General features: G+C 62.7%; 28 protein-coding genes and 1 pseudogene (1 of these 29 only partly in view). 17 read left to right on the top strand and 12 right to left on the bottom strand.

The features are described 5' to 3' along the window. Nucleotides 1-984 (bottom strand): polyprenyl synthetase family protein (locus tag N5J73_RS06355; protein WP_279940740.1); only part of this gene is annotated, 984 nt, incomplete at its 3' end. Between the two features lie 214 nt (nt 985-1,198). On the opposite strand from N5J73_RS06355, the gene N5J73_RS06350 reads away from it, so the two are divergent. Further along, nucleotides 1,199-2,812, top strand: a complete 1,614-nt coding sequence (locus tag N5J73_RS06350) for an alpha-glucosidase (RefSeq protein ID WP_049446063.1) — start codon at nt 1,199-1,201, stop codon at nt 2,810-2,812. Nucleotides 2,813-2,995: 183 nt separating this feature from the next. Here the strand turns inward: N5J73_RS06350 and N5J73_RS06345 are convergent, their stop codons facing one another. Together N5J73_RS06345 and N5J73_RS06340 are read right to left on the bottom strand one after the other, a co-directional pair. Further along, nucleotides 2,996-5,764 (bottom strand): TonB-dependent receptor, encoded by a 2,769-nt coding sequence (locus N5J73_RS06345; RefSeq protein WP_049446076.1) that lies wholly within the window; start codon nt 5,762-5,764, stop codon nt 2,996-2,998. Between the two features lie 277 nt (nt 5,765-6,041). Then, a pseudogene (locus tag N5J73_RS06340) lies at nt 6,042-8,096 on the bottom strand (glycoside hydrolase family 97 protein). Nucleotides 8,097-8,333: 237 nt separating this feature from the next. On the opposite strand from N5J73_RS06340, the gene N5J73_RS06335 reads away from it, so the two are divergent. The 6 genes from N5J73_RS06335 to N5J73_RS06310 all read left to right on the top strand — a co-directional run bounded on the left by N5J73_RS06335 (nt 8,334) and on the right by N5J73_RS06310 (nt 15,117). Then, the gene (locus tag N5J73_RS06335; protein ID WP_049446062.1) at nt 8,334-10,526 is read left to right on the top strand and encodes a Six-hairpin glycosidase-like protein; all 2,193 of its coding nucleotides are present in this window, start codon (nt 8,334-8,336) and stop codon (nt 10,524-10,526) included. Beyond that, on the top strand, nt 10,523-12,010 hold the full coding sequence (locus N5J73_RS06330) for an MFS transporter (protein ID WP_049446061.1): 1,488 nt from the start codon (nt 10,523-10,525) through the stop codon (nt 12,008-12,010). Before N5J73_RS06335 ends, N5J73_RS06330 begins: the two co-directional genes overlap by 4 nt. Beyond that, entirely contained in the window at nt 12,010-13,725 is a 1,716-nt protein-coding gene (locus tag N5J73_RS06325) for an alpha-amylase family glycosyl hydrolase (RefSeq protein ID WP_049446060.1), read from the top strand. Before N5J73_RS06330 ends, N5J73_RS06325 begins: the two co-directional genes overlap by 1 nt. A 141-nt stretch (nt 13,726-13,866) precedes the next feature. Continuing rightward, nucleotides 13,867-14,253: an SseB family protein gene (locus N5J73_RS06320; protein ID WP_046985696.1), complete on the top strand. Its 387-nt coding sequence runs from the start codon at nt 13,867-13,869 to the stop codon at nt 14,251-14,253. A 109-nt stretch (nt 14,254-14,362) separates the two neighbouring features. Continuing rightward, the gene (locus N5J73_RS06315) at nt 14,363-14,827 is read left to right on the top strand and encodes a GNAT family N-acetyltransferase (protein WP_046985697.1); all 465 of its coding nucleotides are present in this window, start codon (nt 14,363-14,365) and stop codon (nt 14,825-14,827) included. Continuing rightward, nucleotides 14,824-15,117 carry a hypothetical protein gene (locus N5J73_RS06310; RefSeq protein ID WP_049446059.1) on the top strand — a complete coding sequence of 98 codons (294 nt, stop codon included), beginning with the start codon at nt 14,824-14,826 and terminating at the stop codon, nt 15,115-15,117. Before N5J73_RS06315 ends, N5J73_RS06310 begins: the two co-directional genes overlap by 4 nt. 76 nt (nt 15,118-15,193) lie before the next feature. Here the strand turns inward: N5J73_RS06310 and N5J73_RS06305 are convergent, their stop codons facing one another. Beyond that, nucleotides 15,194-18,778 carry a M1 family aminopeptidase gene (locus tag N5J73_RS06305; RefSeq protein ID WP_049446058.1) on the bottom strand — a complete coding sequence of 1,195 codons (3,585 nt, stop codon included), beginning with the start codon at nt 18,776-18,778 and terminating at the stop codon, nt 15,194-15,196. Nucleotides 18,779-18,790: 12 nt separating this feature from the next. Further along, complete coding sequence (locus N5J73_RS06300) at nt 18,791-19,693, bottom strand: ABC transporter ATP-binding protein (RefSeq protein WP_049446057.1); 903 nt, start codon at nt 19,691-19,693, stop codon at nt 18,791-18,793. A gap of 274 nt (nt 19,694-19,967) precedes the next feature. Between N5J73_RS06300 and N5J73_RS06295 the strand changes: the two genes are divergently transcribed. Together N5J73_RS06295 and N5J73_RS06290 are read left to right on the top strand one after the other, a co-directional pair. Beyond that, complete coding sequence (locus N5J73_RS06295; RefSeq protein ID WP_049446056.1) at nt 19,968-21,464, top strand: ATPase domain-containing protein; 1,497 nt, start codon at nt 19,968-19,970, stop codon at nt 21,462-21,464. Continuing rightward, complete coding sequence (locus N5J73_RS06290; RefSeq protein WP_049446074.1) at nt 21,454-23,523, top strand: PAS domain-containing sensor histidine kinase; 2,070 nt, start codon at nt 21,454-21,456, stop codon at nt 23,521-23,523. The genes N5J73_RS06295 and N5J73_RS06290 overlap by 11 nt, the downstream gene beginning before the upstream one ends. A gap of 96 nt (nt 23,524-23,619) precedes the next feature. On the opposite strand, the gene N5J73_RS06285 is transcribed toward N5J73_RS06290, so the two are convergent. Further along, nucleotides 23,620-24,651 carry a LacI family DNA-binding transcriptional regulator gene (locus tag N5J73_RS06285; protein ID WP_049446055.1) on the bottom strand — a complete coding sequence of 344 codons (1,032 nt, stop codon included), beginning with the start codon at nt 24,649-24,651 and terminating at the stop codon, nt 23,620-23,622. Nucleotides 24,652-24,943: 292 nt separating this feature from the next. Between N5J73_RS06285 and N5J73_RS06280 the strand changes: the two genes are divergently transcribed. The 4 genes from N5J73_RS06280 (at nt 24,944) to N5J73_RS06265 (ending at nt 30,594) form a co-directional block, all read left to right on the top strand. Continuing rightward, complete coding sequence (locus N5J73_RS06280; protein WP_006423759.1) at nt 24,944-25,519, top strand: single-stranded DNA-binding protein; 576 nt, start codon at nt 24,944-24,946, stop codon at nt 25,517-25,519. A gap of 140 nt (nt 25,520-25,659) precedes the next feature. Further along, a complete protein-coding gene (locus N5J73_RS06275) occupies nt 25,660-26,988 on the top strand; it encodes a site-specific integrase (RefSeq protein WP_080354831.1) in 1,329 nt (442 codons plus the stop codon). Next, nucleotides 26,975-28,519, top strand: coding sequence for a site-specific integrase (locus tag N5J73_RS06270; protein WP_049446072.1), 1,545 nt, complete (start codon nt 26,975-26,977; stop codon nt 28,517-28,519). Before N5J73_RS06275 ends, N5J73_RS06270 begins: the two co-directional genes overlap by 14 nt. Before the next feature lie 20 nt (nt 28,520-28,539). Then, nucleotides 28,540-30,594: a hypothetical protein gene (locus tag N5J73_RS06265; protein WP_049446052.1), complete on the top strand. Its 2,055-nt coding sequence runs from the start codon at nt 28,540-28,542 to the stop codon at nt 30,592-30,594. Between the two features lie 1,046 nt (nt 30,595-31,640). On the opposite strand, the gene N5J73_RS06260 is transcribed toward N5J73_RS06265, so the two are convergent. The 5 genes from N5J73_RS06260 to N5J73_RS06240 are packed head-to-tail and all read right to left on the bottom strand — an operon-like array spanning nt 31,641 to nt 35,680. Further along, on the bottom strand, nt 31,641-32,186 hold the full coding sequence (locus tag N5J73_RS06260; RefSeq protein WP_049446050.1) for a 3'-5' exonuclease: 546 nt from the start codon (nt 32,184-32,186) through the stop codon (nt 31,641-31,643). Beyond that, a complete protein-coding gene (locus tag N5J73_RS06255) occupies nt 32,183-33,346 on the bottom strand; it encodes a hypothetical protein (RefSeq protein WP_049446049.1) in 1,164 nt (387 codons plus the stop codon). The genes N5J73_RS06260 and N5J73_RS06255 overlap by 4 nt, the downstream gene beginning before the upstream one ends. Then, complete coding sequence (locus N5J73_RS06250; protein WP_049446048.1) at nt 33,346-34,242, bottom strand: ATP-binding protein; 897 nt, start codon at nt 34,240-34,242, stop codon at nt 33,346-33,348. The genes N5J73_RS06255 and N5J73_RS06250 overlap by 1 nt, the downstream gene beginning before the upstream one ends. Next, a complete protein-coding gene (locus N5J73_RS06245) occupies nt 34,242-34,733 on the bottom strand; it encodes a hypothetical protein (RefSeq protein ID WP_049446047.1) in 492 nt (163 codons plus the stop codon). The genes N5J73_RS06250 and N5J73_RS06245 overlap by 1 nt, the downstream gene beginning before the upstream one ends. After that, nucleotides 34,730-35,680, bottom strand: coding sequence for a CBASS oligonucleotide cyclase (locus N5J73_RS06240; protein ID WP_049446046.1), 951 nt, complete (start codon nt 35,678-35,680; stop codon nt 34,730-34,732). The genes N5J73_RS06245 and N5J73_RS06240 overlap by 4 nt, the downstream gene beginning before the upstream one ends. 205 nt (nt 35,681-35,885) lie before the next feature. Between N5J73_RS06240 and N5J73_RS06235 the strand changes: the two genes are divergently transcribed. Together N5J73_RS06235 and N5J73_RS06230 are read left to right on the top strand one after the other, a co-directional pair. Continuing rightward, nucleotides 35,886-36,785 (top strand): WYL domain-containing protein, encoded by a 900-nt coding sequence (locus N5J73_RS06235; RefSeq protein ID WP_049446045.1) that lies wholly within the window; start codon nt 35,886-35,888, stop codon nt 36,783-36,785. Nucleotides 36,786-36,877: 92 nt separating this feature from the next. After that, nucleotides 36,878-38,593 (top strand): P-loop NTPase fold protein, encoded by a 1,716-nt coding sequence (locus N5J73_RS06230; RefSeq protein ID WP_049446043.1) that lies wholly within the window; start codon nt 36,878-36,880, stop codon nt 38,591-38,593. Between the two features lie 365 nt (nt 38,594-38,958). Here N5J73_RS06230 and N5J73_RS06225 read toward each other — a convergent pair whose 3' ends face one another. Next, the gene (locus N5J73_RS06225) at nt 38,959-39,912 is read right to left on the bottom strand and encodes a LysR family transcriptional regulator (protein WP_229302270.1); all 954 of its coding nucleotides are present in this window, start codon (nt 39,910-39,912) and stop codon (nt 38,959-38,961) included. Between the two features lie 57 nt (nt 39,913-39,969). Here N5J73_RS06225 and N5J73_RS06220 point away from each other — a divergent pair, with 57 nt between their 5' ends. Together N5J73_RS06220 and N5J73_RS06215 are read left to right on the top strand one after the other, a co-directional pair. Then, entirely contained in the window at nt 39,970-40,296 is a 327-nt protein-coding gene (locus N5J73_RS06220) for a nuclear transport factor 2 family protein (RefSeq protein WP_019337070.1), read from the top strand. Then, nucleotides 40,293-40,632: the 5' portion of an SDR family oxidoreductase gene (locus tag N5J73_RS06215; RefSeq protein WP_049446041.1), read on the top strand. 443 nt of this gene lie beyond the right edge of the window; 340 of the gene's 783 nt are visible here — the first part of the coding sequence; its start codon is at nt 40,293-40,295; its stop codon lies off the right edge, out of view. Before N5J73_RS06220 ends, N5J73_RS06215 begins: the two co-directional genes overlap by 4 nt.

The following is a 40,632-nucleotide window of genomic DNA, read 5'->3' as shown; positions in this document are numbered from 1 at the left end:
CACCGCGTAGCGGGCCAGGCCGCGCAGGGCCGCCACGGCATCATTGTCGCCCAGGCCATCGAGCGCACGCTCGGCGGCTTCGGCATATTCCTCGGCACGCGCGCGGCTGTACTCCAGGCCGCCGGTGGCGCGGATCGCGGCCAGCACTTCCGGCATCGCCGAGGCGTCGCCGTCCTGCACGATGGTGCGCAGGCGCTCGCGGGTGGCGTCGTCGGAGTGGGCCATCGCGTGGATCAGCGGCAGCGTGGCCTTGCCCTCGGCGAGGTCGTCGCCCAGGTTCTTGCCGAGTTCCTCGGCATTGGCCGAGTAGTCCAGCACGTCATCGGCGATCTGGAACGCGTAGCCCAGGTGCATGCCGTAGTCGAACAGGGCCTGCTGGGTGGCTTCGTCCACGCCGCTGGCCAGCGCGCCCAGGCGGGTACCGGCGGCGAACAGCACCGCGGTCTTGCGCTCGATCACGCGCAGGTAGGCGGCTTCGTCGGTGTCCGGGTTGTGCACGTGCAGCAGCTGCAGCACTTCACCCTCGGCGATGCGGTTGGTGGCATCGGCCAGGATCTGCATCACCGACATGCGCTCCAGCTCGACCATCAGCTGGAAGCTGCGCGAGTACAGGAAGTCGCCGACTAGCACGCTGGGCGCGTTGCCCCACAGTGCGTTGGCGGTGCTGCGGCCACGGCGCAGGCTGGATTCGTCCACCACGTCGTCGTGCAGCAGGGTGGAGGTGTGGATGAACTCGATGATCGCCGCCAGCTGGTGGTGATCCGGGCCGGCCTGGCCGACCGCATGGCCGGCCAGCATCACCAGCATCGGGCGCAGGCGCTTGCCGCCGGCGGAAATGATGTGATCGGCGATCTGGTTGATCAGCACGACGTCCGAGGACAGGCGGCGCCGGATCAGGGCGTCGACGGCGGCCATGTCGGCCGCGGCAAGCGACTGGATCTGGGGCAGGCCCAGGGCGGGACGGGTGTCTTCGGTGATGGTCATGCGATCAGGCTTTCAGGCTCATCGCTGATTATAGGCGCTGCCTGTGAATTCGGGCGCAAACCGGGTGGGCCGACGTCCGCGGCCCGGCCACGGCTGCCGCCTGCGTGAATACGTATGCAGGTTGCGCCATGCCCGCGAGGCCGCCGCTAAGCTTGCCGGAACAGGATTTCGGCCCGCTTCCGGCGGGTCCCGCATGCCCGGAGGGGGGCTGTCGATGTCGCACTATCCATGGTGGCGCGGAGCCGTCATCTACCAGATCTACCCGCGCAGCTACCTCGATGCCAACGGCGATGGCGTGGGCGACCTGCCGGGCATCATCCAGCGCCTGGACCACATCGCCGCGCTGGGCGTCGACGCGATCTGGATCTCGCCATTCTTCAAGTCGCCGATGGCCGACTTCGGCTATGACATTGCCGACTACCGCGATGTCGACCCGCTGTTTGGCAACCTGGATGACTTCGACCGCCTGCTGGCCAAGGCGCACGACCTGGGCCTGAAGGTGATGATCGACCAAGTGTTGAGCCATACCTCGATCGAGCACGCCTGGTTCCGCGAGAGCCGCCAGGACCGCAGCAATCCGAAGGCCGGCTGGTACGTCTGGGCCGACCCGCGCGAGGACGGCACCCCGCCCAACAACTGGCTGTCGCTGTTCGGCGGCGGCGCGTGGCAGTGGGAACCGCGCCGTGAGCAGTACTACCTGCACAACTTCCTGGTCGACCAGCCGGACCTGAACTTCCACAACCCGGACGTGCAGCGGGCCACCCTGGACAATGTGCGGTTCTGGCTGGACCGCGGCGTGGACGGCTTCCGCCTGGATGCGATCAACTTCTGCTTCCACGACGCGCAGCTGCGCGATAACCCGCCCAAGCCGGCGGACAAGCGGGTGGGCCGCGGCTTCAGTCCGGACAACCCGTACGCCTACCAGTACCACTTCTACAACAACACCCAACCGGAGAACCTGCCATTCCTGGAGCAGCTGCGCGCGCTGCTGGACGAGTACCCGGGCGCGGTGAGCCTGGGCGAGATCTCGTCGGAAGACTCGCTGGCCACCACCGCCGAGTACACCCAGGACGGCCGCCTGCACATGGGCTACAGCTTCGAGCTGCTGGTGGACGACTACAGCGCGGTCTACATCCGCGACACGGTCTCCCGGCTGGAAGCGGCGATGGCCGAAGGCTGGCCGTGCTGGGCGGTTTCGAATCACGATGTGGAACGCGCGGTCAGCCGCTGGGGCGGCTATCCGGCCGATCCGCGTCTGGCGCGGATGCTGGTGGCGCTGCTGTGCTCGCTGCGCGGCTCGGTGTGCCTGTATCAGGGCGAGGAGCTGGGCCTGGCCGAGGCCGAGGTGCCGTTCGAGGCGCTGCAGGACCCGTACGGCATCACCTTCTGGCCGAATTTCAAGGGCCGCGACGGTTGCCGCACCCCGCTGCCGTGGACCGACGCTCCGCTGGCTGGTTTTACCTCAGGCACGCCCTGGCTGCCGATCCCGGCCGAGCACCGGGCGGCGGCGGTGGCCGTGCAGGAGCGCGACCCGCACTCGGTCCTGGCGGCGTTCCGCGCCTTCCTGGCCTGGCGGCGTAGCCAGCCTGCGCTCCTGCATGGCAGCATCCGGTTCATCGAAAGCGCCGAGCCAGTGCTGCTGTTCGAGCGTATGCTTGCAGATGAAACCCTCCTGCTGGCCTTCAACCTGTCGGCCGAAGCGGTGAGCCATCCGCTGCCGCCGGGCAACTGGCAGCAGGTGGCGGTGCCGGGCCCGGATGCGGGCACGGTGCAGGGCAATGAACTCCAGCTGCCGCCGCGCGCGGTGTATTGCGCCCGACGCAGCTGACCGTTTTCTCCGGTGGCGGTACTTGCGGGGACGGGGCCGAAGCGCCCCGTCCCTTTTTTGTGGGTGGGCCTGGCCGACCATCGGCCGGCATCCGCGCAAAAGAAAACCCGCTGCCTGCGCAGCGGGTTCCCGGTCCTGCTCCCTTTGGGTTGCCGGCCAGCGGCCGGCACTACGCGGCTGTGGTCAGAACTTGTAGTTCACGCCCAGCATGTAGGTGCGGCCCCACTCGATGTACTCCAGCGGGCGGTCCTTGCTGCCGGCGTAGGTGCGGTACGGCTCGTTGGTCAGGTTGCTGCCCTGCAGCAGCAGGGTCAGGCCGCGCAGGGCGCTGCTGTCGCTGAAGGTGTAGCTGAGCTGCGCATCGGTCACGTTCTCGCCCACCACGTAACGCAGTGTGCGGTTGCCGTTGAAGTTGCCGATCTCACCGATGAAGTCCGAGCGGCGACGCTGGCTCACGCGTGCTTCAAAGCCGCTGCGCTCGTAATAGGCCGTGAAGTTGTACACGCGCTTGGACAGGCCCGGCAGGCTGATCGGGTCACTGCCCACGCTGGAGGCGCTCTCCGGATCCAGGATGGTGATGTCGCTCTTGTTGAAGGTCGCGCTGGCCTGCACGCCGAAGCCGCGCAGGCTGTCGGTCAGCATCTCCAGCGGGAACGACCCGGTCAGCTCCAGCCCCTTCAACGTGCCGCCCTTGCCGTTCTGCGGCGTGGAGAAGGTGCCAGTGGTCAGCACCGGCGCGGTCATGCCCGGCGGCGGCACGTAGTTGCCCAGCAGGCCGCTGAAGTCGTAGTTGTCCACCGACTGCGTGTAGACGTAGCTCTTCAGGTCCTTGTAGAAGATGGCCGCAGCGACGTAGGCCTTCTCGCCGAAGTACTTCTCATAGGACAGGTCCAGCGCGGTTGCGCGCCACGGATCCAGCAGCGGATTGCCGCCGCTGCCACCGGGGCGGCCGTTGTTGGTATCCACACCGAATTCCAGGCCGGCACGCATCTGGTCCACGCGCGGGCGCGCGACCTGCTTGGCGGCAGCGAAGCGCAGCGTCTGCTGGTGCGGGAACATGAACACCAGGTTCAAGCTCGGCAGCCAATCCTTGTAGGTCTTGCCGGCAGAGAAGGGCTGGATGTTGCTGCCAGCCGGCTGCGAGCTGTCCCAGTAGCGTGAATCCGAGCTCTGGTCGGTGTGCTGCATCTGCACGCCGATGTTGCCGCGCACGCCGACCACGCCGATGTCGGTGTTGATGTTCAGGCGTGCCCACGCGGTGGTGATCTTCTCCTCGACCGTCCACGACTTGGGAATCAGATAGTCCAGGTTGTCGACCGGGTTGAAGGTCATGTAGCGACCCACGGCTGCCGGCACGTTCCACGAGGGGATGTAGCCGACGCCGGCGAAACCGAGGTTGACCGGGCGGTACTGCAGGTCCGGGGCAATGGTGGATTCGCCCTGAGCACCGAGCAGGATGTTGCCTTCGGCCTGGGCCTTCTGCTTGCGACGGTCGGCATAGTTCACGCCCACGTCCACATCCGAGAACCAGCTGGACATCGCCTCGGGAACCGGCAGCGTCGCCGCCAGCTTGGCGCCCTTCAAGCGGTCTTCGACCTCCGGCACCTTGCCGTAGCCGGAACCATAGATCGTGTTGGTCAGGAACAGGCTGTCCGGATTGGAGTAGTCACGCCCCGGCGTGATCTGCGAGAAGCTGTTGTTGTTCACCACCAGGCCGATCGTGTCGAACTGCGGGCGCGGCACCAGCTGCAGGTTGTTTTCCAGGTTGATCTCACGGCGGGTCGCCTTGGAGTAGTTCAGGTCGGCGACGAGCTTCACGCCACCGACGTTGAACTCGTTGTTCCAGCCGAACGCATCGATCTTGTCCTTGCGCTTGTTGTACATGCCGCGCACCAGCGGGTACGCATTGCTGATCGTGCCACCGGTGAAGCTGCCATCGGCATTGCGGCCGACATTGCTGAACACCGGCAGGATCGCGTTGGGGTTATTGCCGTCTTCGCCGTTGCCGCTGAGGCTCAGCTCGAACTGGTTGGCGGTGTCGATCTGCTCGGCTTCGGTATGGAACGCATCGAAGGTGCTGGTCCAGCTGTTGCTGGGGCGGAACTGGATCGTCGCCATCACGCCGTCGCGCTTGTTGTTGCCGGTACGGCGCAGCGCCTTGATGCCATCGGTGAAGTAGGTGCCTGGCGCGATTCCGCGACGCTCGCCCTTGTCGGTGTGCTCGGTGGTCCACGGCTCGTACAGGCCGACCTGGTTCTCCTGGATCGGCATGTCGCTGTGCGCGTAACCGATGGCGATGCCCAGGGTGTTGTCGAAGAACTGGTCGATGTAGCTGGCGCTGAAGCGGTTGCCGTACGGATCGACATTGGCGGCGCGGCCCAGCGAACTCTTCTGGTAGCGGCCGCTGACCGCGATCACGCGCTCGCCGAAGCTGAGCGGGCGTGCGGTCTGCATATCAATGGTGCCCGACAGGCCCTGGCCGACCAGCGCCGCGTCCGGGGTCTTGTAGACGGTCACGCCGTTGACCAGCTCGGACGGGTACTGGTCGAACTCGACGCCGCGGTTGTCGCCGGTGCTGACCACTTCACGACCATTGAGCAGGGTGGTGGCGAAGTCCGGCGACAGGCCGCGCACGCTGATCACCTGCGCACGGCCCGCCACGCGCTGCGCGGCCAGGCCGGGCAGGCGCGAGATCGATTCGGCGATGCTGACGTCGGGCAGCTTGCCGATGTCTTCGGCGGAAATCGCCTCGACCACCGAAGTGGCGTCCTGCTTGACCGCGATCGCGCTCTCGATGCCGCGGCGGATGCCGGTAACCTGCACCGTATCCAGGTTGGTGGCGGCGGTGGCGGCCGGCGTGGTGGTGCTCTGCGTGGACTGTGCCGACGCCAGCGTCGGCGCCAGCACAACGGCCAGCGCGAGACTCAGCGCACTGCGCTTGTGGTTCAACATTTTCCCCTCCCAGGCAATGTTGCAGATCGATTTGTGAGCGTTCCGGCGGTGCCGTGAACGTGCGACGCGGTGGCCGCTGTCGTCGCCGCTATGGTAGGCAGCGCGTTCTTCGCGGGAATCACCCTGCATACGTATTCAATGCCGTTTGCAAGGGTGTAATCGCTTTCAGGTGCATCGTTCTGTAGAGCCGAGCCCATGCTCGGCTGCGTTCCGGTGCTGCGCACCGCCGCCCGAGCGTGGTCTCGGGCGCTACAGCGGCGCGCAGGCAGGAAGACGTTCAACGGATAGGCGTGAAGCGAATGGCCTGCCCGCCACCCGGCGCAAGCACCAGCGTCAGTGCGTCGGCGCTGGTCACCTCGCGGGTCTCGCGTGCGAACGCGAACGGGTTGCTGCGGAAATCGGCGCCTTCACCATCGCGGTAGATCTCGGCGCGATAGCGCACGCCCGGCTCCAGGAAGCCCAGCGACACCGGCAGCACGCGGCCGTGCTCATCGGTGATGCTGCCGAGGAACCAGTCGCGGCTGTTGCGGTCGCGGCGCACGATCGTCACGTAGTCGCCCACTTCGCCATCGAGCACGCGGCTCTGTTCCCAGTCCACCGCCACGTCCTCGATGAAGCGGAATGCCTCGCGGTGCTGCAGGTAGTGCTCGGGCAGGTCGGCGGCCATCTGGATCGGGCTGTACAGCACCAGGTACAGCGCCAGCTGGCGGGCCAGCGTGCTGGGGATGGCCTGGCCGTGGCGGCCCTTCAGGCTGAGGACGCCGGGGGTGTAATCCATCGGCCCGGCCAGCATCCGGGTGAACACCAGGTTGACCTCGTGCTCCGGCGGATTCGGCGGCTGGCCCCAGGCGTTGTATTCCATGCCACGCGCCCCCTCGCGCGAGATCCAGTTGGGGTAGGTACGGCGCAGGCCGGTGTCCTTGATCGGCTCATGCGGGTTCACCGACAGATGCCGGCGCGCGGCCTCCTGCACCACCTTCAGGTGGTGGCGGGCCATGAACTGCCCGTCGTGCCACTCGCGCCAGAGCGGGCCGCCGGCCGGATCACGCCGGTCGACCTGGCCATCGTCGCAGACGTAACCGGTCTTGAACTGGTCCACGCCCAGCCGTGCGTACAGGTCCAGCGCAGCGCCCAGCTGATCCTCGTAGTGTTCGATGGCGCAGCCGGTTTCGTGGTGACCGATCAGGTGCACACCTTTCTTCAGGCCATACGCTGAAAGCGCTTCGATATCGAAATCAGGCGTGGCACGGGTGAAATCGAAGTCGTAGCCGTTGCCCACCCACATGCCGTCCCACCCCGGATTCCAGCCTTCCACCAGCACGCCACGGAAGCCATGCGCCGCGGCGAAGTCGATCACCTTCTTCGTTTTGGCGGTGGTGGCCGCATGCTTCGGCCCGGTCGCCCAGCTTTCGTTGTCCAGGTGCATCGACCACCACACGCCCAGGTACTTGGCCGGCTTCACCCAGCTCACATCGCCCAGCGCATTGGGTTCGTTGAGGTTGAGGATCAGGTCCGATTCGACCAGGCCACCGGCACGGTCGGCGATCTGCAGCGTGCGCCACGGCGTGGCGAAGGGCAGGGTGCGGCGCACCTTCCAGCCTTCGGCCGAGGGTGACAGCTGTGCGCGCAGGCGTTGTCCTTCTGTGCGCCGCAGCCACATGCCGGCGTAGTCCACCAGTGCGGCCTCGTGGATCGCCACGTGCAGGCCATCGCGGCTGCGCAGGGTCATCGGCGTATGCACCAGCGGCACCTCGCGCAGTGGCGTGCGCTGGTACAGGTATTCGTAGTGGATCGGTTCGCCGGCGGGAATCCACCAGGCGGTGGAATCCTGCGCGATGGCGAACTCGGTCAGTTCGTTATCGATGATGGCTTCGCGCAGGTTCGGCTGCTCGGGGAACACATAGCGGAAGCCAACGCCATCGTCGTAGACGCGGAACACCACATCCAGCCGGCGCTTGCTGCCGGTGGTCTCGGCCAGCTGCATGGTCAGCTAGTTGAAGTGGTTGCGGGTGAGCCGGCGCTCGCCCCACGGCTGCTCCCAACTGTCGTCGACGCTGCGCCGCTGCTGGCCAAGCAGGGCGAAATCGCGGTCCAGGCGGCCATCGCGCAGGGCGAAGCCGAGCTTCGAATCCTCCACCACGGGCTCGCCGAAACGCTCGACGCGGTAGCGGGCGGTGCCGCCGTCAAGCACGAGGCTGACCTTGAGCACCTTGCCCGGTGATTCGACGCTGGCGACCTGTGGCGCGGCCTGTGCCAGCGTGGCCCAGGCCAGCAGGGCCAGGCCGAGCAGGTGCGCGATTACCGCGCGTACAGCAGTGGGTGACATCGGCAGTTCCCCTCCCAAGGCGCCGTTGGCAGACCCGGACCATAAGCCAGCGCAGCCGGCGCGCTACCGCGCAGCGCCATGAATACGTATGCAGATGGACGCAGCCGACAGCCCCGCGTCTACCATGGGGCCAAGGCACCTTGAGGGAGGGGCCGCGCCCGTCCACCGGCAATGGTGGTGCGGACCTACAACGCGTGCAGAGAGGGAGGGAGGCCGACGGGCGCAAGCCGGTCCGCCGCTTCGATGCTGAAGATCATTTGCCTGACCGCTGCCCTGGGGGCAGCGCTGGGATCGACCGCGCAGGCGGCCGACCTGCAATTCGACGGCCGCCATGCGCGTGCCGAAGCCGCTGCCAAGGGCAGCTTCGTGCTGCATGCGCCGAAAGGTGAGGTGCATATCGCGCCCATGCCGATGCGCAGCCAGAGCGGCAGCGTGATGTTCGATGCGTTGTTCGCGCTGGCCCAGCAGGAGATGAACCAGGACCGCGTGGACGCGATCCGCGATCCGTCGTTTGACGAAGGCCGGCCGGTGCCGTGCGAATGCTTCCAGACCGGCGCGCGCTGGCCCTACGTGTGGACCCGCGATGTCAGCTTCGCCGCCGATCTGGCGCTGGCGCGGCTGGACCCGCAACGCACGCGGCAGTCGCTGCAGTTCAAGCTGTCGGCGGCGCGCGACGGGCACACGCCCGGCTTGTTCGTGGCGCAGGACACCGGTTCCGGTGGCAGCTGGCCAATCAGCAGCGACCGCGTGGTGTGGTTCCTGGCGGCGCGTCACCTGCTGGAGGATCGCGCGTTTTCCGATCAGGTCTGGCGGGCACTGCAGGGCACGCTGGCGCAGGATCGCGCGATGGTCTTCGATGAGCAGATGGGCCTCTATCGCGGCGAGACCTCGTTCCTGGACTGGCGCGAGCAGACCTATCCGGACTGGACCCGTGAGGACGTGCGCTTCATCGGCGATTCCTACGCACTATCCACCAACGTGCTGCACTATCAGGCACTGCGCCTGGCCGAACGCCTGGCAGGCCAGCGCGGCGATGCCCGCGTGGCCGACTACAAGGCATGGGCCGATGCGTTGGCACGGCAGATCGACGCGCGCTTCTGGCGCGAGGACATCGGTCAGTACATGAGCTACATCGGCGAAGCGGCGCACCCGGTGCCGTATGCCAAGGTCGATCTGCTCGGCCTGTCGCTGGGCATCCTGGCCGAGGTGCTGCCCCCGGAACGCGCGCGCCGTGCGCTGGCCGCCTACCCGATGGGACCGGCCGGCAGCCCGGTGGTCTGGCCGCAGGAGGCGCAACAGCCGATCTACCACAATCGCGCGATCTGGCCGTTCGTCAGTGCGTACTCGCTGCGCGCGGCGCGGCAGCTGGATGATGCGCCGCGCATCGCCGCCGAAATCCGCTCGTTGATGCAGGGCGCCGCGCTGGCCGGCTCCAACATGGAGAACTACGAGCTGGTCAGCCAGGCCGTGCATGTGGAGGAGGGCGCACTGAGCGGCCCGGTGGTCAATTCCGAACGCCAGCTGTGGTCGGTGGCCGGCTATCTGTCGATGGTGGTCGAAGGCGTATTCGGCGTGCAGGACGATGGCCGCGTGCAGCCCAAGCTGCCGGCCGTACTGGTGCCCGAACTGTTCGGCACGCACCCCCGCATCACGTTGGAAGCCAACGGCAAGCGCTATGTGCTGGAGCGCCCGCAGAACCTGGGCGATGGCCTGCTGGTGGCCGGCAGAACCACCACGCGTGGCGCGACCACCACGGTGCAGCTGGTCGCGGCCCCGGCAGCAGCCGGTTTCGCTGCCACGACTGCGGATGCCAACGCGCGTGCGCCGGCAACACCGGCGGCGCCGCAGGCCCTGCGCAATGGCGCGGGCTGGAACGTTCCTGTGGCAGCCGAGCAGGTGCTGTGGATGGACGGCACGGTTGTCGACGCCAGCAACGGCCAGGCGCACATCAGTGACGATGGCCTGCAGTATTGCCTCAGCCTGACCCGGCGCGACAACGCATTGGAATCGCTGCACAGCCCGACGGTCTGCGTCGGTCCGCAGCAGGTGCTGAAGGGCGAGGATCGCTGGCAGTTCACCTCGGCCAAGGCCGGGCAGGTGCGCCTGCGCCTGCAATACAGCAACCCGAATGGGCCGATCAACACCGGCGTCACCGCTGCGGTGAAGCAGCTGGTGCTGCAGTGCCCGGGCCAGCCGTTGCAGCGGCATACGGTTACGCTGCCGCACAGCGTGGCCGTGCAGGACTCGACCTCGGCAACGTTCGCTGTGCCCAAGGGCCGGTGCACGGTCGCGCTTGAAGAAGGCTTCAACATGAGCACGCTGCAGCACTTCGCGCACTACACCGGGGGCAAGGGCGGGCGCGATGGCGTGCTCAACCAGGCCCAGGTGCAGGCGCTGACGGTAGCACCCGTGGCGATGGCAGAGGGTGCACGATGAATCGCACGGCAAAACCGCAGCTGTCGTTCTGGCAGATCTGGAACATGTGCTTCGGCTTCCTCGGCATCCAGTTCGGATTTGCCCTGCAGAACGCCAATGCCAGCCGCATCTTCGAGACACTGGGCGCGGACATCGACGCGGTACCAGGATTGTGGATCGCCGCGCCGCTGACCGGCCTGCTGGTGCAGCCGGTAATCGGCTACCTGTCCGACCGCACCTGGACGCGCTGGGGGCGCCGCCGTCCGTACTTCATGATCGGTGCGGTGCTGACCACGCTGGCGCTGCTGGTGATGCCGAATTCGCCGACGCTGTGGATCGCGGCCGGCACGCTGTGGGTACTGGATGCCTCGATCAACGTATCGATGGAGCCGTTCCGTGCCTTCGTCGGTGACCAGCTGGCGCCACGCCAGCGTCCGGCCGGCTACGCGATGCAGAGCTTCTTCATCGGCGTGGGCGCCATCGTCGCCAGCTTCCTGCCCTTCATCCTGGCCCACTTCGGGGTCGCCAATACGGCCGCCGCAGGTGAAGTCCCGGACACCGTGCGCTATGCGTTCTACTTCGGCGCGGTGGTGCTGCTGGCCGCGATCACCTGGACCGTAGTCAGCACCCGCGAGTACTCACCGGTGGAACTGGCCGGCTTCGATGATGCAGAGCCGCCGGCGCATCACGCGGCGGCCGCGATCAACGGCCCGGCACCGTGGGCGCAGGTGGCCGTATGGCTGGGGCTGGGCGTGCTGCTGGCGCTGCTGATCGCGTGGCGGCAGGGCGACCGGATGCTGTACGTGCTGGCCGGCCTGTGCGCCGGCTACGGCCTGCTGCTGGCGGCCGCGCGCGCGCTGCCGGCCACGCATATGCTGGCCGCCATCGTCGGCGACCTGCGCGCGATGCCGGTCACCATGCGCCGCCTGGCGTGGGTGCAGTTCTTCTCGTGGTTCGCGCTGTTCGCCATGTGGATCTACACCACCGCTGCGGTGGCCGGTACCCATTTCGGTTCGACCGATCCACAGTCGGCCGCCTACAACGAAGGTGCCAACTGGGTGGGCGTGCTGTTTGGCGCCTACAACGGCTTCGCTGCGCTGGCGGCGGTGCTGATTCCGCCGATGGTGCGTGCGATCGGCCTGCGCTGGAGCCACCTGGTCAACCTGTGGCTGGGCGGCGCCGGCCTGGTCTCGCTGATGTTCATCCGCGACCCGCACTGGCTGCTGCTGTCGATGGTTGGTGTGGGCTTTGCCTGGGCCTCGATCCTGTCGTTGCCGTATGCACTGCTGTCCGACAGCGTGCCGGCGTCGAAGATGGGTGTGTACATGGGCATCTTCAATTTCTTCATCGTGATCCCGCAGCTGGTGGCGGCCAGTGCGCTTGGCTTTGCCCTGCGCGCATGGCTGGGTGGCCAGCCGATGCATGTGCTGGTGCTGGGCGGCTGCAGCCTGTTCCTGGCCGGCCTGTGCGTGCTGCGGGTTCCGTCCCGTCCGGAGGTGGTGTGATGCGCGGTGTGCTGTCTGTTGCTGTTTCCCTGGTACTGCTGGCCGGCCATGCGGCGGCCGCGCCACGCCCGGACTATGTGGGTACCACCGAACCGTTCGCCAGCGATGCGGTGTACTTCGTGGTCACCGACCGCTTCGTCAACGGCGATCCGTCCAACGATCACCGCGACCAGGGCGGCAAGCACCGTACCTTCGACATCCCGGTGCCGTGCCCGGACAAGGTGGACGGCAACATCGGCTACCTCGGTGGTGATTTCCGCGGCGTGCTCGACAACGCGCAGTACATCCGCAACCTCGGTTTCGGCGCGGTATGGATCACGCCGATCGTGGACAATCCGGACGAGGCGTTCACCGGCAGCAAGCCGATCAGCTGCACCAGCACACTGACCGACCGCGGCAAGACCGGCTACCACGGGTACTGGGGTATCAACTTCTACAAACTTGATGAGCACCTGCCCAGCAAAGACCTGGATTTCGCCGGGTTGACCAAGGGCCTGCACGGTGCTGGCTTGAAGGTGGTGCTGGATATCGTGGGCAACCACGGCTCGCCGGCCTGGACCATGTCGACGCGACAGCCGCAGTTCGGCCAGATCTTCGACAAGGACGGAAAACTGATCGCCGACCACCAGAACCTGCCGCCGCAGAAACTGGATCCGAAGCACAACCCGCTGCACGCGTTCTACAACAACATTGGACCGGTCGACAGCAAGGATGGCTCGATCTTCGACGGCAACCTGGCTGAGCTGTCCGACTTCAACCAGGACAATCCGGCGGTGATGGACTACCTGGTCGGTGCCTACCTGCAATGGACCGCGCAGGGCGTGGACGCGTTGCGCATCGACACCATCGGCTGGCTGCCGCACGCGTGGTGGCATGAATTCGTCAAGCGCATCCGTGCCGAGCACCCGGGCATGTTCATGTTCGGCGAAGCGTTCGATTACGATGCCGCGCGCATTGCCGAGCACACCTGGCCGGCCAACGCCAACGTCAGCGTGCTCGATTTCCCGTTGCGCGGTGCGCTGGAACAGGCTTTCGGCACGGCCGGCAAGGGCTTTGAAACCCTGGCCGAGCCGCTGCACCTGAGCGGTGGCCCGTACGCCAATCCGTACGAGCTGATGAGCTTCTACGACAACCACGACATGCCGCGCCTGCAGGCCAGCGACAGTGGCTTCATCGATGCGCACAACTGGCTGTTCACCGCGCGTGGCATTCCGGTGGTCTATTACGGCTCGGAAACCGGCTTCATGCGGGGTCGCGCCGAGCATGCCGGCAATCGTGCCTACTTCGGCCAGCCGCGTGTGGACGCTGCGCCGCAGAGCCCGATCTTCGCGCCGCTGCAGCGCATCGCCAGGCTGCGCGCAGCCACCCCGGCGCTGCAGCGCGGCCTGCAGGTGAACGAGCGCCTGCAGGGTGACGAGGCGGCGTTCTTCCGCGTGCTGCAGCACGGCGACGTGGCGCAGACCGCGCTGGTGCTGCTGAACAAAGGTGACCAGGCGAGGACCTTCACCGTGGCGCGTTTCGTCCAGAACGGCCACTGGCGCGACGCGCTGGAGGGCGGTTCATTGCGGGTGGACGGCTCGCTGAAGGCGGAAGTGCCGGCGCACGGGGTGAAGGTCTACGTGCTGGATGCCGCCGTGCAGCAGCCGGCGCTGCAGGCCGAGCTGGACAAGGCGATGGCCGACCAGCAGGCTCTGGACCTGCGGCTGGGGCGGTAGTGCCGGCCGCTGGCCGGCAACCCCGGATCCCTGGCACCTGCCTACCGCTCTGGTGGGTGCCAACCTTGGTTGGCACGCTTTTCGAGCAGTAGAGCAAGCTCGACTCTACAATAGGGACCCCTCGCGCCTCGCCGTACCGCCATGACCGACCTCGCCCCGCAGACCCCGATCGAAACCCTGCTGAAGGCGGCGATGGACGGGGCGGTGCCGATCCGCGCCTTCATGGCGGCCTTCGTCGCCTCCGAGGTGGTGCTGCTGACCGGCAGCCTGATCACCCCTGACGGCAGTGGCTTCGACCCGCTGCTGTTCGACAAGCAGGGCACCCTGCATGTGGCCGTGTTCACTGATCCGTCGCGGGTGGGCATCTACAGCCAGCAGGCCGAACACCAGATCCGCTGGCTGACGCTGGACGTGCTGCGCCGGGTGCCCAGCGGCTACGGTGTCGTGATCAACCCGGGTACGCCTCTGGGCTTCGAGATCTCGCCCAGTGGCGTTGGCGAGATCCTGAAGGACTTCGCCCAGGGCTGAGCCGTCGCCGTGCTGTTTGCAGAGTCGAGCATGGCTCGACGCTGCAGAAGGCTTCCCTTCGAGCGCCGTCCGTGATCCCCTTGGATGACATTGGGATAGAGGCATTGCCATGGAATTCAGAGTATTAACCGCCGACGCACCGGAACGGCAGCAGTTGGCCCGGTGGTACCACGCGGAATGGGGCCAGGACGCCGGTCTGTCGCTTGAACAGGAACTGGAGCGGCTGAATCCGCCGCAGGATGCCGAAGGCTTTCCGCACCTGATCGCCGCCTTCGATGACGGTCAGGTGGTCGGCGCGGTGCAGCTCAAGCGCAGGGAGATGCCGGCTTTCCCGCAATACGAGCATTGGCTGGGCAGCGTGTTCGTGGCCGATAGTCATCGCGGGCGTGGGCTGGCTGGCGCGCTGGTGGAACAGGCCGCGGCGCAGGCGGTGCGGATGGGCGTTTCCGACCTGTATCTGCAGACCGAAGCGCTGGATGGCGGCCTGTACGCTCGGTTGGGCTGGAAGCCCCTGCAGGAAGCTGACAGCCATGGCCATCGCGTGCTGGTGATGGTGCGCAGGGTGGCTGCATGAATGCCCCCGTACCTCGCCATTCCCGGTCGGCCCTGATCTTCCTGATCGCGGCCATCGCCGCCGCGCTGGTGGCCATGCCCTTGCTGCGCGCGGTGGGCATTGTGCAGTGGCCGGTGTTCGTCATCGCCTGGCTGATCAACCTGGGCGCGGCGTGGCATCTGGCGCAGTGGGCGCGCCAGCGGGGCCGTTCGGCGTGGGCGTTCGGGTTGCCGGCGGCACTCGGTACCGTCGCCTCGATCGTGGTCTATGTACTGCTGGCGTTGCTGGGGCCGAAGGCGGCGGCGCGCTGAAGGCGCTGTGCCGAGCATGGCTCGGCACTACATGTGCCATGCGGAGCGCCGACGCAACCGCCGGCGCTCCATTACTTCACAGCGTCACCTTGCGCCGGTTGTCATCGCTCACCCGGTCGATCAGCTTGTTGTACGGATCGAAGCCCGCTTCATCCGGCTTTTCATCCACGGTCACCGTGATCTTCGGCGCGGCGCTGGTGATGTGGTGGCGCTGCAGATACAGCACCTTCTGGTCGCGTTCCTTGCCCGAAGGCCCGTTGGCAAACACGCCGATCTCGACCCAGTCATCCATCTTCCCGTCGCTCTCCTTGCCCTTGCCATCGGCGTACTGCTTTGCGGCGTGCAGGTCCAGGGTCACGTCGTAGCGGCCGTCATCGCGCTTGCGCGCGCTGGCGGCCAGCACCCGGTTGTCATAGAAGCTGATCTTCTCGAACAGGTCGGTGACCAGCTGCTGGCGATCAGCCGGGGTCTCGGCACGGATGTAGCCCAGCAGTTCGCGTGAGGTGGTGTACGGGGGGTGCTGGTAGCCCTTGTCCTGCAGGAAGCGCTTCAGGGCGCGGTTCAGGGCCTGCTCGCCGATCTCCTCGCGCAGCCGGTAAAACACCAGCGAACCCTTCTGGTAGTGGATGTACTGCTGGTTTTCCACGCGCTCCAGCGGCTGCTCCTCGATGGCCTCGCCACCGCGTCCGGACAGGTAGCCGTCCAGCTCGCGCTTGAGGAACTGGCGCATGTGCTGGCGGCCGTACTCCTGCTCCATCACCATCAGCGCAGAGTACTGCGACAACGATTCGGAGAGCACCGTCGCGCCCTGCACGTTGGCACCGATCACCTGGTGCGCCCACCACTGGTGTGCGATCTCGTGCGCAGTCACGTAGAACACATAGTCCACCTTGTCCGGGTCACGCAGGTCGGCGATGAAGCCGATGGCCTCGGAGTAGGGGATGGTATTGGCGAACGACTGCGCGAAGCGGGCATAGCCCGGGAACTCGATGATGCGCACCTGGCGGTGCTGGTAGGGCGTGAAGTTCGCTTCGTAGTAGGCCAGCGATTTCTGTACCGCTTCGATCATCCGGTCCACGTTGTAGCCGTGCGCCGGCTCGAAGTAGACCTCGATCGGGATGTCCTTGTACTTCGCCTTGCGTACCTCCCAGCGTGCCGACAGGTAGGCGTAGAAGTTCAGCATCGGGCGGTCCATCGCGTAGCTGAAGCAACGCCGGCCGTTCACCGTGGTCTCGTGCTGCAGGTAGCCCGGGGCCAGCGCCACCTGGTCGGGTGCCGTGCAGATCGTGGTGCGGAAGTCGAGCCAGTCGGCATCGTTGGCTATGTACGTGTTGGCACGCGCGGCTTCGTCTTCCAGCTTGGGCATGCGCCGCGGCTCACCCAGGTCGCGCTTGCGCCGCTCGTTGCGGTCGGTGATCTCCGCGCCCTCGTTGTAGCCGAACGACGGCAGTACGCGGCTGTTGAAGAACGTGCCGTTGCCCACGATGTTGCTCGGCGCCTGGCCGGCGGTGATGCCATTGGATTTCTGCACCACCCGGAAATGGACACGTCGGCTTTCGCCCGGTTGCAGAGGCTTGTCCAGCCGGTAGATGCGATACCCCAGGTCCTTGTCATGGAAGGCCATCGTCTGTCCGCCAAGATCGGCGGCTACCAGCTGTTTGTCATCACCCATCGAGACATGCAGTTCCGGGATCGGCTGCGCGTGCAGGTTGCGGATCGTCCAGTTCGCATCGATCACCATCGACTGCGATTCCGGGAACAGGTCCACGCGGTTGTCCACGGCGACAATGCGTGGTTGCGGCAGGTTGCGGTATTTCGACAGCTCGCGCTCGTAGCGGGCCTGCAGATCCAGCTGCTGGTCCGGAGAAAGGAACTCGTTGCGGATGTTGGTGCTCCAGTACAGCCAGCTCCCCACGCCGACGAACGCCAGCGCGGCCACCGCGGCGAAGGCGCCGGTCGGACCACGCAGGCGGCGGCCGGCCAGGGCCAGGCGCTGGCGCAGGCCCTGGCTGACACCCCGTACCCAGAAGGCCGACGCCAGGCACATCAAGGTCAGCAGGAACAGGGCCCAGTAGCCCTGGAACGCCAGCTGCCCGGTCAGGAAGTGGCCGTAGCCGTTCATGTCCGAATAGGGCGCGTTGGGCCAGCTGCCGAAGTTGTACAGGTTCTGCGTGTAGTCGAGCAGGCCGAGCACGCCCTGGCCGATCATCACCACGATCAGCAATGCGTAACCGACGAACTTGTTGTTGGTGAGCACCTGCAGCACCAGCGCCAGGCCCCCCATCAGGATGTAGACCACCGAATCCAGCGCCAGGCTGCGCAGGTACAGCAGCGGCTCCAGATGCGTGTAGCCCTTGGCCAGCTGCACGCCCATTGCCGCCAGCGCGCCGGCCGCCTGGAAGCAGACGATCACCGCCAGCAGTGCGGTGAACTTGGCCAGCAGCGGCACCCAGTTCGGCACCGGCATGGCATCGGTCACTTCGTTGATGCGCGCACTGCGTTCCTTCCAGACCAGCTCACCGGCGAAGAACAGCACAATGATCACCAGCAGCCAGCTGAAGGCACCCTGCAGGCCCATGATCATCTGCGAGGTGACCGGCCAGATCGAGGTGCCGTACAGCGTCTGCCGGAACAGCGCGCTGGGCAGGAAGTTGGCCAGGCCCAGTACCAGCAGCACGATGAACGGCACGCTGCGCAGCACGCCACGTGTATCGAAGCGGACCTGGCGCAGGAACTGCTGCCACGCCGTGGTGGCGGTGAACGCCGGTACCACGCGCGGCAGTGTTGCACGGGTCGGGCGGACCGCACTGGCATCGGCAACCGGCTGCGCCTGCCTGCGGCCCCATCGACGACGGCCACTGCCGCTGCGTTCGGTGCGGAACAGTGCGAAGGTGGCGGCGAACAGCGCGGCGGCCACACCCAGCCACAGAGCGCGGTTGGCCAGCAGGTAGCCGGCCAGCTCGGGAATTCCGCTGTTGCGTTCGGCGGTGGACCAGTAGCGGATCGTGCGGCTGAGCGCACGCATGCCCAGCGGCTCGCTCAGCACTGCGATCCACGTGTTGTCGATGTCGCGCAGCAGGGCCGCGCTGGCGCCGTACAGCACCAGGTAGGCCACCAGCCCGATGTACACCCACAGGATCGAACGGGTCAGCGCTGCCAGCAGCGACAGCAGTGCGGTGGTGAACAACAGGTTCGGGATGACGATGACCGCGAAGGTCCAGGCATAGCCCTGCCAGCTGATCGGGCCCATGCGTTCGGGATCGATCCACGGCATGAACGGCGCCAGCCACAGGCCAAACGCAATCACGATGTAGACCAGCAAGCCGGCGGCCAGGGCGGCAGCGATGCGCCCAGCCAGGTAGTCGCGGCGCTTCACCGGGCTGGCGAAGATCAGCTCGGCGGTGCCGAGCTCGAAGTCACGCAGCAGCGCGTTGCTGACGAACAGGGCGGTGACCAGCATGCCGAGCAGGGTGAAGATGCCCAGCATCTGCGCGATCACGGTGGGCGCGTTGCTGTGTACGTTGCCGCTGCCGCCACCGATCTGCACGGCGTCGCTGGAGGCAGCGGCGAAGGCGAGCAGGGCGAACAGGCCGGCCAGCAGCCACAGCAGGGGAGAACGCAGCTGCTCGCGCAGCTCGAAGCGGAAAAAGTTGAGGATCATGGCGTGCTCCGCTCAGGCTGCCGCGCGGGCACGGGCCTGCAGGCGCAGGCGCTGGAAGTACACGTCCTCAAGGTCGGGAGCCACCGCCGCGAAGCCATCGCCGGGATCGTTGGCACTGTGCACGTGGATCACCGGGCGGCCACCGACCAGACGGGTCGACAGCACTACGTAGCGTGCTTCATGGTCGGCCAGTTCCGAAGGATCGACCTGCTTGCGCCAGACCTGCTGCTGCAGAGCATCGATGGCTTCGGCAGGGCGCCCGGTCAGCAGCACCTGGCCCTTGTTCATGATCGCCATGGTGGGGCACAGGTCGGTCACGTCTTCGACGATGTGGGTGGACAGGATCACCGCCACGTTCTCGCCGATGGCCGCCAGCAGGTTGAGGAAGCGGTTGCGTTCCTCGGGGTCGAGGCCGGCGGTGGGCTCGTCGACGATCACCAGCCGCGGGTCTCCCAGCAGCGCCTGGGCGATGCCGAAGCGCTGGCGCATGCCGCCGGAGTAGGTGCCCAGCTTGCGCTTGCGGGCGTCCCACAGGTTCACCTGCTGCAGCAGCCCATCGACCACCTCGCGGCGCTGCGCGCGCTGGGTCAGGCCTTTGAGTGCGGCGAAGTGTTCCAGCAGGTCCAGCGCGCTGACTTTCGGGTACACGCCGAAATCCTGCGGCAGGTAGCCCAGCCGGCGGCGCACCGCATCCTTGTCGCGCAGTACGTCGATCGGCGCCTCGCCTGGAATGGTGAGGGTCGCCGTGCCGCTGTCGGCCTCCTGCAGGGTGGACAGCGTGCGCATCAGCGACGACTTGCCGGCGCCGTTGGGACCGAGCAGGCCGAACATGCCGCGCGGGATGTCCAGGTTGACGTTGTTGAGCGCATGCACGCCGTTGGCGTACGTCTTGGACAGCGAATCGATCTTCAGCATGCGACGTACACCTTTCCGTGTGTGATCGCGCTGTTTATCACCCGCAACTGGGCTGGCGTCATGCGCCGTTGGTCATGGTGCCGTGCGGGTCGCAGGTGAGGGCACCCCACCGTTGAAGGGCGCGGCAGGGGCGGCTTCCAGTGCGTGGGGCTTCGCCAGAGCGGCAGGGGGCCAGCCTGTGAAGTCTTCCTGAATGCGTTGGGGAAGGCTGTCCGGATCACACAGGACGTCGACAGGGGCACCGATAGTCTTTGCACCTCTCAAGGCCATTGCCATGCAGGCGTACATGCGGACTGTTACCGGCGTAGAGGGACTGGACAGCATTCTTGGCGGCGGACTTCCGCAGGCGCGGCTGTATCTGCTGGAAGGGCCACCGGGTTCCGGCAAGACCACGTTGTCGCTTCAGTTCCTGCTGGAAGGCCTGCGGCGCGGCGAACGCTGCCTGTACATCACGTTGTCCGAGACCGCCGAGGAACTGCGCGAAGTCGCCGCTGCCCATGGCTGGTCGCTGGATGGCCTGCACCTGTTCGAACTGGGATCGGCTGAAGGCGCAATGGGCAACGGTCGCCTGCAGTCGGTGCTGCATTCGTGGGAAATGGAGCTGGACGAGACGGTCAATCTGATCATGTCCAAGGTGGACAGCATCGGGCCCACCCGCGTGGTGTTCGATTCGTTGTCCGAACTGCGCCTGCTGGCCCAGGACTCTCTGCGCTACCGGCGCCAGATCCTTGCGTTGAAGCAGTTCTTCGCGCCCAAGAGCGCTACGGTGATCCTGGTCGATGACCTGACCTCTACCGGCGAAGAGCGCGATGGGCAGTTGCACAGCCTGTGCCACGGCGTGCTGTCGCTGGAACGCTTGACCCTGGATTTCGGCCCGGCCCGGCGCCGCATGCAGGTGCAGAAGCTGCGCGGCGTGGATTTCATTGCGGGCTACCACGATATGGTGATCCGTCGTGGAGGACTCGAGATTTTCCCCCGCTTGATAGCCTCCGAGCACCACGACCGGTTCGTGGGTTCGCCGGTGAGCAGTGGCGTCGACGAGATCGATCACCTGCTGGGCGGGGGCCCCCTGCGCGGAACCTCGACCCTGTTGACCGGTCCCGCTGGCAGCGGCAAGACCAACGTCGCCCTGCAGTACGTGTGGGCGGCCTGCGAACGTGGCGAACGCTGCTGCATCTTCGAGTTCGACGAGCGGGTTGGTACCTTGCTGGCGCGTGCATCGGCACTGGACATCGACCTGGACAAGCATCTGCACTCGGGGCTGCTGGAGATTCTGCAGATGGATCCGGCCGAGGTGTCGCCGGGTGAGTTTTCCTGGAACCTGCGCAAGGCGGTCGAGCAGCGAAACTGCAGCGTGCTGGTGATCGACAGCCTGAATGGCTATGTCACGGCAATGCCACAGGAAAAGCAGCTGATGCTGCAGCTGCACGAGATGTTGTCCTATCTCAACCAGAAGGGCGTAGCGACGTTCCTGATCAATCCGCAGCATGGCCTGGTGGGCACCATGTCCACCGGCAGCCTCAATGTGTCCTACATCGCCGATGCGGTGGTGCTGTTCCGTTTCTTCGAGGCCAAGGGGCGCATCCGCAAAGCCGTTTCGGTAATCAAGAACCGCGGCGGTGCGCACGAAGACACCATCCGTGAGCTGAAGATTGACGGGCGTGGCATCACCGTCAGTGCGCCGTTGGCAGACTTCCAGGGCATCCTGACCGGCACGCCCGAGTTCGTGGGTGACAGCGCAGCGCTGCTGGGCCAGTCCGATGTCCGATAGGGACGAAGGCTGCACGGTCGTCCGCATCGTGGCGCCCTTCGGACGCGATGCCGACAGCATTGCCGCGGTACTGGAGGGAGTAGGGCTGGCAACGCACATCGCCGGCAACCTGGAGGAGCTGGCCGAGCACCTGGATGATCGCACCGGCCTGGTCGTGGTGACCCAGGAAGCGTTGGTGCGCGGTGCCGACGGTATGCTGCCTGCATTGCAGCAGCAACCGGCCTGGTCGGATATTCCATTCATCCTGCTGCGTTCGGCACGGTCGTACCGCCGTTCCACCCGCGAGGCACTGTTGCCAGCTTCGATCAACGTGGTGGAGATGGACCGGCCGCTTGGCAGCATGTCCCTGATCAGTGCCGTCCAGGGCGCACTGCGGGCCCGTGACAAGCAGTTCCTCGTGCGTGATCAGATGGCGGCATTGGCGGACGGGCGGGCCGCACTGTCCCGCAGTGAAACCGAGTTGCGCCTGATCGCCGATGCGATGCCGGTCCTGATCGCCTTTGTTGATCGTTCGATGTGCTTCCGATTCGCCAACCGAGCCTATGAGACCTGGTTCGATCTCGCCACCGGCGAGGTGATCGGCAGGCACGTTCGCGAGGTGATCGGCGAATCCGTATGGCAGCAGCGCAGGGCGGCGATGGAGCGCGCGCTGGATGGCCAAGCGGCGCTCTTCGAGATCACCTGGCCCCATCCACTACGCGGCCGGCGCGACTGCGAAGTGCGTTACTCGCCACGTACCGATACCGAGGGCCGGGTCGACGGATTCCACGTCTTCGTTACCGATATCACCGCCGCCAAGCTGGCCCTGAGCAACAGCCAGCAGCACGCACATGCACTGGAGGCCATGGTGGCCGAGCGCACGCGTGAGCTGGAAGCGCAGATGGCTGCACGCGAGGCCAGCGAGGCCGCCCTGCGGCAGTCGCAGAAGATGGAAGCGATCGGCCAGTTGACCGGTGGCATCGCGCACGATTTCAACAACATGCTGACTGGCATTCTGTCCGCGCTGGACATCGTGCGCCTGCGCCTGGACATGGGGCGGGTGGATGATCTGGAGCGTTTCCTGGATACGGCCACCACCTCGGCGCAGCGTGCCGCCGCATTGACCCAGCGCCTGCTCGCGTTCTCGCGCAGGCAGTCGCTGGACGCGCGGCCGGTGGAGATCAACACGTTGCTGGTATCGGTGCAGCATCTGTTGCACAGCACGATCGGGGAAACGGTGCGGCTGCGTACCGAAACCTGCCCGGTGCCGCTGCACGCCACGCTGGATGCCAACCAGTTCGAAAGTGCGGTGCTGAACCTGGCCATCAATGCACGCGACGCGATGCCTGATGGCGGCGAGCTGATCCTGCGCACTGCGGAAGCAGATGTGCATGCAGGCCAGTATCCGGCAGTGCCGGCAGGGCACTATGCGGTGGTGGCAGTCGCCGACACGGGCGCCGGCATGGCGCCGGAAGTGGTCGAGCGCGCATTCGAGCCTTTCTTCACCACCAAGCCCATCGGCAAGGGAACCGGGCTGGGCATGTCGATGGTGTATGGCTTCATGCAGCAGTCCGGTGGTCACATCGCGATCGAATCGCGCCTGGGTGAGGGCACCACCATTTCCCTGTTCATTCCACTGGTGGAGGCCGCGACCAGCGAAGCGGTGGCCGCTCAGGCCAAAGCCATCCGGCTCGGCGCTGGCCAGTCGATCCTGGTGGTCGAGGATGATGAGCAGGTGCGCATGCTGGTCACGGTGGTGCTCGAGGACCTGGGGTACCAGGCCCAGGTGGTGGGCGATGCGGACGCCGCGCTTCCGATCCTGACTTCGGACCAGTGCATCGATCTGTTGATCACTGACGTCGGCCTGCCTGGGCTCAATGGCCGCCAGCTCGCCGAAATAGCCCGTCACTCGCGGCCGACTTTGCCAGTGCTGTTCATGACCGGCTACGCGGAGAAGGCGCAGGAGCGCTCGTCCTTCCTCGATGCGGGCATGGCGATGATCGCCAAGCCGTTCCTGCTTGACGAGTTCAGCGCAGCGGTTCGCACCGCGATGCCTGAAACGGCAGGTGGCAATCCGTAGAGCCGGGCCTGCTCGACTGCTTTTGTGCAGAGCCGAGCCATGCTCGGCTGATCTTTCCCGACTGGAGTCGCATCCGCTGGTCGAGCAAGCTCGACACTACCCGCGCTGTGACGATTCCCGCACCACCAGCTTTACCGGGATGCTCTGGCTGTCCACTGCCTGCCGGCCGATCAGTGCCAGCAGGCGCTCCACCAGCAGTTGCCCGGCCTGCTTGGTGTCCTGCTGCACGGTGGTCAGCGCGGGGGATACCGATGCTGCCAAGGGGATGTCGTCGAAGCCGGTCACCGCCACGTCCTGCGGCACCCGCAGGCCGGCTTCGCGCAGGGCCCGCATGGCGCCGATGGCGATCAGGTCGCTGGCCGCGCAGATCGCATCGATCGGCTCGCCGCGCGCCAGCAGTGTCTGGCAGGCCTCCTGGCCGGAGGCTTCGGTGGTGATCGCATCGTGCTGCAGCGCCGCCTCGGCAGCCAGGCCGTGTTCCTGCAGGGCCGCGACATGGCCGCGGTAGCGTTCCTGGAATTCGGGGTAGTGGCTGGAAGCATGGCCGAGGAAGGCGATGCGGCGGCAGCCCTGCTGCAACAGGTGGGTGGTGATGTCATGCCCGCCCTGGAAGTTGTCGCTGCCGATCGAGACACCGGGTTGGCCGGGCAGGGCGGCGCCCCAGCGCACGAAGTGCGTGCCCTGTTCGACCAGCCGCTGCAGGCGGTCGCGCGATTCGTGGTAGTCGCCGTAGCCGAGCAGGATGATGCCGTCGGCCTTGTTGCTGTCCTCGTAATCGGCCTGCCAGTCGGTGGACAGTTGCTGGAACGAGACCAGCAGGTCCTGCCCATGCAGGGCGCAGGCACGGGTGATCGAGCCCAGCATCGAGTGGAAGAACGGGTTGATCAGCGAGTCGTCGTTGGTCGGGTCCTCGAAGAACAGCAGGGCCAGCGTGCCGGCGTTGCGCAGGCGCAGGCTGGAGGCGTTCTTGTCGACCTTGTAGTTCAGTTCGCGGGCGATGCGCAGGATGCGCTCGCGGGTCTCGGCGTTGACCATCGGGCTGCCCCGCAGGGCCCGCGACACGGTCGGCTGGGAGACCCCGGCCAGGTGGGCGATGTCCAGGGAGGTGGCTTTGCCTTTGATCGTCATGGGCACGCGGAGGGGGCAGGGGAAAGGTGCCCGGGCATGATGCCATGGGTAGACGCGAATGCCCCTCCGGATGTCCACCGAAGCGAGGGTAAGTCATTGCCGGACAAGGAAATCAGTTCAATCCTCCAGCGCGGCCGGGGTCTTCTGACCGGGCGGATGGCGGCGGCAATGCTAAGATGCATCGTTCTCGCATTCCCCCAAATTTCAACAGGGGCGGCCCCGCCTACTGCACCCCCGCCCGGGGCTGTGCTATCACTGGCGGTCTGCCCTTGGACAACGGACGAAGGTACCTATGGCGCGCGGCATCAACAAAGTCATCCTGGTCGGCAATCTCGGCAACGACCCGGACGTGAAGTACACCCAGGGCGGCATGGCGATCACCCGCATCAGCCTGGCCACCACCAGCGTCCGCAAGGACAAGGATGGCAACCAGCAGGAGCGCACCGAATGGCACCGCGTGGTGTTCTTCGGCAAGCTCGGTGAGATCGCCGGCGAGTACCTGCGCAAGGGCAGCTCGGTCTACGTCGAAGGCAGCCTGCGCTACGACAAGTACACCGGCCAGGACGGCGTGGAGAAGTACTCCACCGACATCATTGCCGATGAAATGCAGATGCTGGGCGGCCGCGGTGAAGGCGGCGGCGGTGGCGGCGGTGGCAACTACGGCGGCGATCGTCCGCAGCGCCAGCAGGCTCCGCGCCAGGAGTACGGCGGCGGTGGCGGCGGTCAGCGTGGTGGCCAGGGTGGCGGCTATGGCAACCAGGGCGGCAACCAGGGCGGCGGTTACGGCAACCAGGGTGGCAACCAGCGCCCGCAGCCGCAGCAGGCGCCGCCGATGGACGACTTCGCTGACGACGATATTCCGTTCTAGACCACACTTAGTAAAAAAAGTAGATATAAGCAGAGGAGGAGCCCCGTAACTGGGGCTCCTCCTCTTTTTTTGTACGTTCCCGGGATGGCAAGAAATGCGGCTATAGTCATACATACGTGAAATCAGGCGAGCAAGGGATGATGCCCAAGCTGTCGGTCCATGTGATGCAAGACGGCGAGCGAGTTCCGATGCTCCACGACGAGTCGGGCCTTCCGCTGTTCTATCCCACGTTGTACGCGACCTCGCAGCTGCGAAATGCTGGCGTGGCCGTCAATACCATCCGCAACAAGCTTGCCGATCTGATCGTGTTGTTACGATGGGAATTCGCGAATCGTCGTAACTTGATTTCGGACTTCCAGGCTGGTCGCTTTCTGACCATCGCCGATGTGGTTTCGCTGCGCGATTTCGCCAAGCTTGATATGCGGAACTGGAAATCCGATGGGCACAGCGCTGGGAAGCCAGGTGTCCGTGTCCCGAGCTTTTTGGAAGCGACGATTGCTTCGAGCCGAGCTCTTGCCGCAATTGGCCCGCAACAGCATTTCAACCGTTTGAGTACGATTGCCGACTACTTGGAGTTCACGGCAAGCGTCGTCACGCAGTACAGAAACTCTCACCAAATCGCGCAAGAAATCGCGCGGATGGTGACTGCCATTCGTAAGCACCGACCGCGTGGCCTAGCGAAGCACCTTGAGGAAGAGCCGGAGCGCCGCTCTCCTCCCACTGAAGTGGTGAATCGATTCATGGCGGTGGGATCGGAACATGATCCAAGGAATCCGTTCAAGCACCCGGATATCAGGCTACGCAATGCGATCATCTTCGGCCTGTTGAAGCATACCGGTATGCGACGTGGTGAACTGTTAAGTCTCCGACTGGACCAGTTTGACTTGGGTCACGAGCCTCTTGTCTGGGTTAGGCGTAGCCAAGATGACAAGCTTGATTCTAGGCGTCATCAGCCCGTCGCTAAGACCAAGGAACGACCGCTTCCGCTGCCGGATGAGCTCGCCGAGCAGCTTGGCCGATACATGCTGCAGGTGCGTGCGCCGATCACGCCTGCTAGAAAGCATCCGTATCTTCTGATCTCGCATCGGAAGGGCACTGGCTGGGGGCAGCCACTCTCAATTTCTGCTCTTAACTGCCAGATCTTCGGCCGAATGCGAGCTGTCGACAGGGACTTTGAGCTGATCCATCCCCATGCATTCCGACACCATTTCAACTATGAACTGTCCAGAAGCATCGATGAGCACAATGCTAAAGCTCAGTCGGGCGCCAATACTGTCTGCGCAACGCCGATCAGTGAGCATAGAGAATTGGATGTAAGAGCATTTCTGAATGGTCATCGCCATAGGGCTTCCGGTGCGACATACAACCGCCGTCATGTTCGCGAAGTGAGCAACGAAGCTGCTCGAAGTTTGCAAACAAAAATGATGCGCAAGGCCCCTACCAACGAGGATGACGATGAAGTCAGCTGACGCTCGGCCGTTCGGAAAGGTAGGGCGGCAAGATAGTGCCGCGGTATCTAAGGATGGCTACCTCTTCAATCCTTCGGACACCTATTGGCGTCTGAACAAAGACGTGCAGCTGTCGCTAGCCCTTCCTGTAGCAGTCATGCCGGTCGTTGAGGCTGGCTATCGAGCGACTCTATTGCGCTACGCTGAAGAGGCATCGGCAAAACACTGCGAGAACATGTCCACCCGGTTCAAGAGATACCTTCGTGACACTGCTGCGTCGCAGGTGTCCGTGGCTGATCTCATTAATTGGCGTGCCGTTCTGGGCGTCCACGAAGAATGGCAGCTTGGTGGATTAAAGGGATTTTTGCTGGCATGGCACGACTACGGCTTTGGCGGTGTCTCAAAGGATGTCGTCGACCTCCTGCGGAGCTGGCGGATTCAGGGCAACCAGAAGGGGGCGGCGGTTGCTAGTGGTTGTCCGGACAGCGGGCCGTACACCGACCTCGAGATGGCAGCCCTGCTTGACTGGGCGAATCTGGCAGTCACGCGCAAGGACGTCTCTTTGGAGGACTACGCCTATCTACTGGCGCTGGCAATGACGGCACGGCGTCCGATTCAGCTCGCGGCCCTCCGGGGGCGAGACCTGATCCGAGGCAGCACCAACGGCGCTGAAGCATTCAGCCTTCGAGTTCCCCGAGCGAAGCAGAGAGGGATCAAGTTTCGGGGCGAGTTTCGTACGCTAGCTGTAATCGAGGACCTCTACCTGGTGCTTCAACAGCTGCACCAGCGCTCCATCGCCCTAGCCAGCGAGACGGTGGGGCAAGCGATCGAGCCAGACCTGGCGGAGGAACTGCCAGTCTTCATCAATCGACAGCGCCTGCTGCAGGTGCGCAGCATTCGTGAAATGAAAGAGCTTCTAATGGGTGATGCGCCGGATCAGCTGCATGCAAGCACCTCCTCCCTCTCATTGGCCTTGCAGCGCTGCGCGAGAGCGTCGACCGCTCGCTCAGAGCGGACTGGTGAGTTCATTCGGCTGTCCGCGACTCGCTTCCGACACACCCGGGGAACAAAGCTGCGTCGTGAGGGGTTTGGCGCCTTTGTGATCGCAGAGCTTCTCGATCATTCTGATGTTCAGAACGTCAGCATCTATACCAAGAACACAGCGCAGGAGGCCGTTCTGATCAACGAGCTGGTTGGCGCCCAGCTGGCTCCTTTCGCGCAAGCCTGCCTGGGCAAGCTTGTAGCATCGGAGAGGGAGGCGATCCGCGGCGGTGATCCTAGGAGTCGTGTAGCCAACGAGCGTCAGAATGCCGTTGGAACCTGTGGCAACTATGGGTTCTGTGCTAGTGGGTATCGCGCCTGCTATACGTGTAGTCACTTTCAGCCTTGGGTTGATGGACCTCACGAGGAAGTTCTGGCCGATCTTTACGCAGAGAAGGACCGAACTCGAGCTGTAGGATGTGCCGATGCGGTTGTGAATGCGAATGATCAACTGATACTTGCGGTTGAGCACTGTGTGGCAATGTGCAGAACCGCAAGGTCAACGGAGTAGCCTCCTGGGAGCGAGTACTCATGAGTGGAATCGTTCAGTTCGTGCCCCGCGCTGAGAAGGACGCAGATGCGAATCTCATGGAGTTCATCCGGTTGACGAGGGAGGAGCTCACCGCTTTTGGAGGTGACGGCTCTTGGGTAGATGATAGATGGCAGGACGGGGCGACGACGGTCGTGTTTGCGACAAAGACGGCGCCGCTCGATCCCTATAGCTTCACTCCCATGGCTGAGCCATTCAAGCAGTTCGCCAAGGCTTATGTTCGTTACTCATGGAGCCACAGGCCCGTCCGAAATCTGTCCTTTATGATCCTGGCGCTCCGATGCGTAGAGGCCGGATTGCTCGCGGCCTGTGGGAGAGCGGATGTTGGACTTCTCGGCATTGCAGTTATGGACGTGTGTGCGAACAAGTGCGCTGAGTTCTGCGGCACCAAGCAGATTCAGTACTCGGTTGGTCGCCACATTCAATTGATCTTCGACTTTCTGCGTGAAAAAAGGCTTGTTCGATTCCTGCCGCCTTGGAAATCACCCTTCAAGAAGCCGGCGATCCTGACAGAGGGCGTGGACGAAGCCGGAGCGGAATACCGTGCATCGAAACTTCCTTCCACACAGGTAATGCTGCAAGTTGCCGATCTCTTTGCAGTGGCGGACGACGTGGAGAGTCGCTACTTCAGCTCGCTGATGATCATTCTGATGGCCACCCCTAGCAGGATCTCCGAGGTGCTTCGGTTGCCGGTTGACTGTGTGCAATGGGAGTTGGATGAAGCCGGGCAGTCCCAGATGTACCTACGCTGGAGAGCGGCCAAGGGCAAAGGGGGGATGAAGAAATGGGTTGTACCCGCAATGCATGAGGTGGTTCAGGAGGCCGTAAAGCGTCTTCTTGAGATAGGTCAACCTGCACGCGATGCAGCGAAGTTCGCTTCGGCGAATCCGGGGCACTTCATGTATCACTCGGGCTGTCTGCGAGAGACGAAAGGCTTCGATGAGACACCCCTCACCCCGGAGGAATTTTGTGCCGCTGTGAATGTTCGGTACCCGAGGCATAAGCCACGCGCTGGCCTCCGCGCCTGGCATGAAGTTCGCTTGGACAGCAGGTTGAAGGCTCTTGTTAATCAAGGAAGGACCAGCTACCGGGATCTAGCCGAACACGTGCTGAGCGAGTGCAGTGATGCCTATTGGCCGCATATCGACGGCGAGCGAACTGTCTTGGCTTGGGATTCATTGTGCTTGCACAGGATCAATGAATTTCATATGGAGTTCGAGGCCAAACAGTTCTCGTGGCGGCTTCCCAACGCCAACGAAGTCAATAGCCGCCTCGGTAAAGCGGGCCGCCCGTCGTTGTTCGAACGAAAGGGGCTGAAGGGGGAGGACGGGCGTGCGGTAAAGCTGACTACCCATCAGCTACGACATTGGCTCAGTACGATGTCTGAAAGGGCAGGAATGGACGATTTTACTCTCGCCCAATGGGCCGGGCGTGCGAGAGTTTCAGACAATAGGCACTACGACCATCGCAGCCCACAGGAGCGCCTGGCGGGTGCGCGAGAGCTCCTGCCCCTGCGCCACATATCGCTGTTGGAACGCTTCAGTCAACGTGCGCCGGTCACCTATCAGGAGCTTGGTGTTGATCGGCTTGGAACTGCAAAAGCTACCCTCTACGGCATGTGTGTCCACGATTACGCCATGGCACCTTGCCAGAAGCAGAGAGAGTGCATGACCTGCAAGGAGCATGTCTGTATCAAGGGAGATCATGTAACGCTTGAGCGAATCCGCTTGCTGGAACTGCAGACCGAAGCACTTCTCGCACGCGCGAGGAGAGCGCACTCTGAAGGTGACTTCGGCGCGGATCGCTGGGTCGATAGCCACAAGTGGAAGCTTGCACACGTCAAGGCTATGAGGATCGCACTCGAGCATCCTGAGGTTTCGTTAGGGGCTATTCTTAGAATACCGGAGGGGCACGATCCCTCACCAGTTCGTAGAGCGCTGCTGGATCTTGGGTTGATTGAACATCCCGCCTCAGAATCAGTCGACACCCTCAACATCACAATGCACGGGAGTACGGATAAGTGCCCAGAATTGTAGTGACAAAGGCGGCTCTGCCAAAAATACTGCGTGAACTTGACCGCTGGGAGGGGAAGCTCACCTGGCCGTTGTTCTGCGCGCGAGTCGCGTTGGTGCTGGGCGTCGGTTCAGTATCCAAGCACACGATGTACCTCTATCCCACGATCAAAGAGCGCTTCCAGCAACGCCAACGGGACTTGAGGGAGACAAAGGATGCCCTTCCCAGGGACTTCACTTTGAGTGGAGCAGTCCGACGCATTGCAGATCTGGAGGCTCAGGTTCGCAGGCTCGAGGAAACGAACAACCTGTTGCTAGATCAATTTCGTCGTTGGCAGTACAACGCCTATGCCAACAATGTTCGGATTGAACTACTTCAGCTGGATCATCCGCTGCCATCACTGGATCGTGCGAACCGCCTGTCCGGGGGGCGCTCTAGGTAGAGCAGGAGGAGGCAAGGTCGAGAACTGCACAGAGATATGCGATATGCGAGATGCATGCCGGCGCGAGGTGTACTCTTCACGTCCGCCGAACGGCCTGTTTCCTGTAACGTCTCCCACGCTCACGCGCGGCCAAGAAAGCCGCCCAGATCGTGAATGACACAGCACAAATTGTGATGAAAAGGCCAACGACTAGGATCGCCTGGTCAGTAGCGTTCAATGGCGTTTGCTCCATTAACGGTAAGGTGAAGCGTCATGCTATCTCAGGATTTCGACGAGAAGTGCGGGCGCGATGGCTGCATTCGGCGTGTTCTAACCCGGATTTTTCCATTTCAGGCACTAAGCTGCGGGCAGTATGGCTACATGTCCCTGTCGTCTAGCGTGACAACATTCGCCTATACGGAGTAGTCAAGGGCCTTGCCGCGAGGGTTAGCCGATCAAGCCGTTCCGTGGCGGGCGCAACCCGATTGGTGGGAGGGGCGGGGGATACCCAGTGAGTAGGAGCGCACCGACGTTGGGGCTCTGGGACGGGAGTATTGAGAAATTGACTGGCAAGACCTTGAGGATGGCGCTTTTTGCTGGTTGGATGTCCCACGCAGTAGGCCGAAACAGACTGTCTTTGAGCTGTCGCTACGGTTCCATAGATCGGATTAGACGGAAGAGCTCGGCTTGATACAGCGCATCTTGGAGGGCGTCGTGCGTGCCTTCCAATTTCGGGTGAAGCGCCTTTGCGATCTGGCTAGACTTGGTTCCTGCCCAACTACTGCCAGTTGCCCCCATGTAGAGTGCTTTGATGTCCAGTGCCGCAAACCCAAAGGGATTGGCGGATAGGTATCTGTGGAAGTAGTAGTTGACAAAGGACCAATCAAACGCGGCATTGAAGCCGACGAAGACTGGCTCTCCGTCGTCACCGGCGACCTCTAGTATCCAGTCGCGAAACATGGCCATCGCCGTTTCGGGCTCAAGTCCTGCACGCTCCAAATCATCCAATGAAAGCCCCGCAACTTCCAATGCTTTGGGGTCGGCATTACGAGTGCTAGGTTTGAGTTGACATGAGAAAGTCCGTTCCGGTTGATTTGCATCGCAGGCCCCAATTGAGAGCAAAGCGTACTCGCCGGGAATCGGGCCGGCCGTTTCTACGTCTACGGAGATGAACACTTCCGGTTTGCTTTTCATGGAATCAGCGGCTCGGTGGGCACAAGGGAGGGGCGATTCCTAATTGCGTTCCAATGTTCCAAGAAGGCGATACGACGTTCTACGGCGGTGCCCGTTGTTTTCCAGTGATGGCCCGACAAGGTTGTGATGTCAAACGGATGGCTTGACCCTTCCTTGGCCATCAACATTGTCGGAAGCCCGCGTCCCAACGCATAGCCAAGCTCGATGAAGCAATTGGGACGTCCGCCCGTGATGTCAGCCAGAACGACTTGACTTCGATGCAGCTTGGCAAAGATTTCTTGGTCAATACGGGAGTGCTCGTATGACTGGCGACCATCGACAACCGTCAACTTGTAGCCCAGGGTGTTCTCCATCACGGGCTGCACGACAATGTCGAAGTAGCTTTGCACGCTATCGAAGTCCTCGTGCTCCGGATTGAGGAGGCGCACCACAAATGCGCTCGGGCGCACCAAGGATTCGAGGAGGCAGATCACGTCCTTGACGCAATCGTCAACGGTCTTTCGCGTTGTGACCTCAATTCGGTTCAGCCATCCATGCTCGTTAGGTGCTCGTTCCACCTTGAAAAGACGTTTGGCGTTGCTTCCGCTCGTCGCAAAATCAAAAATCCTCTGCGATCCGGTGGATGCGGCTTCCAGCTTGAAGGTCAGTGGGATGACCGGCTTTCCTGCATCGTGATACAGATTGGCCAAGAAGAGAACACCTTCCCCTCCGCCTATGGTGATCAGTATGTCGCCATGCCGAGCTTGGACCTCCATCCGCTTTGCATTCATGTTCCAATGCGCAGCAGACTCGATCTGGACCAAGTCGGACGATCGCATCGTGTTCCACAGATGTGCGTGCTCCTCCGGAATTTGGTCCTCGTTCTTGTGGTGTTTGACGGCGACGACCAGAGGGCCGGCGTCGCAGGAAGGGCGCGACGCCAAGTTGCTAAAAATAGTGTTCAGAACAAGCCAGTCAAAGCAGATAGGCAGCCCATCCTCACGCGGCTTCTCAGCGTCTATTGGGACCACAAATGTTGCGCCCCGGGTGAGCAGTTCTTTGACCAAAAATTCGACGCTCTGACGCGCGCGTTCCACCTCCAGATTAGCCGCCACGGACGTGTCTTTAGAGATGCTGCCAGCAATGTGAATCCGTCGGCCAGCTAGGGAGGGGGTTGCCATCAGCGGTCTTCCATAACGGGGGAAGGGGAAAGGGACTTAACGACGGTGTGGAGGTCTTCGAACGAGAGTGCACGATCAGGGAAGGCCCTAGCCATTGCCGCCGGGTAGAGGCGCGTTCGAATGTCCGAGTAGGTCCATCCCGGCCGCTCGCCCTGGGAGGCGGTGGCTCTTACTAGCTGCTCGATGTTGTTGGCTGACAGAGCCAAGCCATCCAAGTCCATCTGAAGAAGTGCACGCCGCTCCTCGTCGGTGGGTCGGCTGAACTCTTCAACCACGGCGGCTCGGCGGCGTAGCGCAGCGTCGAGAACCGACAAGCGGTTAGTGCATAGGAATACGGCGATTCGTCCGCCATATCGCCGGAGGTCGTCCACGCCTTGGATCAAGGTGTTGACGGCGACTTTGTCCTCGTGGTGGCTGTGGTCCTGAGAACGCGACGCGGCGATGGAGTCGCCCTCGTCAATGATAAGAAATGCCCGTCGGCTCTTCCCCGCGGACCGTACAACTTCCTCAAACGCTTGGGTGAGCAGGGTCCCCATTTCGCCCACCTTGCCGCCACCGCGGACACGGTTGCTCAACTGGAACAGAACAGCGTCATCGCCTCCTGCCTCTATTGCAAGGCGATTGGCGATGCATTCAGCCGTTGCTGTTTTTCCGGTACCCACGTCGCCATGGAAGATGACCAAGGGGTACTGCTCCGAAACCAGATCGCAAAGGGGAAGTCTGAGCTTGTGGTACTTCTTGCTCCAAGGAGTGAGCTCGGCCAGGTTGAGCAGCAACCTCAGCTGGGCATGCGTCCTTGTGTACCGATCCTTGAATCCAAGCAGAGTGCCTTCCCTAGAGGCCAAGCGCTCATCAGGGAGGGGGACCTTTGAGTCAAACACGCTGGGTTGGGTCATCAGATGTAATCCTGTCGTTGCATGCCGTATGCATTGCTGGAGTAGCTGCGATCAGCGTTGGCTTTGAGCGTCGAATGGCTCGTATCTGCGTCTGAGTTAACCCAGCTCTCCTTAAGTTTGTCGCGTAGCTTTTCCTTGGCGTCTTTGTCGTACGACTTGTTGTAGGAGAGGACGATACGCAGATATGCGTTGGGAACCTTGGGCCACAGCACTCCACCCGGCCGGCTCATGCTCAAGCTGCCAGTTTCAGAATCCACAGTGTATCGTGTAGCTCTTTGCTCGACGCCGTTGCTAAGCAGAGTTATGTCAGCTACGCGCAGATGCCCGTTCTTGGCCAGCAGCTCTATGTCATGAGCCCACTCCCTGGCCTTGGCTTCCGTGATCGCTCCCGTGCTTGATGCGATCATAACCAAGTCGGCGGTCACTCGGCGCATTACGGCTTCGATATCGGCTACCGAGTAGGTGTTAGTGGCAGTCGTGGTTTGACTCATACCTCATCCTCCACCTTAAACCGGGGGCCAAAGAGTTCCTTCCAGATATCCATGTCTCCGTCAGTCGATGCGTGATTGGCTATTTCCCACGCATCTTCTGCCGCTTTGCAAATCTCTTTGCGTTCAGCTTCCGAGATGCGACCGGCAACGTTGTTGTCGCTGGACACCGGGTCAAGAATGACGACAGGGTGGGTAAACGCTGGAACAATGCCGCCGTTCTCAGGGAAGAAAATGACTTCCTTGAGGCCGGATTGAGCGATGTACAGTAGGAAGTTGCGGAAGCGCTGTTCGATCGAGCCCTCTTTACCTTGTGTTGCCAGAACGTGCGCCATGATGAGCTCAATGGCAAATGACTTCAGTGGCTTGAGCTCAGCTTGGTTGCGCCACTTCTTTGCTAGCCTGACCAGCGTGCGGAAGTGCTTGTCCTCTTCCTTACGAACTTTGACGAACTTGATCTGCCCTGGCGCGCACGTCTGAACCTTGCTGCCATCGTGGATGTCGAACTGCCAGCCGTAACCATCCCGCGTCGGATCCTCGATAACTGGGACGATGTCTACGCTCAGTCCAGAGCCAATAAACTCGACGGTAGCGGCCTTTCGGTGGATGGTGAAGTCCTCAACAGACTTGTTGGGATAGAGCTCGATCAAGGCTTTGTATATGAGCTCGCTCAGGCTTGACAGTGTTTCCTCGTCGACTGACCGACCGGAGATGTAGAACACCACGTCCACGTCCACGGGATCCATAGCGCTCTTTCGGAGGATTGTGTACTTGGCGAAAGAGCCAGCCTTGACAACCCGGGTGATCTTGACTTCGGTCTGCTCGTGAACTCGTTCACTGAGCGCGGCGACGAGCCGGTCCACTTGCTTGTGATACTCCGTGCGCTTCTCGGCTGTCAGCCGGAGCACGGTGCTGTCGTAGTAGAGGAGCTGAGTGTTGCTGAGGGGCATGTGGTTCTTTCTCCATAGCGTTGGGCCCCAAAAGAGGATCGCGACGATCCTGCTTGACGAGAGCCAGTCCTAACTGCTTCAGATCACTTGTTCCACCCGCAAACCAGCCTTCTGGGAGCTATTGCTTGCGCCCCTCACGGCCTTCGCGTAGCCTCACTATACGCATATATTTTATGTGCGCATAGTATTTATACGCGAGAGAGCAATGACGGAGGCGCAGAAAGAGACGGCGGCTGCAGGTCGGGTGGGGGCCAAGTGGGGGCAGGAGCGCCGGTTGGAGTTCATCGACTACCGGCTCAGTTGGAGCAGGGTGCTCAACAGGGGGGATCTAACTGCCTTTTTTGGCATCTCTATACCCCAGGCATCCTTGGATCTGGCTGAGTACCAGCGGCGGGCACCTGGCAATTTGGAATACGACACTAGTAGGCGGACCTACAGAGCGTCTGCAACGTTTGAGTCTGCCTTCCCATCCAGTTCGCACGCCCGCTATCTAGAAGACCTGCTCAGGGCTGCTGTTGATTCAGAGGTTCCGTATGGGAGCTTTTTGGGGTGGTATCCGCCTGTGGCGGTGGTCCCTCGGCCTTGGAGGCGACTGGACGCGAGCGTGGTCATCAGCGTGGTAGGGGCCATAAGGAACGGTTCCGCCCTCCGTGTTCGGTATCAATCGTTGTCCAGCCTGGAGCCGGCGGATCGCACTCTGAGTCCTCATGCGTTGGTCAGCGACGGTTACCGATGGCACATGCGTGCCTATTGCCACGACCGTGGTGCGTTTCGCGACTTTCTCCTTTCCCGAGTACTGGAAATTCTTGGGGAGGAAGCTGATCGCGGGAGGGCGGCGACGGACCACGCTTGGCATGAAGAGGTTGAATTAGTGCTCGTGCCGCACCCTCTGCTGAGCCTTGGCCACCGGGCAGTGATCGAACTGGACTACGGGATGGAGAATGGACGTTGCATACTGCGTTGCCGCCAAGCGCTCTTGTTTTATGTGCTGCAGCAGTTGGGCTTAGATGAAGATGCCTGTGACCGGGCTCCGGAAAGGCAGCAAATCGTTCTAGAGAATAGGTGCGATATCGAGCATTTGCTTCCGCGTCGTTCGAGTCGTTGACTAATGGTCATTGTAGGATCTCGCGCTAGTAGATGCGAGGTCGATCACTCCCTTCGTGCGTGAAACTTGTTAATACCATTTGAGTCTGCATAATGTCCATAGCTGCCTCTAAACAAGCACTTATCCAGCTGCTCCAGAACAAGGAGCTAAAGGTTATCGCTCTATCGGGTGCGTGGGGTACGGGCAAGACGCACCTGTGGAAAGTAGTCCAAGATGAGTCCGCGGACGATACGATCAAGTCAGCAGCACTCACCTCCCTGTTTGGGGTGCGGGAAATCAATGCGCTTAAAATGAGGGCGATACAGAGCGCTGCCTTTAAGGACTTTCAACAGACTTCTACTGGTCGTTCGGTTAATGGTATTTTTTCTGCTGCTCTTAAAGCGCTGAAAGGTGCTCACGCTTCATTTGGTGCACTGGATGATTTGGCGCTGCTGCTGCTTCCGTCGGCACTTAAGGATAAGCTCGTTGTCATTGACGACATCGAACGGAAGCATGCGGACCTCACTCCTGACGAGATTCTTGGTTTTGTTGACGAGTGCTGTAGCCGCTACGGCTGTCGAGTTCTGCTAATCTTGAATGAGGATAAGCTGAGCAATGGCGAGCTTTGGGCGACCTTCCGCGAGAAGGTGATTGATGCAGAAATTCAGCTTCAGACAGATCCGGTCGAAGCATTCTCAATTGCATCGCAGTTGACGCCAAGTCCATATGCGGATTCCATAAGGAAGGTTGTTGAGCAGCATGGTGTGACGAACATTAGGATAATTAGGCGCGTAATTCGTGCTTGCAACGAGATACTTCAGTCCCAGAGTCCACCTCATCCGAGTACCGTTGCTCGTGTTATCCCTTCAGTCGTGCTGCTTGGCCTTGCACATTTTAAGGGCATCAAGGATGCGCCAGATTTGGACTTCGCATTGGTTCCGAGTAGTGCCGATTACAGAGTGCGACTTTACTTAAATCGAGAGGAGCGGCCTTGGACACCTGAAGAAGAGGCCGAAAATCGCTGGCATCAATGGCTGGAGCGCGTTGGGTTGGTGTCGATAGACGAGCTTGAGGCCGAAATAGTAAAGTTCTATCGGTCAGGTCTTCCAAATTCGCCTGCAATTTCCACCCTTCTGGCCGCTAATGAAGCGGATCACCGAAGATTCACTGCGCAGTCGCAGGCAAGACAGTTCTTCACGAACTGTCTTTGGTTTCCATCGCGTTCCGATGCCTCGCTTATTGAGGAGGTTGAGCAACTTGTCGGCGCTGTCCAGTTCTTGGATGCCGGTGTGGTGACTCAGTTGTCTATTGCCGCCGCAGAGCTCAACGGTGGCGGCCCGGTAAGTGAACGCCTTATAGATGTCTGGTTAGATGCGTTTCAGGAGCGCTTGACTGACTCGGAAGCCGAGCTGGCCTGGTATCAGGGGCGCCGCCGTCTTTCGTTGCATCCCAAGATCGAAGCCGCAGTCGCACTGGCACGAGGAAGGCTGGTGGATAGAGTCGGAATTGCTGAAGTCTGCATGAAAATTCGACGTGATCAGGCTTGGGGGAAAACTGAGGAGAACGTGCTGAGAAACGCTGACGTCGGCTCATACGTAGATGCAATAAGAGCTTCTCAGGGTGATGAGTTAATTTCCATTATGAGCCAAATGCTCGACGTCGCCGCAGTGAGCTTGGATCAGCACCCTCATTTTGGCGCAGCGGGAGGGGTGTTTGTTGATGCGTGCAAGGCCATTATCATAGATGCGCCGGACAGCCGGTTGTCGAAGCTGATAGTTCACTTGTTCAAAGAAGAGAAGATTCATGATCTTCTCAATCCGGAAGCGTAACTCTACCGTCCTGTGGCTCGTATAAGCTGATCGTTCGCTTGGTTGGCAAGAGATGCTCTGGCGTTGGGGCTTCGGAGCACCTTAGCCGATGCTTATATCAACTAATTGGAAAATCTACTTATTCAGCTCACATGGTTGAGGAAAAAGCTTCCCGGTTTCCTCTCAGGTTGTTGATTTGACTGTATTTTTTCCCTATTTCTTGGCGCTAATCTGCATTGCTCGTGTGTACACAACCGTTCTAAGCGCACCTTCGGTGCATCCCAACAAGGGCTCCTGGCATGCCTGCCTGGGGCCCTTGTCGTTTTTGAGGCCCTGCCGGGATCCTGTTGTCCGACGGCCGCCGATGCGGACGTTCCTCGATGTTGTCACCGGTTGCCGAACACGCCCTGGTCCAGCAGGCAATCAATGAACGCCCCCAGCAGGGCGGGGCGATGCCGCCTGTTCGGGTAGTAGAGAAAAAGCCCGGGGCGCGAGACCGACCAATCCGCCAGAACCCGCACCAGCAATCCCTGGGCCAGCAGTTCGCCCACGCGATCCTGCTCGAAGTGATAGGCGATTCCAAGGCCGGCCAGTGCCGCCGCAATCCCGACGTCAGCGTGATTGGTGACGACAGGACCGTCCACGGCGACCTCGAGGTGGCGGCCTCGCTTCTTGAACTCCCATCGGTACTGCCTGCCGTCACTCTGCAGCCGCCAGTTGATGCAGGCATGGTCCTGCAGTTCCGTTGGAGATCGCGGTGTTCCACGGCGTGCGACGTAATCCGGTGACGCCACGGCGACCATGTTCAGGTCGGGAGTGAGGCGGATGGCCACCATGTCCTTCTCGAGCTGCCCGCCCACGCGGATGCCTGCATCAAACCGCCCACTGACGATGTCGCTGAGCGCGTCGTCGACCACGATGTCGACAACGACATCGGGGTAGGCCTGGTGGAAGCGGGCAAGCCGCGGGGCAATCAGTGTTCTCGCGGCGATGCCCAGCGTATTGATGCGCAGCGTCCCATTCACCCGCCCGGTCGCCTCGCAGGTTTCAGCGACCGCTACGGCCAACTCCTCGAACAGCGGCGCTATGCGCGCGTACAGTCGCTCGCCACTCGCTGATGGCGCGACGCTTCGGGTCGTGCGATTGAGCAGGCGGGTGCCGAGGCGGCCTTCCAGTTGACGGATGGTCTGGCTCAGCGCCGAGGGCGATACCCCCAGATGTTCCGCAGCCCGCGCGAAGCTCTGGCGTTCCACCACCGCCACGAAGGCCTTCAGTTCAGTGAACTCGGATCCGCGCATTAGGTAGGCTTTTCGACATAACCCATTCGGATTATAGGGCATTCACTTCACTGGCCTGCGTGCACATCCTGAGCGCCTCACCACTGCAGGAGCCCAGCAATGAATGCACTGACCCTCCCAGAGCCCATTGCCGCATACTTCGCGGCCGAACATGACCCCGAAGCCCTCGGGCGTTGCTTCACCACCCAGGCGATCCTCAAGGACGACGGGCACACGCTCACCGGCGTCAACGCGATCAAGGCCTTCCTGGCCGAGGCATCGGCCAAGTACCGTGCTACCAGCGTGCCATGCGCCATCGCCCGGCAGGAACACTGTCACGTTGTCCGTGCCACTGTCAGCGGCAACTTCCCAGGCAGCCCGATCCTGCTGACCTACCGTTTCGAATTGCAGCGAGGCCTGATCGCAGCGCTGGAGATCACCGCATGAGCTTCGATCTTCAACTCGGTGGCCTGCGGGCCGTGGTAACCGGCGGCACGTTGGGCGTGGGGGCTGCGGTGGTCAGAACCCTGGCCGAGGCCGGGGCCAGGGTGATGACGTCTGCGCGCAGCTTGCCGGCACGGCCGGTCGAAGGGGTCGCGTACGTGGCAGCCGATCTGTCGACGGCCGAGGGCACCGGCATCTTCGCCCAGACCGTTCTGCAGGCGTGGGACGGCGCCGACATCCTGATCAATGTGCTCGGGGGATCAAAGACACCAAGCGGTGGCTTCGCGGCGATCAGTGATGCGCATTGGTTTGCCGAGCTGAACCTCAATCTGATGCCGG

Origin of the sequence: Stenotrophomonas sp. GD03654 (assembly GCF_029845105.1) — a bacterium.
Classification (GTDB): Bacteria; Pseudomonadota; Gammaproteobacteria; order Xanthomonadales; family Xanthomonadaceae; genus Stenotrophomonas; species Stenotrophomonas africana.
This window is presented reverse-complemented; position numbering and strand designations above follow the sequence as displayed.

What these genes read in the sequence shown, in the direction of transcription:
- N5J73_RS06255 (WP_049446049.1), bottom strand. Translation starts at nt 33,346, where the DNA reads ATGGCAACCCCCTCCCTAGCTGGCCGACGGATTCACATTGCTGGCAGC.
- N5J73_RS06250 (WP_049446048.1), bottom strand. Translation starts at nt 34,242, where the DNA reads ATGACCCAACCCAGCGTGTTTGACTCAAAGGTCCCCCTCCCTGATGAG.
- N5J73_RS06240 (WP_049446046.1), bottom strand. Translation starts at nt 35,680, where the DNA reads ATGCCCCTCAGCAACACTCAGCTCCTCTACTACGACAGCACCGTGCTC.
- N5J73_RS06310 (WP_049446059.1), top strand. Translation starts at nt 14,824, where the DNA reads ATGAATGCCCCCGTACCTCGCCATTCCCGGTCGGCCCTGATCTTCCTG.
- N5J73_RS06345 (WP_049446076.1), bottom strand. Translation starts at nt 5,764, where the DNA reads ATGTTGAACCACAAGCGCAGTGCGCTGAGTCTCGCGCTGGCCGTTGTG.
- N5J73_RS06230 (WP_049446043.1), top strand. Translation starts at nt 36,878, where the DNA reads ATGTCCATAGCTGCCTCTAAACAAGCACTTATCCAGCTGCTCCAGAAC.
- N5J73_RS06275 (WP_080354831.1), top strand. Translation starts at nt 25,660, where the DNA reads ATGCCCAAGCTGTCGGTCCATGTGATGCAAGACGGCGAGCGAGTTCCG.
- N5J73_RS06330 (WP_049446061.1), top strand. Translation starts at nt 10,523, where the DNA reads ATGAATCGCACGGCAAAACCGCAGCTGTCGTTCTGGCAGATCTGGAAC.
- N5J73_RS06325 (WP_049446060.1), top strand. Translation starts at nt 12,010, where the DNA reads ATGCGCGGTGTGCTGTCTGTTGCTGTTTCCCTGGTACTGCTGGCCGGC.
- N5J73_RS06290 (WP_049446074.1), top strand. Translation starts at nt 21,454, where the DNA reads ATGTCCGATAGGGACGAAGGCTGCACGGTCGTCCGCATCGTGGCGCCC.
- N5J73_RS06295 (WP_049446056.1), top strand. Translation starts at nt 19,968, where the DNA reads ATGCAGGCGTACATGCGGACTGTTACCGGCGTAGAGGGACTGGACAGC.
- N5J73_RS06350 (WP_049446063.1), top strand. Translation starts at nt 1,199, where the DNA reads ATGTCGCACTATCCATGGTGGCGCGGAGCCGTCATCTACCAGATCTAC.
- N5J73_RS06285 (WP_049446055.1), bottom strand. Translation starts at nt 24,651, where the DNA reads ATGACGATCAAAGGCAAAGCCACCTCCCTGGACATCGCCCACCTGGCC.
- N5J73_RS06315 (WP_046985697.1), top strand. Translation starts at nt 14,363, where the DNA reads ATGGAATTCAGAGTATTAACCGCCGACGCACCGGAACGGCAGCAGTTG.
- N5J73_RS06220 (WP_019337070.1), top strand. Translation starts at nt 39,970, where the DNA reads ATGAATGCACTGACCCTCCCAGAGCCCATTGCCGCATACTTCGCGGCC.
- N5J73_RS06225 (WP_229302270.1), bottom strand. Translation starts at nt 39,912, where the DNA reads ATGCCCTATAATCCGAATGGGTTATGTCGAAAAGCCTACCTAATGCGC.
- N5J73_RS06245 (WP_049446047.1), bottom strand. Translation starts at nt 34,733, where the DNA reads ATGAGTCAAACCACGACTGCCACTAACACCTACTCGGTAGCCGATATC.
- N5J73_RS06305 (WP_049446058.1), bottom strand. Translation starts at nt 18,778, where the DNA reads ATGATCCTCAACTTTTTCCGCTTCGAGCTGCGCGAGCAGCTGCGTTCT.
- N5J73_RS06260 (WP_049446050.1), bottom strand. Translation starts at nt 32,186, where the DNA reads ATGAAAAGCAAACCGGAAGTGTTCATCTCCGTAGACGTAGAAACGGCC.
- N5J73_RS06320 (WP_046985696.1), top strand. Translation starts at nt 13,867, where the DNA reads ATGACCGACCTCGCCCCGCAGACCCCGATCGAAACCCTGCTGAAGGCG.
- N5J73_RS06265 (WP_049446052.1), top strand. Translation starts at nt 28,540, where the DNA reads ATGAGTGGAATCGTTCAGTTCGTGCCCCGCGCTGAGAAGGACGCAGAT.
- N5J73_RS06235 (WP_049446045.1), top strand. Translation starts at nt 35,886, where the DNA reads ATGACGGAGGCGCAGAAAGAGACGGCGGCTGCAGGTCGGGTGGGGGCC.
- N5J73_RS06280 (WP_006423759.1), top strand. Translation starts at nt 24,944, where the DNA reads ATGGCGCGCGGCATCAACAAAGTCATCCTGGTCGGCAATCTCGGCAAC.
- N5J73_RS06300 (WP_049446057.1), bottom strand. Translation starts at nt 19,693, where the DNA reads ATGCTGAAGATCGATTCGCTGTCCAAGACGTACGCCAACGGCGTGCAT.
- N5J73_RS06335 (WP_049446062.1), top strand. Translation starts at nt 8,334, where the DNA reads ATGCTGAAGATCATTTGCCTGACCGCTGCCCTGGGGGCAGCGCTGGGA.
- N5J73_RS06270 (WP_049446072.1), top strand. Translation starts at nt 26,975, where the DNA reads ATGAAGTCAGCTGACGCTCGGCCGTTCGGAAAGGTAGGGCGGCAAGAT.